The 56662-nt window shown below is 67.1% G+C and carries 50 protein-coding genes (2 of these 50 only partly in view); 8 read left to right on the top strand and 42 right to left on the bottom strand.

Features of this window, described 5'->3' with window-relative positions; translation table 11 throughout:
• From NYE40_RS06155 to NYE40_RS06140, 4 genes are all read right to left on the bottom strand, one after another.
• Positions 1 to 3, bottom strand: the 5' end (the start) of a protein-coding gene (locus tag NYE40_RS06155; protein ID WP_339279548.1) for a sugar ABC transporter permease. Its footprint begins 876 nt before the window's first position; only the first 3 of its 879 coding nucleotides appear in the window; the start codon lies at positions 1 to 3; the stop codon falls past the left edge of the window.
• A gap of 114 nt (positions 4 to 117) precedes the next feature.
• Entirely contained in the window at positions 118 to 1476 is a 1359-nt protein-coding gene (locus NYE40_RS06150; RefSeq protein ID WP_153783036.1) for an extracellular solute-binding protein, read from the bottom strand.
• A gap of 110 nt (positions 1477 to 1586) precedes the next feature.
• Positions 1587 to 2378 (bottom strand): response regulator, encoded by a 792-nt coding sequence (locus NYE40_RS06145; RefSeq protein ID WP_153783035.1) that lies wholly within the window; start codon positions 2376 to 2378, stop codon positions 1587 to 1589.
• Positions 2375 to 4129 carry a sensor histidine kinase gene (locus NYE40_RS06140; RefSeq protein WP_339279546.1) on the bottom strand — a complete coding sequence of 585 codons (1755 nt, stop codon included), beginning with the start codon at positions 4127 to 4129 and terminating at the stop codon, positions 2375 to 2377. Before NYE40_RS06140 ends, NYE40_RS06145 begins: the two co-directional genes overlap by 4 nt.
• Before the next feature lie 475 nt (positions 4130 to 4604).
• Here NYE40_RS06140 and NYE40_RS06135 point away from each other — a divergent pair, with 475 nt between their 5' ends.
• Together NYE40_RS06135 and NYE40_RS06130 are read left to right on the top strand one after the other, a co-directional pair.
• Positions 4605 to 5591 carry a glycoside hydrolase family 5 protein gene (locus NYE40_RS06135; RefSeq protein WP_339280023.1) on the top strand — a complete coding sequence of 329 codons (987 nt, stop codon included), beginning with the start codon at positions 4605 to 4607 and terminating at the stop codon, positions 5589 to 5591.
• A 93-nt stretch (positions 5592 to 5684) separates the two neighbouring features.
• Entirely contained in the window at positions 5685 to 6554 is an 870-nt protein-coding gene (locus NYE40_RS06130) for an AraC family transcriptional regulator (RefSeq protein WP_052333026.1), read from the top strand.
• 208 nt (positions 6555 to 6762) lie between these two features.
• Here the strand turns inward: NYE40_RS06130 and NYE40_RS06125 are convergent, their stop codons facing one another.
• The 7 genes from NYE40_RS06125 to NYE40_RS06095 form a co-directional block, all read right to left on the bottom strand.
• Positions 6763 to 7929 (bottom strand): Gfo/Idh/MocA family oxidoreductase, encoded by a 1167-nt coding sequence (locus tag NYE40_RS06125; protein WP_028597896.1) that lies wholly within the window; start codon positions 7927 to 7929, stop codon positions 6763 to 6765.
• A gap of 138 nt (positions 7930 to 8067) precedes the next feature.
• Positions 8068 to 9888, bottom strand: coding sequence for an FAD-dependent oxidoreductase (locus tag NYE40_RS06120; RefSeq protein WP_084136748.1), 1821 nt, complete (start codon positions 9886 to 9888; stop codon positions 8068 to 8070).
• Between the two features lie 194 nt (positions 9889 to 10082).
• Positions 10083 to 11579: a glycerol kinase GlpK gene (glpK, locus tag NYE40_RS06115; RefSeq protein WP_028597894.1), complete on the bottom strand. Its 1497-nt coding sequence runs from the start codon at positions 11577 to 11579 to the stop codon at positions 10083 to 10085.
• 15 nt (positions 11580 to 11594) lie between these two features.
• Positions 11595 to 12164 carry a glycerol-3-phosphate responsive antiterminator gene (locus NYE40_RS06110; RefSeq protein ID WP_028597893.1) on the bottom strand — a complete coding sequence of 190 codons (570 nt, stop codon included), beginning with the start codon at positions 12162 to 12164 and terminating at the stop codon, positions 11595 to 11597.
• A 57-nt stretch (positions 12165 to 12221) separates the two neighbouring features.
• Positions 12222 to 12866: a bifunctional 4-hydroxy-2-oxoglutarate aldolase/2-dehydro-3-deoxy-phosphogluconate aldolase gene (locus NYE40_RS06105; protein WP_028597892.1), complete on the bottom strand. Its 645-nt coding sequence runs from the start codon at positions 12864 to 12866 to the stop codon at positions 12222 to 12224.
• Positions 12863 to 14221 (bottom strand): A/G-specific adenine glycosylase, encoded by a 1359-nt coding sequence (gene mutY, locus NYE40_RS06100; RefSeq protein WP_028597891.1) that lies wholly within the window; start codon positions 14219 to 14221, stop codon positions 12863 to 12865. Before mutY ends, NYE40_RS06105 begins: the two co-directional genes overlap by 4 nt.
• 12 nt (positions 14222 to 14233) lie before the next feature.
• Complete coding sequence (locus tag NYE40_RS06095; RefSeq protein WP_052333025.1) at positions 14234 to 15202, bottom strand: AraC family transcriptional regulator; 969 nt, start codon at positions 15200 to 15202, stop codon at positions 14234 to 14236.
• A 115-nt stretch (positions 15203 to 15317) separates the two neighbouring features.
• Here NYE40_RS06095 and NYE40_RS06090 point away from each other — a divergent pair, with 115 nt between their 5' ends.
• Complete coding sequence (locus NYE40_RS06090; protein ID WP_339279543.1) at positions 15318 to 15662, top strand: cytochrome c; 345 nt, start codon at positions 15318 to 15320, stop codon at positions 15660 to 15662.
• 251 nt (positions 15663 to 15913) lie between these two features.
• On the opposite strand, the gene NYE40_RS06085 is transcribed toward NYE40_RS06090, so the two are convergent.
• From NYE40_RS06085 to NYE40_RS05970, 24 genes are all read right to left on the bottom strand, one after another.
• Positions 15914 to 17446 carry an ATP-grasp domain-containing protein gene (locus NYE40_RS06085; protein ID WP_339279542.1) on the bottom strand — a complete coding sequence of 511 codons (1533 nt, stop codon included), beginning with the start codon at positions 17444 to 17446 and terminating at the stop codon, positions 15914 to 15916.
• A 5-nt stretch (positions 17447 to 17451) separates the two neighbouring features.
• Complete coding sequence (locus NYE40_RS06080; protein WP_101808669.1) at positions 17452 to 18711, bottom strand: ATP-grasp domain-containing protein; 1260 nt, start codon at positions 18709 to 18711, stop codon at positions 17452 to 17454.
• Between the two features lie 68 nt (positions 18712 to 18779).
• Positions 18780 to 20120 carry an MFS transporter gene (locus NYE40_RS06075; RefSeq protein WP_101808668.1) on the bottom strand — a complete coding sequence of 447 codons (1341 nt, stop codon included), beginning with the start codon at positions 20118 to 20120 and terminating at the stop codon, positions 18780 to 18782.
• Positions 20117 to 20788: a phenylalanine--tRNA ligase beta subunit-related protein gene (locus NYE40_RS06070; protein ID WP_101808667.1), complete on the bottom strand. Its 672-nt coding sequence runs from the start codon at positions 20786 to 20788 to the stop codon at positions 20117 to 20119. Before NYE40_RS06070 ends, NYE40_RS06075 begins: the two co-directional genes overlap by 4 nt.
• A 33-nt stretch (positions 20789 to 20821) precedes the next feature.
• Positions 20822 to 22168, bottom strand: coding sequence for a nucleotide sugar dehydrogenase (locus tag NYE40_RS06065; protein WP_101808666.1), 1347 nt, complete (start codon positions 22166 to 22168; stop codon positions 20822 to 20824).
• A 16-nt stretch (positions 22169 to 22184) separates the two neighbouring features.
• The gene (locus tag NYE40_RS06060; RefSeq protein ID WP_028597889.1) at positions 22185 to 22595 is read right to left on the bottom strand and encodes a hypothetical protein; all 411 of its coding nucleotides are present in this window, start codon (positions 22593 to 22595) and stop codon (positions 22185 to 22187) included.
• The gene (locus tag NYE40_RS06055; protein WP_028597888.1) at positions 22592 to 23509 is read right to left on the bottom strand and encodes a Gfo/Idh/MocA family oxidoreductase; all 918 of its coding nucleotides are present in this window, start codon (positions 23507 to 23509) and stop codon (positions 22592 to 22594) included. The genes NYE40_RS06060 and NYE40_RS06055 overlap by 4 nt, the downstream gene beginning before the upstream one ends.
• A gap of 79 nt (positions 23510 to 23588) precedes the next feature.
• Positions 23589 to 24701: an Ldh family oxidoreductase gene (locus NYE40_RS06050; RefSeq protein WP_101808665.1), complete on the bottom strand. Its 1113-nt coding sequence runs from the start codon at positions 24699 to 24701 to the stop codon at positions 23589 to 23591.
• Positions 24698 to 26026 (bottom strand): M20/M25/M40 family metallo-hydrolase, encoded by a 1329-nt coding sequence (locus NYE40_RS06045; RefSeq protein WP_219623324.1) that lies wholly within the window; start codon positions 26024 to 26026, stop codon positions 24698 to 24700. Before NYE40_RS06045 ends, NYE40_RS06050 begins: the two co-directional genes overlap by 4 nt.
• On the bottom strand, positions 26023 to 26916 hold the full coding sequence (locus NYE40_RS06040) for a sugar phosphate isomerase/epimerase family protein (RefSeq protein ID WP_219623323.1): 894 nt from the start codon (positions 26914 to 26916) through the stop codon (positions 26023 to 26025). Before NYE40_RS06040 ends, NYE40_RS06045 begins: the two co-directional genes overlap by 4 nt.
• Positions 26909 to 28036 carry a DegT/DnrJ/EryC1/StrS family aminotransferase gene (locus NYE40_RS06035; RefSeq protein ID WP_028597886.1) on the bottom strand — a complete coding sequence of 376 codons (1128 nt, stop codon included), beginning with the start codon at positions 28034 to 28036 and terminating at the stop codon, positions 26909 to 26911. Before NYE40_RS06035 ends, NYE40_RS06040 begins: the two co-directional genes overlap by 8 nt.
• A complete protein-coding gene (locus NYE40_RS06030) occupies positions 28033 to 29166 on the bottom strand; it encodes a DegT/DnrJ/EryC1/StrS family aminotransferase (protein ID WP_043111006.1) in 1134 nt (377 codons plus the stop codon). Before NYE40_RS06030 ends, NYE40_RS06035 begins: the two co-directional genes overlap by 4 nt.
• Before the next feature lie 42 nt (positions 29167 to 29208).
• Entirely contained in the window at positions 29209 to 30249 is a 1041-nt protein-coding gene (locus NYE40_RS06025) for a Gfo/Idh/MocA family oxidoreductase (RefSeq protein ID WP_043111005.1), read from the bottom strand.
• Positions 30242 to 31051 carry a tryptophan synthase subunit alpha gene (trpA, locus tag NYE40_RS06020; RefSeq protein WP_339279538.1) on the bottom strand — a complete coding sequence of 270 codons (810 nt, stop codon included), beginning with the start codon at positions 31049 to 31051 and terminating at the stop codon, positions 30242 to 30244. Before trpA ends, NYE40_RS06025 begins: the two co-directional genes overlap by 8 nt.
• The gene (gene trpB / locus NYE40_RS06015; protein ID WP_028597883.1) at positions 31048 to 32241 is read right to left on the bottom strand and encodes a tryptophan synthase subunit beta; all 1194 of its coding nucleotides are present in this window, start codon (positions 32239 to 32241) and stop codon (positions 31048 to 31050) included. The genes trpA and trpB overlap by 4 nt, the downstream gene beginning before the upstream one ends.
• The gene (gene trpC, locus NYE40_RS06010; RefSeq protein WP_084136741.1) at positions 32238 to 33080 is read right to left on the bottom strand and encodes an indole-3-glycerol phosphate synthase TrpC; all 843 of its coding nucleotides are present in this window, start codon (positions 33078 to 33080) and stop codon (positions 32238 to 32240) included. The genes trpB and trpC overlap by 4 nt, the downstream gene beginning before the upstream one ends.
• Before the next feature lie 201 nt (positions 33081 to 33281).
• Positions 33282 to 34073: a LuxR C-terminal-related transcriptional regulator gene (locus tag NYE40_RS06005; RefSeq protein ID WP_101808661.1), complete on the bottom strand. Its 792-nt coding sequence runs from the start codon at positions 34071 to 34073 to the stop codon at positions 33282 to 33284.
• A 205-nt stretch (positions 34074 to 34278) separates the two neighbouring features.
• Positions 34279 to 34665 (bottom strand): holo-ACP synthase, encoded by a 387-nt coding sequence (gene acpS / locus NYE40_RS06000; protein ID WP_028597881.1) that lies wholly within the window; start codon positions 34663 to 34665, stop codon positions 34279 to 34281.
• A 10-nt stretch (positions 34666 to 34675) separates the two neighbouring features.
• Positions 34676 to 35485 (bottom strand): ammonia-dependent NAD(+) synthetase, encoded by an 810-nt coding sequence (gene nadE / locus NYE40_RS05995; protein WP_028597880.1) that lies wholly within the window; start codon positions 35483 to 35485, stop codon positions 34676 to 34678.
• Between the two features lie 34 nt (positions 35486 to 35519).
• Positions 35520 to 35954, bottom strand: coding sequence for a BrxA/BrxB family bacilliredoxin (locus NYE40_RS05990; protein ID WP_028597879.1), 435 nt, complete (start codon positions 35952 to 35954; stop codon positions 35520 to 35522).
• A gap of 166 nt (positions 35955 to 36120) precedes the next feature.
• A complete protein-coding gene (locus NYE40_RS05985) occupies positions 36121 to 36456 on the bottom strand; it encodes a DUF3905 domain-containing protein (RefSeq protein WP_153783015.1) in 336 nt (111 codons plus the stop codon).
• On the bottom strand, positions 36456 to 36584 hold the full coding sequence (locus tag NYE40_RS05980; RefSeq protein ID WP_339279535.1) for a hypothetical protein: 129 nt from the start codon (positions 36582 to 36584) through the stop codon (positions 36456 to 36458). The genes NYE40_RS05985 and NYE40_RS05980 overlap by 1 nt, the downstream gene beginning before the upstream one ends.
• Before the next feature lie 99 nt (positions 36585 to 36683).
• On the bottom strand, positions 36684 to 38381 hold the full coding sequence (locus NYE40_RS05975; RefSeq protein WP_052333018.1) for an ATP-binding protein: 1698 nt from the start codon (positions 38379 to 38381) through the stop codon (positions 36684 to 36686).
• Positions 38382 to 38456: 75 nt separating this feature from the next.
• A complete protein-coding gene (locus NYE40_RS05970) occupies positions 38457 to 39449 on the bottom strand; it encodes an alpha/beta hydrolase (protein WP_228551308.1) in 993 nt (330 codons plus the stop codon).
• Between the two features lie 83 nt (positions 39450 to 39532).
• Here NYE40_RS05970 and NYE40_RS05965 point away from each other — a divergent pair, with 83 nt between their 5' ends.
• Positions 39533 to 40843, top strand: a complete 1311-nt coding sequence (locus tag NYE40_RS05965; protein WP_153783013.1) for an NAD(P)/FAD-dependent oxidoreductase — start codon at positions 39533 to 39535, stop codon at positions 40841 to 40843.
• 85 nt (positions 40844 to 40928) lie between these two features.
• Here NYE40_RS05965 and NYE40_RS05960 read toward each other — a convergent pair whose 3' ends face one another.
• The 3 genes from NYE40_RS05960 to xylA all read right to left on the bottom strand — a co-directional run bounded on the left by NYE40_RS05960 (position 40929) and on the right by xylA (position 45043).
• A complete protein-coding gene (locus NYE40_RS05960) occupies positions 40929 to 41336 on the bottom strand; it encodes a hypothetical protein (protein WP_052333016.1) in 408 nt (135 codons plus the stop codon).
• Positions 41337 to 42222: 886 nt separating this feature from the next.
• Positions 42223 to 43737, bottom strand: a complete 1515-nt coding sequence (gene xylB / locus NYE40_RS05955; protein ID WP_339279533.1) for a xylulokinase — start codon at positions 43735 to 43737, stop codon at positions 42223 to 42225.
• Entirely contained in the window at positions 43730 to 45043 is a 1314-nt protein-coding gene (gene xylA, locus NYE40_RS05950; protein WP_153783011.1) for a xylose isomerase, read from the bottom strand. Before xylA ends, xylB begins: the two co-directional genes overlap by 8 nt.
• Positions 45044 to 45238: 195 nt before the next feature.
• On the opposite strand from xylA, the gene NYE40_RS05945 reads away from it, so the two are divergent.
• Complete coding sequence (locus NYE40_RS05945) at positions 45239 to 46408, top strand: ROK family transcriptional regulator (RefSeq protein ID WP_339279530.1); 1170 nt, start codon at positions 45239 to 45241, stop codon at positions 46406 to 46408.
• Positions 46409 to 46543: 135 nt separating this feature from the next.
• Here NYE40_RS05945 and NYE40_RS05940 read toward each other — a convergent pair whose 3' ends face one another.
• Entirely contained in the window at positions 46544 to 47905 is a 1362-nt protein-coding gene (locus NYE40_RS05940; RefSeq protein ID WP_339279528.1) for a sodium-dependent transporter, read from the bottom strand.
• 170 nt (positions 47906 to 48075) lie between these two features.
• Between NYE40_RS05940 and NYE40_RS05935 the strand changes: the two genes are divergently transcribed.
• Positions 48076 to 49665, top strand: a complete 1590-nt coding sequence (locus NYE40_RS05935; RefSeq protein ID WP_339279526.1) for a catalase — start codon at positions 48076 to 48078, stop codon at positions 49663 to 49665.
• A gap of 628 nt (positions 49666 to 50293) precedes the next feature.
• Here NYE40_RS05935 and NYE40_RS05930 read toward each other — a convergent pair.
• From NYE40_RS05930 to NYE40_RS05920, 3 genes are all read right to left on the bottom strand, one after another.
• Positions 50294 to 51868, bottom strand: coding sequence for a methyl-accepting chemotaxis protein (locus NYE40_RS05930; RefSeq protein WP_339279524.1), 1575 nt, complete (start codon positions 51866 to 51868; stop codon positions 50294 to 50296).
• Between the two features lie 171 nt (positions 51869 to 52039).
• Complete coding sequence (locus NYE40_RS05925; protein WP_153783008.1) at positions 52040 to 52816, bottom strand: ThuA domain-containing protein; 777 nt, start codon at positions 52814 to 52816, stop codon at positions 52040 to 52042.
• 409 nt (positions 52817 to 53225) lie between these two features.
• Positions 53226 to 55445 (bottom strand): alpha-galactosidase, encoded by a 2220-nt coding sequence (locus NYE40_RS05920; RefSeq protein WP_153783007.1) that lies wholly within the window; start codon positions 55443 to 55445, stop codon positions 53226 to 53228.
• 252 nt (positions 55446 to 55697) lie between these two features.
• On the opposite strand from NYE40_RS05920, the gene NYE40_RS05915 reads away from it, so the two are divergent.
• Both NYE40_RS05915 and NYE40_RS05910 read left to right on the top strand, forming a co-directional pair.
• Entirely contained in the window at positions 55698 to 56315 is a 618-nt protein-coding gene (locus tag NYE40_RS05915; protein WP_028597869.1) for an NUDIX hydrolase, read from the top strand.
• A gap of 176 nt (positions 56316 to 56491) precedes the next feature.
• Positions 56492 to 56662: the beginning of an MFS transporter gene (locus NYE40_RS05910; protein WP_028597868.1), read on the top strand. Its footprint extends 1059 nt past the window's final position; 171 of the gene's 1230 nt are visible here — the first part of the coding sequence; it begins with the start codon at positions 56492 to 56494; its stop codon lies beyond the right edge, outside the window.

The following is a 56662-nucleotide window of genomic DNA, read 5'->3' as shown; positions in this document are numbered from 1 at the left end:
CATGCTTGTTCACGCTCCTTCGCAGGTTCGGGCAGACGGGTGCGGCGGCAAGCGAAGAGGAGGATCTGCGCCCGCCTCGCGGGACAGGTCCTCCTCGGAGGCCGCGCGGCTGCGGAATCAGCCTGCGTCCTGCTTCAGCGCCTCTTCATGCTGCTTGGCGAAGTCCTCCGGCGTCACTTCCTTGCCGAACAGCGCCTGGATCATGTTCAGGTGGACCTGCGCGACGGCCGGGCTCATCTGCACGTCCGCGAACAGCGTGATGTTGCTGGCTTTGCCGAGCTCGTTCAGGATGTCGATGTACATCTGCGGCAGATCGACCTTGGACGTGTCGACCTTGGTCGCCGGGATGACGCCCGCCTTGGTGACCGACTGCTCGCCCCATTTCTCGACGAAGAACTTGACGAACTTCTTGGACTCTTCCTTGACCTTGGAGTTCTCGGCGACGAACAGCCCTACGCCCGGTCCGCCGACCCAGCTGTCGATGTCGCCCTTGCCGCCCTCGATCGTCGGGAACTTGAAGAATCCGACCTGGTCGCGGAACTCCTGCGGGATGGACTCGTTCGTCGTGAAGTTCGGCAGCTCCCATGTGCCCATCAGGTACATGGCCGCCTTGCCGCTCAGGAACTCGGCCTTGCCTTCGTCGTTGGACAGGCCGTTGAAGCCCTTGTTGAAGGCGTTGCCGTCGACGAGCTTGCGCACCTCGTCCGCCGCCTGCACGAGGCTCGGATCCTCGAACGAGCCGGAGCGGTCGATCGCCTTCTTGAGCGTCTCCGCCCCGCCGAGCCGGTCGGCCAGGTACATGTACCAGAGCGAGCCGGTCCAGCGGTCCTTGTTGCCGAGCGCGATCGGCGCGACGCCGTTCTGCTGCAGCGTGTCGACCGCCTTCTGGAAGTCGGCGTACGTCTGCGGCACTTCGAGGTTGTATTTGCTGAAGATCGCCTTGTTGTAGTAGACCGGCGTGATGTTCAGCTCAAGCGGCAGCGCGTACGTCTTGCCGTCCACCGCGTACGCCTCGGTCGTGCCGGAGACGAACGAGTCCTTCAGGCCGCCGGCCAGCGTGTCGTCGAGCGGCGCGAACAGATTGCCTTTGACATAAGGAGTCAGGAACCCCGCCGCCCACGTCATGCCGACATCCGGCAGGTCGTTGGAGGCCGACAGCACCTTGAGCTTGTTCTTGTACTGCTCGTTCTCCAGAATCTCCTGCTTGATCGTCACGTTCGGGTTGTCGGCCTGATATTGGGAAATGATGTCGTTCACGATCATGTTCTGCTGCTTGGAGCTGCCGGCCGGCCACAGATGCATCATCTTGATCGTAATCTTCTCGGCCGAGCCCGAGCCTGCTCCGGCGTTCGCGGCTTCGCCGCCAGCCGAGTTGCCGCCGTTGCCGCCGCTGCCGCCGTTGCCGCCGCAGGCGGTCAGCGCCAGCAGGGACGCCAGCGCGGCCGCGCCCAGCACGGAGGTCGATTTTTTTGCCATGGTGGTGGTTCCTCCCCTTCATCGCTCTTGGATAGCGGTTACATTTCCAATGATAGCGGTTTACCCGGTTTGAAATAAGGTAACGGCGATTAGGGAAAAGTCCGATATTTTCAGGTCTCCTTGCTGTCGGAGAGGCTGCGGCGGTACTGGCTCGGCGTCATGCCCTCGTAATCCTTGAACAGGGTGATGAAATACTTGGCCGTCTGGTAGCCGACCTGCTCGGCGATCTCTCCGACCGGCAGGCCGGTCGAGTAGAGCAGCTTCTTGGCCGCCTGCAGCTTGCTGCGGGCGACGAACTGGCTGAACGTCATGCCGGTCTTGTCCTTAAACAGCGAGCTGAAGTAGCTCGGGTTCAGATGCACATGCTCGGCGACCTCGCGCAAGGTGAGCGGCGTCCGCACGTTGTCCTCGATGAAGCGGATCGCGTCCTGCACCGGCTGCGGCACGAGCCGGTCCTCCTCCTTCAGCTCCGCGAGGCCGAGGTCGACGATCCGCTCCATCGCGCCGAGCCGGCGGCGCTCGAGCGCGATCTCGAGCGCCTGCTCGGCCGCCTCCAGCAGCTTCGCGCGCGTCACCGGCTTGAGCAGATAGTTGACGACGCCGAGCCGGATGCCCTCCTGCGCGTAGTCGAACTCGGAATACCCCGACAGCAGCACCGATACCGGATCGCTGCCCCGCTCCTTGATCGCGCGGATCAGCTCGAGCCCGTTCATTTCCGGCATCCGGATGTCGGTCAGCAGCAGATGGATCGGCCGCTCCGCCGCCAGCTCCAGCGCCTCGTCCCCGTTCTCGGCGGAGAGGATGTCGAAGCGCCCCTCCGCCCAGCCCTCCAGCGTCTTGGCCAGTCCTTGCCTCGTTCTCGGCTCATCGTCGACGATGAGCACGGTCAGCCGGTTTTTCATGCAGTCCCTCCCGGTATGTCGAATCCGACCGTCGTCCCTTCGCCGGGCCTGCTCTCGATGCGCAGTCCGCCCGCCGGCCGATCCTTGTAATAAAGCTGCAGCCGCTTGCTCACGTTGGCGAGCGCCATGCCGCTGCCCTTGCCCTTGCCTTTTCCGGCTCCGTCCGCCGGGCCGCCTGCGCCGAGCGAGTCGCTCAGCGCCTGGACGAGCTCCGCGTCCATGCCCGGACCGTCGTCCTCGACGGCGACCGACCACAGGTCCGGCTCGCCCGCCGGCTCGACCCGCAGCGAGACGGAGCCCGGCCCTTTTTTGGCGCCGACGCCGTGCAGGATCGCGTTCTCGACGAGCGGCTGCAGCAGCAGCTTCGGCATGCGCAGCTCGAGGCTGTCCGGCGGCGCCGAAAGGCTCCACTCGAGGCGGTCGCCGAACCGCAGCTTCATCAGCTGCATGTAGCGCTCCGCATGGTCGAGCTCCTCGCGCAGCGTCACCCACTCGCTGCCGTGCTCGCTGCCGATCGTGTAGCGGAACAGGTCCGACATGGCGACGACGAGATTGGCGAGCTCCTCCTCTTCCTTGTCCTGCAGCGCCCAGAACAGCGCCTCGAGCGTGTTGTACAGGAAGTGGGGATCGATCTGCGCCTGCAGCGCCTTGAGCTCGGTGCGGCTGCGGATGAGCTCCTTCTCGTAGATGACCTGGATCAGGTCGTTCATATGCCCGACGAGCTGGTTGTACGTCTTGGTCAGCTCGTTGATCTCGACGGTCGAGTGGACTTCCGGGCTCGGCCGCAGCTCTCCGAGGCGCGCTCCGCGCATCGTCTTGATGAGCCGCAGGATCGGCCTCGTGATCATCGCGCTCAGGAAAAAGGAGCAGACGAGGCAGATGAGGAAGCCGACCGCGCCAGCCGCGACGATGGCGGTGCGCAGCGCGCCGATGCCTTCCGTCAGGCTTTTCACCGGCGCCAGGATAACGAGCTTCCAGCCCGTCAGCTGGGATGTCTGGCGCACCTGCAGATAGGGTTCCCCGCCGATATCCAGGTTATGGTCGGCCGAGTCCGGCAGCGCCTCCGCCGAGCCGCCGTAGTCGGATGTGATGACGCGGCCTTCGCCGTCGAGCAGCGTCATGAACTCGCGGCGCTCCTGCGCCTCGTCGGCGCCGAGGTCGAACGTGCTGCGCTCGATGCGGACGAGCAGATAGCCCGCGCTCTCGAACGAATGGTCCATCAGCCGCACGCTGCGGACGGCGAGGAAGTACGCCGGGTCCTTCGGATCCTCGCCGATCCACGCCAGCCGGCCGCTGCCCCGATCGGCGAGGGCGATCTGCTCCGGCTGCAGCCGGTCGGTCAGCCGGCTCTCGTCGAGCGGCGACAGGCTGCGGTAATCGCGGGTGAACAGGTCGAACGAAGCGATGCCGTCGGAATACACCTGCAGCGTGCGCACGCTCTGCAGCAGCGACTGCCGCTGGCCGAGCGTCGAGCGGCGGCCGCGGGACTCCTGCAGCAGCAGCTGCTGCACCTCGGAAGCGGTCATCACCTGGCTGGACAGCATGTCCACCTGGCGGTAAAGCGTTTCCAAGCGGCCGATCGCCTCAATCGCCGTCTGCTGCAGCTGGCGCTCCGCGTTGCTTGTGATGACCGTCGATACCCGTCTGTACGTATAGAAGCCGACGAACAGCAGCACGAGCGCCATGACGAGCACGCAGACGGCGAGAATCTGGTTCCGCAGCGTATTGGCGTTGCGCAGCCGCGTTCTCATAGCGGATCTCCCTTTCGTGAAGTGGCTTGGGCTCGAGGGTGAAGCCGTGACTCATTATAGGAGCAGGCGCTCGCGGGACGCAAGGGGGCGGAAAGGCGAGCCGCATTCGGCGCCTGCGGCATGAAGCCGCGGCAGCTGACGGACTTTTGCCGGCATCCAGCGGGCATGGCGGCTCGCTATGAAAGCTTTTTACAATCTTGTAATCTGTTTGTAATCTTTCCTTCAGCTAGCCTTCATTTAACGGCTTTATAGTAGAAGCAGACCCCCCTTATTCATATATTCTCTCTAGGCCCGCGCCTCGCGCGGGCCGCTTTTTTTTTGGAGCGGGGACGCCTTGGTCTGCCAAGCAAACCGCCGCCAAACAAACACCATAAGCAAAGACAAGAAATCCAAACGGATTCCATCTTTATCTTTTTCTGGGCGTGGTATCCTCTACCTATCCCCCCAGCAAAGGAGAGAATTGAAGATGAACAAGATGAAAGCGCTTAAGATGCTGCTCGCCTTGATGACCGCCTGGACGCTCCTGGCCGCGATGCCGGGCTTGGAGCGGACCGCCCATGCCGCCTCCGGATTTTACGTCAGCGGCACGACGCTGTACGACGCGAACGGCAAGCCGTTCGTCATGCGCGGCGTGAACTATGCCCATACGTGGTTCAAGAACGACTTGAACACGGCCATCCCGGCGATCGCCGCGACCGGAGCCAATACGGTGCGCGTCGTCCTTTCCAACGGCAGCCAGTACACCAAGGACACCGCCCAAAATGTAAGCGCCATCATATCGCTGCTCAAGCAGCATAAGATGGTCGCCGTCCTGGAGGTGCATGACGCGACCGGCAGCGACAGCGCCGCCGAGCTGGACAAGGCGGTGAATTACTGGATCGAGATCAAGAACGCGCTGATCGGGCAGGAGAAGTACGTCATCCTCAACATCGCCAACGAGTGGTACGGCACCTGGAACGGCAGCGGCTGGGCCAACGGCTACAAAGCGGCCATCCCCAAGCTGCGGAACGCCGGACTGACCCATACGCTCATGGTCGACAGCGCGGGCTGGGGCCAGTATCCGGATTCCATCCGCGATTACGGCCAAAGCGTGCTCGCCGCCGATCCGCAGCGCAACACGATGTTCTCCATCCATATGTACGAGTATGCCGGCGGCAACGCGCAGACGATCAAGACGAACATCGACAACGTGCTGAACAAGGGGCTGTGCCTGACGATCGGCGAATTCGGCCAGTACCATACGAACGGCGACGTGGACGAGCCGACCATCCTCAGCTACGCGCAGCAAAAGAAGGTCGGCTGGACGGCCTGGTCCTGGCACGGCAACGGCTCGAGCTACGCCTACCTCGATCTCGCCCATAGCGCAGGCGGCGGCCTGACCGACTGGGGCAATACGGTCGTGTATGGCTTGAACAACGCGAACGGCATCAAGCAGACGAGCGTGAAGGCAAGCGTGTACTGAAGCCGGCCCCGCCCTTGCCTCCCTTCGGACGGCTCGCTATCATGAGGAGAGCAAGGCCGCATCGGCAGCGGCCGCCCGAAGGGAGGACGCTTCATGCCCTATGAGGAAGGCACCGGCTTGAACGAGTCGCCGCTTTACTTCGCCTATCGCCGCGTCAGCTCCGGCTATCCGCATACGGAGACGTTCCACTCGCATCGGGGCATGGAGGTGCTGCTCGTCCACGAGGGACGGGGAACGCTGATCGTCGGCAACGTCAGCTACGCGATCCGTCCCGGCATGGTGTGCGTGTTCCAGCCCTACCAGCTCCATCATCTGAAGCTGGAGCACGGAGACGGCGGACGGTTCGAGCGCTCGCTCGCGATATTCGAGCCGACGCTGTTCGAGGCTTATTTCGAGCCGTGGCCCGCCCTGCATGCGTTTTATGGCGCGTTGTCCAACAGCCGGCTGCCGTCGCCTTGCCTCTATGGAGCCGAGGAAGCGGGATTGGCGGAGCTGTTCCGCGACATGCGGCAAAGGCTCGACCGCCTGACGGAAGCCGAGCAGCTCGAGGAAATCTCGCTTTTTCTCGTGCAGCTGTTCCGCGGCCTGAAGGAGGCCTGGCGGCAAGAAGCCGCTCCGGCCGCTCCGCTGCCTTCCCGCAGCCAGCACCATGCCGAGCGCGTCCTCGACTGGATCGAGCAGCGTTATGCCGAGCGGTTCCAGCTCGAGGAACTGGCCCGCGACCTTCATCTGTCTCCCCATCATCTGTCCCATCTGTTCAAGGAGGCGGTCGGCATCAGCATCACCGAGTACATGACGACGAGGCGAATGCACCAGGCGGTCAAGCTGCTCACGTCGACGGGCAAGCCGGTCGCGCTCGTCGCGGAGGAGGTCGGGTTTACGAACGCCTCCTATTTCTGCAAGCTGTTCAAGTCCCGCATGGGCGCGACGCCGCATCAGTACCGCTTGCGCGCCTCCCGCTAGCCGCAGCCGCCTTGCCCGGCCCAAAAAAAGACGAACAAGCCTGGCCCCCGCATGAAGCGGAGGCCGGGCTTGCTGCGCGGCATGGAGGAATGCTGTCCTCGCCTGCCGGGAAGAGGGGGGCGCTTGGCGATCTGAGAGCTGGGGGCTGTGGCCTGGGGGCTGCGGCCTGGGGGCTGCGGCCTGCGGTCTGTGCGGGCGCAAGGCAGCCTTACGGCCCGTTCTTCGGCTCGAGCGGACTGCCGGTCGTAATGCCGATGTCCGCGAAGTTCTCGACGGAGCTTTTCTTCTTGTGAAAACGAGGCGCATGGCGCAAGACGCCTTCCCGCGTATAGAACGGATCGTCCGGCTGCAGCGGCAGCCGCGCGGCCTCGCCGGTAGCGGCCGACTTGTAGATGGCCGTAATCAGCTCCAGCGCCGCCCGGCCGTCCTCCGCCCCGACAAGCGGCTGCACGCCGGCCTCGATCGCGCTCAGCACGTCGTCGATCTGGCCCGCATGGCCTTCATGGGCGAGGCTCGGCAGGCTTTCGTAATGGCGGCACAGCTTCTCCTCGAGCTCGCGGTTCGGCTCGGGAAAGCCATTCGCGCGAGAGGTCGAGGCGACGGCCTTCCACGGCGCGGAGACGCGGGCGTTCGTTCCCTGGAACACGAGCTGCTGCTCCTCCCCGTGATGGACGACCGAGCTGGCGATCTGGCCGAGCGTGCCGTCGGGATAGCGGAGCATCGCGATCGACAGATCCTCGACCTCGGCATTGTCATGGGCGACGTTGCCCATGAACGCCATCACCTCGCTCGGGCGGCCGCGCATCCAGAGCAGCGCGTCGATATGGTGGACGGCATGGTTGAGCGTCGGCCCGCCGCCTTCCTTTTCCCATGTCCCGCGCCACCACAGATCGTAATAGCTATGCCCCCGCCACCAATAGGAATCCGCCTGGGCGTGCAGGATCCGGCCGGCGAGGCCGCTGTCCAGAACGGACTTCAGCTTCATCATCGGATCGCGGAACCGGTTCTGCGCGACGACGGAAACGAGGCGTCCCGCTTGCCGCGCCGCGTCCGCGATCCGGTCGCATTCCTCGAGGGAAGCGGCCATCGGCTTCTCGATCAGGACGTCGCTGCCCGCGCGCAGGAAGTGGATCGCAGTCTCGGCATGCGTGTACGGCGGCGTGCAGACGGAGACGAGATCGAGGTGCATGCCGCCCAGCTCGCGCCAGTCGGAGACGACTTTTGCGTCGAGGCCGTACCGGTCGGCTCGGGCTTGCGCCTTCTCGGGATAGAGATCGCAGATCGCGACGATGCGGCAGCGCTCCGGGAAGCGCAGATAGCCTTCGATATGCGCGGCGGAGATCGCGCCGGCGCCGATGATCGCAACGTTCAACATAGGTCAGCCCTCCTGGGATGGTTCGAATCGCTTGATCGCTTTCCTCCCAAGCATAGCGGGGCCGAGCATGCGGCAGTCGGCTGCGGTTGCGGAAAAAATAACGCTCTGTTGCGGAGCGCCGCCTCGGAGCGGCGGCGGTCAGCGTCCGGGCTCGATCGCGTTCTCCAGCTCCCGGTCGAGGTCGGCCGCGCCGGCGCGCAGCTGCTCGTCCGTCCAGCCAAGCTCGCGCGCCATGAAGCGCAGTACCGGCTCGCGCCAGCGGAGCGCCGCCGCCCGGTCGAACAGCGAGAGGCCGGTGCGGCGGACGAGGAAGTCCGCCGGCCGCGCCGCCATCTCGCTGCGCAGCGCATAGCGCAGCTCGGCCATCAGCGCGCGCGGCAGCCCGGCTGCGCTCGCGGACGCCTCGTCCGGCAGCTCCGCCAGCACCGCGGCGGCGTTGCTGCCGTAGCGGGCGGCGATGCGCCGCGCGTCCTCCTCGGCGAGGCCGAGCGACATGCCGCGCGCCGCGGCCGCCTCCACCGCGGCCGGCAGTCCGGCCGAGCCGCCGACGTCGCCGCCGGAGACGGGCAGCGTGCGCGTGCGGCTGCGGCCGAACGGGCCGCGCCCGGCGCGCTCCAGCTCGCGGACGACGAGGTCCGTCACCGTCTCCGCCATCTTGCGGTAGCCGGTCAGCTTGCCGCCCGCGATCGTGAGCAGTCCCGAGTCGGAGCGGAAGATCTCGTCGCGCCGCGAGATCTCGGACGGATTTTTGCCTTCCTCGAAGATCAGCGGCCGCAGCCCCGCCCAGCTGGACTCGACGTCGGCCGCCGTCAGCCGCAGCTCCGGGAACATCGCCGCCGCCGCGTCGACGATGTAGCGCCGGTCCTCCTCCGTCATGCGGGGATGGATCGGATCGCCCTCGTAGTCCGTGTCGGTCGTGCCGACGTACGTCTTGCCGTCGCGCGGAATCGCGAACATCATGCGGCCGTCCGGCGTGTCGAAATAGACCGCCTGGCGCAGCGGGAAGCGCGCGCCGTCGAAGACGAGATGCACGCCCTTGGTCAGCCGCAGCGTCTTGCCCTGCCGCGAGCCGTCCAGCTCGCGGATGCCGTCCACCCAAGGTCCGGCGGCGTTCACGATGACGCGTGCGCGCACGTCGAAGGCGCCGCCGCCGAGCCGGTCGACCGCGCGGATGCCGCTCAGCCGGCCCCGGGCCGCCGAGCCCGCGGATGCCGAGCCGCTTCTGGACGCAGCGGCGCCGGCAGACCGCGCTCCGCTGCCTTCAGCGCCGATGCCGTCAACGCCGCCGTCGTACAGCAGCCCCTCGGCCTTGACGTAGTTGACGGCGCAGGCGCCGAGCTCCGCCGCCTTTTTGGCGACCTCGATCGTCAGCCGTGCGTCGTCGGTGCGGTACTCGACATAGCTGCCTCCGCCGAGCAGTCCGTCCCGCCGCAGCAGCGGCTCCAGCTCCGCCGTCGCCTCCGCGCCGAGCATACGCCGCCGCTCCCGCAGCTTGACGCCGGCGAGCCGGTCGTACAGCGCGAGGCCGAGCGAGGTCGACCAGCGGCCGAACGTGCCGCCCCGGTAGATCGGCAGCAGCATGCGCTCCGGCACGGTCACATGCGGGCCGTTCTCGTACACGATCGCCCGCTCGCGCCCGACCTCGGCGACCATCCGCACCTCCAGCTGCTTGAGATAGCGGAGCCCGCCGTGCACGAGCTTCGTCGAGCGGCTCGACGTGCCGGCGGCGAAGTCCTGCATCTCCACGAGCGCCGTCTTGAGCCCCCGCGACGCGGCATCGAGCGCGATGCCGGCCCCCGTGATGCCGCCGCCGATGACGAGCAGGTCCCAGGTCTCGTCCTGCAGCCGCGACAGCAGCCGCTCCCGCTCCAGCGCGGAGAATGCCGGCGCGCGGCCTCCCGCCGCCGTTCCTTGCTCCCTTGCCGTTCCCCTTTGCCCTTCCGATCCGTTTCTCTCCATCTGTCCGTCCTCGCTTTCCCGCCCGCCGCCGCTTTGCCCCCGAGAGCCCCGCTCCCCGGACCAAGGCATGAAAAAACGCCGCAAGGAACCGCGGCCGGCCTGCATTCCTGCAGGCGGTCCGGTCCTTGCGGCGTTCTCCCGTTCTCAGCGCCGAGCTTATCAACTTGTTGCTATAAGCGTACCAGATGACGGCGCTAATGAAAAGCCCTTGCGGCGGCGACCGCTTTTTTCCAGCCGCCGTACAGCTCCTCGCGGCGATCCGGCTCCATCGCGGGCTTGAAGCGCCGCTCCATGCTCCAGATCGCCTTGAGCTCCTCGAGATCCTGCCAGTAGCCTGCGGAGAGCCCGGCCAGATAGGCCGCTCCGAGCACCGTCGTCTCGTTGATCTCCGGCCGCTCGACCGGCACGCCGAGGATGTCGCTCTGGAACTGCATCAGGAAGCCGTTCTTGACGACGCCTCCGTCGACGCGCAGCGAGCTCAGCTTCATGCCGGAGTCCTCCTCCATGACGGCGAGCACGTCGCGGGTCTGGTAGGCGAGCGACTCCAGCACCGCCCGGACGAAATGCTCCTTTTCGGCGCCGCTCGTCAGTCCGAACACCGCTCCGCGCACCTCGCTGTCCCAGTAAGGCGTGCCGAGCCCGACGAACGCCGGCACGACGTAGACGCCCTTGGTCGAGTCGACGCGCATCGCATACAGCTCGCTGTCCTTCGCGGCCTTGAGCATGCGCATGCCGTCGCGCAGCCACTGCACGGCGGAGCCGGCGACGAACACGCTGCCCTCGAGCGCGTACTGCGCCGGGCCGCCGTCCGCGCTGCAGGCGATCGTCGTCAGCAGGCCGTGCGCCGAGGCGATCGCCCGGGTCCCGGTATTCATCAGCATGAAGCAGCCGGTGCCGTACGTGTTTTTGGCCATGCCCGGCTCGAAGCAGGCCTGCCCGAACAGCGCCGCCTGCTGGTCGCCGGCGACGCCGCGGATCGGGATGCGGCAGCCGAAGAAATGCGCCTCGTTCGTCTCGCCGAAGCTGCCCGAGGACGGCCGCGCCTCCGGCAGCATCGCCTCCGGCACGCCGAGGATGCCGAGCAGCTCGGGGTCCCAGCGAAGCTCGTGGATGTTGAACAGCAGCGTGCGCGAGGCGTTCGTATAATCGGTCGCGTGCACCGCGCCGCCGGTCAGCTTCCAGACGAGCCAGGCGTCGATCGTGCCGAACAGCAGCTCGCCGCGCTCCGCCCGCTCGCGCGCCCCCTCGACATGATCGAGGATCCACTTGATCTTCGTGCCGGAAAAGTACGGATCGAGCAGCAGGCCGGTCTTGCCGCGGAACGTATCTTCATGCCCCGCCTCGCGCAGCTCCTGGCAAATATCCGCCGTCTGGCGCGACTGCCAGACGATCGCGCGGTGGATCGGATAGCCGGTCTTCCGATCCCAGACGACCGCCGTCTCGCGCTGGTTGGTGATGCCGATCGCGGCGATCTGATCCGGACGCAGCTGCGCCTTGGACAGCGCCGCGGCGATGACGCCGAGCACCGACACCCAGATCTCGCTGGCGTCATGCTCGACCCAGCCCGGCTGTGGATAATGCTGGCGGACCTCCTCCTGCGCGGACGCGACGAACTCGCCGCCGCGGCCGATGATGACCGCGCGGCTGCTCGTCGTGCCCTGGTCGATGGACAGGATGTAACTATCGCTCATGAAGGGGATCGCCTCCTAAGGGTTGGATGTAGGCTCGAAATGCTTCCAGAGCGGCTCGCGCGACGTCGTCACCGCCGACGCTCCGGCCGCCAGCGCCGCCTCGACCTCGTCCGCGGTGCGGACGAGCCCTCCGGCCAGCACCGGCAGTCCGGTCCGCTCGCGCACCTCGGCGATGAGGCCGGGCAGGATGCCCGGCAGCACCTCGATGCAGTCCGGCTGCGAGCGGGCCAGCAGCGCATAGCTTTTTTCCAAAGCCCCGCTGTCCAGCAGGAAGATCCTCTGGATCGCCAGCAAGCCGTTCTGCTTCGTCTTGGCGATGACGCTCGCCCGCGTCGACAGCAGCCCGGCGGGTCGGATCGTCTGGCAGAGGAACTCGGCCGCCGCCTCGTCGTTTTTGAGCCCCTCGATCAGGTCCGCATGGATGAACAGCTTTTTGCCGTGCGCGGCGGCGAGCTCAGCGGCGGGCCTCAGCCGGCTGATGTGGCTGTCGAGCAGGATGAGATGCGTATAGGACGAGCGAAGCAGCCGCTCCAGCTGCTTCATGCTCCGTGCGGCCGGCAGCACGGGCTGGGATGGGAATGTCATGTCCGCCTCTCCTTCCTTCGCCTTCTGCACGATTGTAGCGGGCTGTCGGAAACCGTGTCAACCGCCCGCCTCGGCCGCGCGGACGGCCGCGACGAACGCCGCGGCTCGCCGCTCCATCTCCTCGAACCGCCCTTGGCGGGCGAGCTCGAGCTGGACGAGCTTGCTGCCGAGTCCGACGGCAGCAGCCCCCGCCCGCAAATAATCGCCGATGTTGTCCAGGTCGACGCCGCCGGTCGCCAGCATCGGAATATGGTTCAGCGGCGCCTTCAGCTCCTGCAGGTAGCGATGTCCGAGCGAGGCCATCGGGAAGATCTTCACCGCCTCGGCTCCCGCCTTCCAGGCGCGGACGATCTCCGTCGGCGTCATGACGCCCGGCCAGACCGAGACGCCACGGCTCGCGCCGTACTCGACGACCGCCTCGTCGAGGTTCGGCGAGATGAGGAACTCGGCGCCGGCCGCGACCGCCTCGCGCGCCATCCGCTCGTCCAGCACGGTCCCCGCTCCGACATGCGCCTGCCCGTCCAGCTGCTCCCGCCATCGCGCGAGAATCGGCAGCGCTCCGTCCGTATTGAGCGTCACCTCCATCAGGCGGATGCCGCCGGCCGCCAGCGCGCGGGCCGCTCCGTCGGCCTCCTCCCGTCCGATGCCGCGGAAGATCGCGACGATCTTCTCCCGGGTCAGCGCATCCAACAGCAAGCTCATGCTTGTTCCTCCTCTTCTCCGATCGCGTCCCAGTAGTCGTAAAGGATCTTGGCGAACAGGTTCGGGAACGCGAGCTCCCGCATCCGTTCCCTGCCGATCCAGGCGTAGCCCTCCGGCAGCGCCGGAGACGAGGCGGCAGCGGCCCCGTAGAGCGCCGCCGCCTCGGCGGCCCGCTCCGCGCCCGCCGGACCGCCTTGGGCCGGCGCAGCCTCCGTGCCGCCGCCATGGACTCGGCTTCCGCTCGCTCCGCCGCGCGCGGCCGGCAGCCTCAGGCGTGCGGCCGCCTCGCGCGCGGAGTCCGCGCCGAGGTCCAGCTCCGCCGCGTAGATGCGCATCATCCAGTGCAGATGGCTGAACGTATGCTCCTCCGACCCGAGCCAGCGGCGGGCGACCGCGCGCAGCCCGGTCTCCTCCTCCAGCCGGCGCAGCAGCTCGGCCGCATCCGCGGCCTGCCGCTCCACCGTCGGCTGCGCCGCGGCGGCCAGCTTCGCCGCGCGGCCGCGCGGCTTGGCCGCAGGCTCGTCCAGCAGCACATGCGGCAGCTCCCACAGGCTGGCGAGCAGCCCGCTGTCCGGCCGCTGCCGGACGAGCACCTTGCCGGCATGCTCTCCGACGCCCTCGATGACGGCGGCGACGCGCAGCTGCGGCTTGGGCGGCTTCGCCTTGGCCTTGACGGGCAGCTCCGTCTCGCGCCCGGCGATCCGGCCCGCGCAGAGCGCCATGACCGGGCAGGTCAGGCAGCCCGGCGTGCGCGGCGTGCAGACGAGCGCTCCAAGCTCCATGAGCGCCTGATTGAAGTCGCCCGCCGCTCCATCCGGGATGAGCGAGGCGGCGAGCTTTTCCATGCCGATACGGGTCGACGGCTTGGCGATGTCCTCGTCGCGGTTGAAATAGCGCGAAAGGACGCGCATCACGTTGCCGTCGACGGCCGGCTCCGGGCGATTGAACGCGATGCTCATGATGGCGCCGGCCGTGTACGGGCCGACCCCTTTGAGCGCCGACACGGCCGCCTTGTCGTCCGGCACCCGTCCGCCGTAACGCTCCGCGACCTCGCGCGCTCCGGCCTGCAGGTTGCGGGCGCGCGAATAATAGCCGAGGCCCTCCCAGTGCTTGAGCACATCGGCTTCCGGCGCCTCCGCCAGCGCCTGCAGCGTCGGAAAGCGGGCCATGAAGCGCTCGTAATAAGGGATGACGGTATCGACCCGCGTCTGCTGCAGCATGATTTCGGATACCCAGATCCGGTAGGCGTCGCGATCGCGCCTCCAGGGCAGCGTCCGCTTGCTCGCCCGGTACCAGGCGAGCAGCTCGCGGCTGAAGTACGTTTCCGGCGTATCCGTCTTGGTTGTCAGGTTCATGTCGTTCTCCTTCTAGGCTAAGCTCACGATCGGACGCGCGTTGGCCGCCGGTTTCGCCTCGGGCTCGTCCAGCCAGGCGAATTCCTCCAGCCAGGGCGAGACTTCCGGCAGCGGCGAATGCAGCTTTTCCTGCAGCGCCATATGCTCTCTGCGCTCGGCCATCAGCTGGCGGTAGCGCCTCGGCGAGAGGCCGATCTGCTGCTTGAACAGGCGTGAGAAATAAGGGTTGTTGAGGCCGATCGCGCGCGCCGCCTCCTGCACCGGAAGCTCGCCGCTGTCGAGCAGCTCCCTCGCGTATTCGATCTTCCGCTGGTTGACGTATTGAATCGGCGTCAGCCCTGTCAGGCTGCGGAAATAAGTGATAAAGTAGTTGGGATGAAGATAGGCGAGCTTCGCCAGCTCCTCGACCGTCAGCGCATCCATCAGATGGTCGTCGATATAGCTCAGCACCCCCGACAGCAGCTGCAGCTCGGGATGCTCGGACAGCAGCTTTCCGGAGCGCAGGCCCTCCTCCAGGAAAAAGGCGACCAGCTCCATCACGACCGCCCGCGCCTTCAGCTCGTCGGACAGCGTTCTGCGGATGCGGCTGTCGATCAGCTGCCGAAACAACGTCCTGACCCGCTCCGGATCGTCGACCCGCGCGCGGAGCGGCAGCTTCATCAGGCGGATGAATTCCGTGCTGCCCGCATCGAGGTGGAACGCCATCCAGTAAAAGCGGAACGGCTCTCCCTCCGTCACGAAGCAGCTCGTCTGCACGCCTTCGTGAAAATAGTACAAGCCCCCCGCTTCGGCGACATGCTCGCTTTTGCCGTCAAGCACGATCTCGCAGCGTCCCGTAATCGGCAGGATGAGGCAATGCTGCTCGTGGATCAGCCGCTCCCCTTGCTTTCCCGGCTGCAGCTCGCTGGCCGCAGCCATCGAGAACGTGGCGTGCAGCTGCCTCAGTCGGTGCCTGATGATAACCGATTCATTCCGATCCATCCGCTCAGCTCCCTGTCCGTTAGGTTGGAATGGGACCATGCAAACATCCCGTTTCGGGTATTATACGAAAAATACTCTAAAATTGAAATCATTCTAAACGATGAAAGGAGACAACATGTCCATGAAATCAGCCTCCACCCTCGCCTCGGCCGCGCTGATCCTCGTCCTGCTCGCGGGCTGCGGAAGCGCCGCAAAGCCGGGCGCGATCGCCATCGACGGCCCGGAACAGGCGGTCGCCCTCTACAAGCAGAGCTGCATCAGCTGCCACGGAACCGATCTGAAAGGACGCATGGGGCCGGAAACCGATCTCCACGACGTCGGAGCCCGTCTGTCCGAGCCGGAGATCCTGCGCCAGATCGAGCAGGGCGGTGCGCGGATGCCTGCCTTCGGCGAGCGGCTGACGGCCGAAGAGATCGCCGCGCTGTCAAGCTGGCTGTCCGGCCTCGGCAAGAGCGAGTAAGGCCTTGAACGAAACCGCCTCTCCCTCGATCCGCCTTTATCAGCGGCAGGACTCGCGAAATCGCTTCCCTTCCCAAAAAGCAAACGAGACGAAGCCGGTTCATTCCGGCTTCGTCTCGTTTGAGCAGCAAGCTCCGGCTCTTGACGCTTTCATGCCGACGGCAAAGTGTCAGGACCACGGAAGTCAGCTGCGAGCAGCTGACGACTCTATGCGGATATATGGATGACGCAAAATGCAAATGCAGAAGCGGCTTAAAACGAAAACGACTCCTGCAGAGGCTGGCCGTCGCGCTCCGGCCCGGCAGCCTCTGCCTCCGCCATCCCCGGCCTTGCGTCGGCCGGCGCTTCCGGCGCGGCCAGTCCGGCCGCCTCGTCGACAGCAGCCAGCCGCAGCCTCACGGCGGAGCGGATGCGGCGCACGGCGGCCGCGAGCTCCTGCGGCCGGTCCGCTTCGAGCTGCAGCGTCGAGACGAAGCTCATCGCGTTCTGCCCGGGGATGCGCCGCACGACGCTGCCGACGGGCAGCTCCTGCTCCGCCGCGAGCCGGACGCCGTCCGGCAGCAGCCCCTCCCGCTCGTAGCCGGCGTAGACGTACGCGCCGCCGACCTGCGTGCGCGCGTCGTCCTCCAGATAGAGGCGCATGTTGCAGCGGGCGGCATCCGCTTCCCGCAGCGCCGTCGACGGCAGGCCTTCCGCCGAGCCGTACAGCACGGCAAGCGCCCAGGCGCGCGTCATGTCGATGCCGTACACGTCGCGCAGCTGCGGCACGATGTTCCAGCCGCCGAAGCGGGCGGCCGTCTCGATGATGCCGACGCGGCGTCCTTTCAGCAGCTTGACCTCCGTGTGGGTCGGGCAGGTGCGCAGCCCGAGCGCCTCGTTGGCGACCCGGCACGCCTCCACGATGACCCTCTGCGCCTCGGCGTCGAGCGCGGACGGCACGAGATGCGCCGTCTCCGTGAACTCGCCGTGCTGCGGCGCCTTGTCCGTAATCGCCGCCGGATGGTAGACGCCGTCCACCATCATGCCCTCGACGGAGACGTAGTCGCCGTACAGCGGCGCCAGCTCGCCGTACCAGTCCTCGGCGCAGCCTGCCATGTACGACTCGGCCAGGAACAGGCACTCGCCGCCGTACAGCAGCCGATCCTCCTCCGAGCTGCCGAGGCTCGCCTGCACCTCTCGGAACACCTCCGCCGGATCGCGGCTGCCGTCCAGCAGCGTGACGCCGATCGAGCAAGCGAGGTAGGTCGGCTTGAGCACGAGCGGATAGCCGAGCTCGCGCGCCGCCGCGGCCAGGTCGTCCGCGCCGTAGATCGGGCGGAAGTCGGGACCGGGCGCTCCGCCTGCGCGGAACGCCTGCCGCATCTCCAGCTTGCCGCGCGCCTTCACGGCGCCCTGCACGCCGGCGGAGCGCAGGCCGAGCCGCTCCGCCGCCTTGGCCACGGACAGCACGATGTTTTCTGCGCCGCCGAACAGGATGCCGTCCGCGCCGAACCCGGCGGCAGCCTCGGCGATCCGGTCCGCCAGCTGCTCCTCCGTCAGCGTATACGGGCGCGCTCCGGTGAACGTGACGCTGGCCGGATGCTCGTAGCCGCCGGGAGGGCAGGCGGTCGGCTCCTTGAGCACGCCATGCGCATAGCGCCCGACGTCCTCCATGTAGCGGGCCGTGACGGCGCTCGGGCGCGGGACGTACACGTAGACGTCCGCCAGCTCCGCGAGCGTCCGCAGATCCGGCGGCGAGCCGCCGAGATCGGCGACGACGAGCAGCTTCTTCCTCGTCCTCTCCATGCCGCCTAGCCCTCCACGGGCGCCAGCGGACGCGCCTCGATGCGGAACAGCCCCATCGCTCTGAGGATCGCCTTCTCGACCGCCGCCTCGCTCTCGCCGCGCAAGCGGTAGCGGCCGCTGATATGGTAGTAGGAGCCTTTGCCGTCGAGAATCTCGCCCGGCTGCGGCGTCCACTCGTCATAGATTTCCGGCACGACGCCGAGCAGCGAGGAGACCGAGACGACCTCAGCCGGCGTGCCGGGAGGCTCGGGGAACTGGATCAGCCCGCCGTGCACGCCCTCCTGGGGAGCCTGCAGCGGCTCGAACGTGCCGAGCTCGATGCGGATCCACTCCTCGCACAGGTTGACGCCGTACAGATCGACGGTCAGGAACGGCGTCTCCGCCCCGCCCATGCGCGCGCCGATCTCCAGGAACACCGCCTCGCGGCCGTCCCGGTCGATCACCTCCAGATGGAAGCAGCCGTCCGTCAGCTCGAGCGAGCGCAGCGTCTCCTCCGTGAAGCGCTGCAGACGGTCCCGCAGCTCCTGCCGGTCGGTGACGATGAACGAGCCGTTCGGCCGTCCCTCGGCGAAGCCGAGGCAGCCCCCGACATACTGGGACGGCGCATAGAACGCCAGCTCGCCGTCTTTGACCAATCCGTCGATATGGAAGATCGGCCCGGCGACGAACTCCTCCACCTGGCAGTCTCCGGCCATGCCTGCCTCATGCACGGCGCGCAGCGCCTCGCGCAGCTGCCGCTCGTCCTCGGCGCGCCTCACGCCCTGGCTCGCCGCGCCGCGGCGCGGCTTGACGATGAGCGGATACCCGGTCTCGCGGGCGAATGCGAGCGCCGCTTCCTCGTCCGCTCCGTCGAGGAAGCGCGGCACGCGGATGCCGTCCCGCCGCAGCCGCTCCTTCATGACGATCTTGTCCCGATACAGGGAGATGCGGTCCAGTCCGACGCCGGGAATGGCGAGCTCGGAGCGCAGCCGCGCCGCATGGCTCAGATCGAACTCCGACAGCGCGATCAGCAGGTCGAAGCCGCCCAGGCGCGCGGACGCGTCCGACAATGCGGCCCGCAGCGGCTCGTAGGCTTCCAGCTCGGCCAGCTCATGCACTTCCGCCGCCAGCGGCTCCACGGCGGCGATGTCCTTGCGCCCCCGCGCGTTGACGAAGTAGGCGACCTGGTCGCGGGAGTGGTCGATGACGCGGGAGTAGTCGACGAAGCCGCCGAGCACGACGTCGCCGAAGCGATGGATGACGGCGATTTTCCGGGATGGGGTCATAATGGTCCTCCTTGTGCCCTCTTGGGGGATGTTCTGCTCGATCGGTCAAACGGAAAGCCGCCTCCGCTTCAGGCAGAGGCGCCTTGGGCGGCGGGTCCGGCGGCAGGCCGGGCGGCGCTGAAAAAGCCGCGCCGGATGCGGCGGATGAGCAGCGACTGCAGGATGCCGCAGGCGACGAACAGCGCGCCGAGCGCCGAGAACAGCACGGCTCCGTCCGTCGCGGCGTAGAGCAGGCCGCCCAGCGCGGGGCCGAGCGCCAGCGGGACATGCATGTGCAGGCCGAAAATCGCGAAGTACCAGCCGCGCTCCTGCTCCGGCGCGAGCTCGGCGACCGTGTTTTGCAGATGCGGCCCGATCAGCATCTCCGCCACGGAGAAGACGAGCTCGACGACGAACAGCAGCAGCAGCACGGTCGAGAACGCGTAGCCGACCGACACGGCGGCGAACATGCCGTAGGAGACGGCCGCCGCGAGCGAGGCGGACAGGCGCTTCGTGCGGGCGATGATCCATAGCTGCAGCGCGATGACGAGGATGCCGTTGAACGTCATCAGCGAGGCGAGCACGTCCTCGGGACGGGCGAACGACTCGCCGAAGTGGAACGGCAGGATCGAGATGACGAGCGCGAAGATGAGGCCGATCGGCATCGCCAGCGACGTCAGGCCAAGCAGCGCGCGGCGGCGCGCGGCGGCATCCGGCGCAGCGGCATCCGGCGCGGCCGGCCGGCTCGCTTCGGCGGCAGCGCCGCCGGCAGTTCCCGGCTCCTCGGCATCCGCTCCCCGGGCGCCGGCAGGCCGCCGGGGCGTGCCCGGCCGCGTCTCCGGCACTTTGGACAGCACGAGAAAAAGATACGCGAGCAGCAGGAGCGCGCCGGCCGCGAACACGACGTTCTCCCCGGCGCGCAGCAGCAGGAGGCCGGCCGCCGGGCCGAAGGCGGCGCCGACGTTGGAGGCGGTGTGCAGCAGCGCGAACACCTCCCGCTGCCGCTCCGACGGAACGACATCGGCGACCATCGCGTTGGCCGCCGGGTTGAACAGCGCCGAGCCGACGCCCATGACGGCGGTGATGGCCGCGAACGCCCACACCTGCTCGGCGAACGCGTACGCGCCCATGCACGCCGCCTGCAGCAGCAGCGCGCCGAGCATGACCGGGCGGCGGCCGAGCCGGTCGCTCACTCCGCCGGCGAGGAAGCTCGTCGCCATCGAGGCGAACGGCTGGAGGCCGATGACGAGCATCGCGAGCAGCAGCGAGCCGCCCGACTGCTCGTACAGGTAGAGCGCCAGGAACGGACGGATCAGAAACGTCGTCGTCGCCGTGACGGCGTTGCCGCAGATGCGGATCCAGAGCGCCGCGTCATAGCGCCGGATCAAGCCGCCGGCGCGGGCGAGAGGCGAGCCGAAACGTCCGCTCATCCGGCCGTCCGGACGCCGGCACGCTCCAGCCGGGCGGCGGCGGCGGCGAGCGCGGCTTCCGTTTCGGCGCGCGAGATGCCGGGCACCTGGCAGCCGAGCAGCCAGACGGAGCGCGTCTGCGCCGTCACCTTTTGCGCCTCGCCGTCGCGGTAGCAGAAGCGCGAGAGCACCTTCTCCTCGTCGGCCAGCACGAGCACGCCGGCGGGAAGCTCGGCCGCCTCCGGCTCGCCGAGCCCTTGGAACGGCTCGCCGCCTTGCGTGAAGTCGAGCCGCAGGCTGCCGGCGACGGCGGCGGAGTCGAACGCGCCGAGCGGAATCCGATGCTCGAGGGCGGCGAGGTTGACCGCGTCGACGGCCGGATGGATCAGCGGCAGCCGCGCCAGCTCGTCCTGGATGAAGAACCGCTGCAGCAGGTTCTGCACCGACGGCGGCGTTTTTTTCGGATCGAGCCCGATGCGGCGATAAAATTCGCTGTACGCGCGGATGCGCGGGTCGTCCGCGACCTCCGCCTTGCTGCGGCCGCGCCAGCGTTCATGAATCTCGTACCAGGCGGCGGTGTCGGGCGGCGCGGAGGCCGCCCTTTCGTCCAGGCCGAGCTCCCGCCCGTACACCTCGACCTCGCCCAGCTCGCGCCGGACCGCTTGCGCGATATGGATGGCTGTGAACATGAGGATCTCCCCCTTTGCGGTAGATGCGTGAAGTCAGACGATCGCGAGCTCGCGCCCGCTGCCGTCCGGTCCCGGCATGGCGTCGCCGATCCTCACGATGGAGGCGGCGTCGTAGCCGGCAAAGGCGTTGCGCGTATCGAGCACGGGCACGCCGGAGCGGACGATCTCGCCGAGATCGAACGCCGAATGCGCGGTCAGCAGCAGGATGCAGTCGTAGGAGGCGAGACGATGCGGATCGAGCTCCGCCGCCTGCTCCGGCCGATGCCCCTTCTCCGTGCGCACGCCGGCGCAGTGCGGATCATGGACGGCGAGGCGCGCTCCTTTTTCATGCAGCAGATCGTAGATCTCCAGGCTCGGCGATTCGCGCCAGTCGCCGACATCCGGCTTGTAGGCCATGCCGAGCAGCAGGATGCGGGAGTTCTTGACGCTCTTGCCCGAGCGGTTCAGCAGATCGGCGGTCTTCTGCACGACGTAGCGCGGCATGTTGCGGTTGAGGTCCTGCGACAGCTCGATGAACCGGCTGAAGAAATTCTCGCCCTTGGCCTTCCACGACAGGTACATCGGATCGAGCGGGATGCAATGGCCGCCGATGCCCGGGCCGGGGTAGAACGGCATGAAGCCGAACGGCTTGGTCGCCGCCGCCTGGATGACCTCCCAGACGTTGACCTCGATGCGGTCGCACAGCTGGGCGATTTCGTTGATGAACGCGATGTTGACGCTGCGGAACGTATTCTCCAGCAGCTTGGACATCTCGGCCGCGCGCGTCGAGCTGACCGGCACGACGCGCTCGACGATCGTCTCGTACAGCTTGACGCCGAGCTCCAGGCAGCGCGGCGTGCTGCCGCCGACCACCTTGGGCGTATTGCGGATGCGGAAGGTCTTGTTGCCGGGATCGACCCGCTCGGGCGAGTAGCACAGGAAAAAGTCCCGTCCCGCCTGCCGCCCGTCCGGCGCGAGCGCCGCGGCGACAAGCTCGTCCGTCGTGCCGGGATACGTCGTGCTCTCCAGCACGACGAGCGCTCCCGGCTTCAGATAGGCGCCGAGCTGCTCGACCGCCGAGGCGATGCAGCTCAGATCGGGCTCCTGATTGCGCGTCAGCGGCGTCGGCACGCAGATGCAGACCGCGTCGAGGCCGGCGATCGCGGCAAAATCCGTCGTCGCCTCGAAGCGGGCCAGCGCCGCGGCCGTCATTTTTTCCTGAACGTCGGGAATGTAGCACTCTCCCCTCCTCAGGCGGGCGACCTTGTCCTCCGACAGGTCGATGCCCGTCACCGCGAAGCCCGCCCCGGCGAACTCAAGCGCCAGCGGCAGTCCGACATATCCCATGCCGACGACTCCGATCCGCGCCTGCCGGCTCTCCAGCTTCGAAAGCAGCTCCATATGGGGTTCTCCTCCTTCAATCGCCGATCTCTTCTCCCGGCTCGAATCGTATCGCCTGCTCGACCTCCAGCAAGACATCGCCGGACGCCAGCAGCTCGTCGGCCGCGATCAGGATGTTGTAGTGGTTCGGAAAATGGCAATCGTCGAAGCCGAGCACCTCGCCGAGCAGCCGTCCGCCCGCGACGAGGCGGTCGCCGCGCTGAATGACGCCGCCGGCCTCGAATTCGGCAAAGCCGAGGAAGCCGACGCGGTCGATCGCGTCGCCGGCCGCGGCCGAAGCCTGCGTCGTCGTGACCAGCTCATGGATGTCGCCCTGCCGGATGCAGCGGGCGCGCTCCTCCATCAGCCGCATGCCGCGGTCCATGCGCTTGTGATGCAGCAGCTTCACCATGCGGCCGCGCACGATCCGCTTGTCGGCGAGCCTCACGAGCGGACCGTCTCCGCCAAGTACGTGTCGCGCACGAGCCGCACCGCGTCCAGCCCGTCCTCGCCGTGGCAGCCGCCCGCCTCAATCTTGGCGTCGAAGTCGCGCAGAATCTCCGCGTATTCGTGGTACAGCGACGACTTGAACGCCTCGAAGCCCGCCAGCATGTCGACGTTCAGCTCCGTGCCGTCCTTCAGCCGGATGAGCACTTCCTTCTTCTCGCCGTGCGGGTACGCCCAGTCCAGATGCACCGACACCGGCACGCCCGTCTCCGACACGAGCTCCACGCGCGCCTCCGTGTCGGCCTGGCCGGTCCAGGAAATATCCGCCGAGACGACATCCAGCCGGCCGAGGAAAAAGGCGAGCGTGTCGTACACGTTCGGGCCGTTGTCGGCGATGCAGCCGCCGCCGCAGCGCGCCGGATCGAGGTACCAGCGGTCCTCCCCGGCATGCTCCTCGATCTTTTCCAGGTAGCGCGCCTCGACCGAGGCGATCTCGTCGCGCGTGGAGATGCGCTCCAGCGCCTGCTGGAAATGCACGTTGTAGCGGCGGTGAAACGCGGTGAACAACGTCTTGCCCGTGCTGCGCGACCAGGCGGCGAGCTCCCCGGCCTCCTGCAGCGTCAGCGCCATCGGCTTCTCGCAGCATACATGCTTGCCCGCCAGCATCGCCTCGCGGCAGATTTCGTAATGCTTGTCGTTCGGGACGTTCACGATGACCGCGTCGAGATTTTGCTGGCGCAGCAGCTCGCGGTAATCCCGATAGGCATGCAGGCCTTCTTCCTGAAAGGCCGCGATGCGCTCGAGGTTGAGGTCGCAGACAGCCGCCAGCTGCGGCAGTCCGGCCTCATTCCGCATCGCATGCACATAAAATTTCGAGATGACGCCCATTCCGATCAAACCGACTTTCCTTGCCATTGCCGATCGCCTCCTTCTTCTGCCGAGCCGTTAGATTCGTAATCGCCGTCCGCCGGCCATGCAGGCCGCGCTCCGACCGTCAGCCGCGCTCTGCCGCCGCCGGCTCGCGCGGCGGGACCAGTCCGAGCCGCTCGGCCAGCCCGTCCAGCTGCCGCGCGAGCGCAGCGTCCAGCTCCACCTGCTCCCGGCTCGCCCGAGCCGCCTCCAGAAAGCCCGGATAGACGACCCGGCCGCCCTCGCGCGCCGGCGGACAGGCGAGCAAGGCGCCGAGCATGCCGCCCATCTCGCGCTCGAAGCCTCCGTCCGGGCGGAAGCGCGCCGGGTCGATCGCCAGGAAGAAATGTCCGACATTCGCGTCCTCCGCGCCGGCTTCCCGGCCTTCGGGCGAGAGCAGCCGCTCATGCGGCCCCATCTCCGCCCCGGACAGCGCCCCGCAGAGGATGTCGACCATAAGAGCGAGGCCGAAGCCTTTGGCGCCGCCGGTCGCCAGGTCGCCGCCGAGCAGCTGCAGATGGCCGCGCCCTTCCTCGTAGGCGGCCGGGTCGGTCACCGGCCGGCCCTCGTCGTCGACCAGCCAGCCCTCCGGGATCGGCTCGCCCCGGCGCAGCGCCGCCTTGATCTTGCCGGTGGCGACGACCGTCGTGCTCATGTCGAGCTGGAACGGCGGATGCCCTTCTCCCGGCGCGCCCATGGCGATCGGGTTCGTGCCGAGCATCGCCGCCGAGCCGCCCGGAGGGCGGGCGATCGCCTGCGAGCCGAGGTTCGTCATGGCGATGCCGATCATGCCCCGGCGCACCGCCTGCTGCGTGTAGTAGCCCGCGCTGCCGAAATGCGACGAGCGCCGCACCGCGACGCAGCCGATGCCCGTCTCGGCCGCCTTGGCGATCGCGAGCTCCATCGCCCGGGCTCCGGCGGCCAGGCCGAGCCCGCCGCGGGCGTCCAGCGCCGCGATCGAGGCCGTCTCCGCCGTCAGCTCGAACTCCGCCTGGGGGTCGATGCGGCCGTCCAGCAGCCGCGCGACGTAGATGCGCTCGAGATTGGCGACGCCATGCGTGTCGAAGCCGTTCTCGTCGGCGTAGCAGAGCACCTCTGCGGCTGTCCGGGCCGTCGCCTCGGGCGCTCCGCAGGCCCGGAACGCCTCCTCCGCGAACCGCCGCAGCTCCTGCGCCGGCACGATTTTGACGCTTGTCATGCGCTTCCCGTCCTCTCCAGCTGCCGCTTTCTGCGCGCCGTGCGGGCGAAAGCGAGCAGCAGCTCCTTGATCTGTCCGGCGTACCGCTCCAGCTCCGCGAGCTCCATGCTCTCGCGGGCCGTATGCGCGCCGTTCCCCTCCAGGCTGCCCGGTCCGTATACGACCGTGTAGCAGCCTTTGGCCATCATCCACATCGCGTCGCAGGTGAAGGCGCGTTCCGGCCGGTCGTCCGGATTGCGCTCCCAGCCGAGGCCGCTCAGCAGCCGCTCCCATGCAGGATGGCGGTTGTCCAGCACCGGCAGGCCGCTCTTCACCCAGCTCAGCCGGCAGAGCCGCGTAGCTTCGCGGGCCGTGCGGCGCGCCTCCGGCACGTCCGCCCATTCGTCCGCGAAGCGCAGCAGCGCGTCGCGCGCGCACCGCTCCGTCAGCAGGCGCAGCTTTTCACCGGCAAAGGCCGACGGATAAGCGATGTTGAGCAGCAGCGTGCCGGTACCGTACACCTTGTTGTGCATCCCGCCCGTATGGAGGCCGGCCAGGCACACCTTGCCGCCGAGCTCGCGCGCCGGCTCCGCCAGGCCGCGCAGCAGCGCCGCGCCGACCTGCCCGAGCAGCAGCGTCGCGTTGTGCCCCGCTTGCGGAGCGTCGTCGGTCGCGTCCTCTCCGAACATCTCGACCCGCGCCGTCATCGACGTCGTCGAACGGTCGAACCACACGCCGCCCGAAGGCTCGGCGAACACGTTCAGCGCGCCGACATGCCCGAGCTCGGCCAGCTCCCGCGTGCCGCAGACGCCCATCGCGCCGCCCTCTTCGCCGCAGACGCTCTGCACGAGCACCGAGCAGCGCTCCGCCAGCTCCGGGTCCTCCGCCAGCGCCGCCTCGATGCCGGCGAGCAGCGCGACGCCGGCGCCCTTCATGTCGGCGCTGCCCCGGCCGTAGAAGCGGACGCCGTCGAAGCCGATCTCCTGCCCGCCGTCCGCGACGGTATCCATATGGAAGTTGAACGCGATCGTCTCCTCCCGGGGCCGCTCCCGGCCGATGCGCAGCAGCAGGTTCGGCTGGGCGGCGAGGAACGCCTGCTCGCCCATCCGCTCCGCCTGCCGCAGCACGCTCAGCGGCACGCCGTCCCGCCGCAGCGCCTCGGGCGGAGCCGGAGCGAGCAGCAGCTGCGCCGCTCCGGTCCGCCGCGCCGCGAACGCGGCGTACGCCTGCTGCGCCTCCGGCAGCCGTCCGGGAGCGTCCGACTCGAGCGGCGACACGGTGTCGAGCCGCAGCAGCGCCAGCAGCAGCTCGGCATGTTCGTCCGTGAACAGCCTCGCCGCGCTCACGCCGGCTCCTCCCCGGCGGCCGCCGCTTCGGAGCGGGCGTCCGCCCGGACCGCGGCGAGCAGCCGCTCCAGCTCGCGGCCGTACGCCGCGTACGCCTCCAGCTGGCCCGCGCCGCCGCCGCGCTCGCCCAGATGCGGCACGACATGCAGATGCGGCTCGATCGCGAGCAGTCCCGTATAGCCGGCGTCCAGCAGTAGGCCGAGGCATTCGGCTACGCCGGCGTCGCCGCGTCCGGGCAGCGTGTACATCGCCTTGCCGTTCTCGAGCCGGCCGTCCTTCACATGCACATGCTCGACATAGGGCAGCGCCCGGCGCAGGTAGTCCGGCGCCGAGTAGCGGTAGGCGATGCCGTTGCCGGTATCCATCAGCAGGCGCAGCGACGGGCGGCCCACCGCCTCGACGAGCCGCAGCGCCCGCTCGGGGTCGCAGCCGGCCCATCCGGCGCAGTTCTCATGCAGCAGCGTGACGCCGCAGCGGCCGGCCTGCTCGGCGAGCCGGTCCATCCGCTCCAGCACGCTTTTTTCCCAGTCGGACTCGCTCAGCCCGTCGTTCGGCCAGGACATGACCCTCAGGCCCCATCCGCCCAGCCGCAGCAGCCGCTCGGCGCAGCGCTCCAGCTCCTCCAGCTCCCGCTCGTACGGAGTGGAGATCGTCCGCTCCCAGTTGCCGATGCGCGAGTCGGCGATCGAGGCCTTCAGCCCCGCGCCCGACAGCAGCCTCCGGGCCTTGCCGGTCAGCGCGTCGTCCCAGTCGGCGAACGCGGCTCCGTCCGCCGAGCGCAGCTCCAGCTCCGTCCAGCCGAGCTCCGCATGGACCCGCGCCTGCTCCTCCAGCGAGGACGACGCCTCGTCGCCGATGCCCGACAGGGCGATGCCGCCGCGCTCAAGCATGCTGCGGCTCCTGGGCCAGGAACGAGACGACCGACCGGATGACGGCATCGACGTCGCCGTCCGGCATCTCGGGATAGAGCGGCAGCGCCAGCGAGCGGCTCGCGAACCGCTCGGCGCCGGGATAGTCTCCCGGACGGGCGCCGAGATCCGCGAACGCCGGCTGCAGCGGCAGCGCCGCCGGATAGTACACCTGCGTCTCCACGCCCGCCTGCTCCAGCTCCGCGCGCAGCTCGTCGCGCCGCTCGGCCTGCACGACATAGGTGTAGTACATGCGGCTTTCGTGATCGTCCACCGTCACGAGAAGCCTCGGGTCCAGCCCTGCGAACGCCTCGTGATAGCGGGCCGCAAGCTCGCGGCGGCGCTCCAGCAGCTGCCCGATGCGGCCGAGCTTGTGCAGCAGATAGCCGGCCAGCACCTCGTCCATCCGGCTGTTGTAGCCGAGCCGATGATGGAGGAAGCGGGTGACGCCGTCCTGCCCGTGGTTGCGCAGCATGCGGCAGCCGCGGGCGAGCTCCTCGTCGTCGGTCACGATGACCGCGCCGTCGCCGATGCCGCCGAGCGGCTTGGCCGGGAAAAAGGAGTACAGCCCCGCGTCGCCGTGGCGTCCGGCCGGAATGCCGCGCTGGGAGGCGCCGAGCGCGACCGCGCTGTCCTCCAGCACGAGCAGCCCGCGTTCTCGGGCGACGGCGCGGATCGCCTCCATGTCGGCCATGACGGAGAACAGATGCGTCGGGATGACGATCCGGCTCTGCGGCGTGACGCGCCGCTCGAGATCGGCCGGATCCATCATGCCGGTGCGCGGATCGGCGTCGACGAACACCGGATTCGCCCCGAGCAGCCGGATCGCGCTCGCCGTGGAGATGAACGAGAACGCCGGCGTCAGCACGTCGACGCCCGGACCCGCGCCCATCGTCCGCAGCAGCAGCACGAGCGCCGACGTGCCGTTCGCCGCCGCGACCGCGTGGGCCGCGCCGGTATAGGCGCAGATCGCCTCCTCCAGCCGCCGCACGTCTTCCTTGAGGATGAACTGGTCGGTCGTCCCCGAGCGGTACACCAGCTCCTTGATGAGGTCCTTGTCCGGCGCGAACCGCGCGCTGTAGTTGAAGAACGGCACGTTCATCGTGCAGCCACCTCCGCGTAGAATTCCTGGACGGCCCGGCAGACGAGCCTCGCCTCCTCGTCGGTCAGATCGGGATACATCGGCAGGCCGACGGCGCGTCCGGCAGCCCGCTCCGCATGCGGGAGCTGCCCCGGGCGTCCGCCCAGCTCCGCGAACGCCGGCTGCAGATGCAGCGGCAGCGGATAATACACCTCCGTGCCGATGCCCCTCGCCGTCAGATGCTCCACGAGCCCGTCGCGGTCGTCCGCTTCGATCAGATACACATAGTAGACGGCGTTCGCCGCTTCCGAGCCGGCCTGGATGACCGGCGTCGACACCTGCGGCACGGCCGCCAGCTCGCGGTCGTACAGCGCGGCCAGATGGGCGCGGCGGGCGATGTTCGCCGCCAGCGACTCCAGGCGCACGGCGATGACCGCCGCCTGCACGTCGTCCATGCGGCTGTTCCAGCCGATCTCGTGGTGGATGTACGGCTGCCCGGCCTCCTGTCCGTGGCTGCGCAGCCGGCGGGCGCGGGCCGCCAGTCCCGCGTCGTCCGTCAGGATCATGCCGGCGTCGCCGATCGCGCCCAGCGTCTTCGTCGGGAAGAACGACAGCACGCCGCCGCGTCCGTGCAGCCCGGCATGCACGCCGCCGCTGAACATGCCGATCCCCTCGGCGCTGTCCTCCAGCACCTGCAGTCCGTGGCGCCGCGCGATGTCGAGGATCGCCGGCATGTCCGCCATCTGCGTGAACAGATGGACCGGCATGATCGCCCGCGTGCGCTCGGTGATCCTGGCCTCGATCCCGGCCGGGTCGATCGCGTAGGTGGCCGGATCGATGTCGCAGAACACCGGGGTCGCGCCGGCGTGAGCGACGCAGGATGCCGTCGCGAAGAAGGAGTAGCCCGGGACGATCACCTCGTCGCCGGGGCCGATGCCGGCCGCCTGCAGCAGCAGGATGAGCGCGTCGGTCGCGTTGCCGACGGCAATCGCGTGGCGAGCTCCCGTATAGCGCTCCAGCGCCTGCTCGAGCCGCGCGACCTCCGGTCCGTTCGTGAACTGGCCCCCGTCGATGACCCGGTCCAGCCGCTCCGACAGCCGGGGCCACGCTTCCTCGAAGGAGCGCGCTCCCGTATAAAAGGCAATGCTCATGATCGATGCCCCTCTCTGGCGTCTTGGCCTCTTTTTCGTTGCTCAGCCGCCGGCGGCTGCCGGACGGGCCGGCCGCTCGCGGGCGGGAATCGCCTTGGCGTCTTCCAGAACCTTCATGACCGCGCGGTTGAAAGCGGCGCCGCTGAGCGGACTCGATCCGATGCCGGCGTAATAGAGATAGAACTCCTCCAGCACGGCCGTCAGCGGATCGTCCTCCAGCCATAGCTGCTCGACGATCCGTCCGTCCCGGCTCCTCACCTCGAGCCAGGAATAGCTGTCGTCGCCGCTGGCCGGGAAGTAGCCGGTCACGGCCGCGTCGTCGAATTCCAGCTCGAGCCTGCGCTCCCGCACCGGGCTCATGAGATCCGAGCGGATGCGGGAAACGGCGCCTGCGGCATGCTGCAGCGTCAGCTCGGCCCGTCCGAGCAGCGGCAGCCGCCGCTCGCCGACGACCATGTCCTCGGCCGCCGCGCCTGTCACCTGCGCCGCCTCGCCGCCGAGCGCGAGCGCCAGCGCGGCCAGATGCGGCAGCTCGACGTCGAACGCGCTGTCGTGGCCCGGCTGCCGCAGGCTGCGGGACAGGCGGGCCTTGTTCTGGCAGGCGTCGATGCTCCGCAGCCTTCCGAGGCGGCCGCTGTCCATCCGCTGGCGGATCGTCTTGTAGAGCGCGCTGGACAGCCAGTTCGCCACGACGAGCAGATCGAGGCCGCAGCGCCGCTGCAGCGACAGGATCGCATCCGCCTCCTCCAGCGTGCCGGCCAGCGGCTTTTCGACGATCAACCGACGGTAGCCGTGCCGCGCCGCCTGCTCCGCCGCCTCGGCATGCTGGCCCGGCGGCGTGCACACATGCACGACCGTCCGCTCCGGCGGGTAGTCGCGCGCCGCCTCCGGCCAGCCCGCCAGCAGCGCCGCGTCCGGCGGAGCCGCCTCCTCCCCCGTCAGCCCCGGATCGAGCACGCCGACCGGGCCTTGCAGGCGCCCCCGCAGCGACGGCAGTGCCGCCGCCTTGCGCAGGCAGGGCAGATGCAGCTCGCGGCCCGCGCGGCCGAAGCCGACGAGCAGCGACCGCAGCGGCTCAGACATGCTGGGCCTTGCCGGTCGCCTGCTTGAGCTCGCCGATGAATCGGCCGACCTCGGCCTCGACCTGATCCGCCGGCGTGCGGCGGATCAGGTTGACGAGCGCGCTGCCGACGATCGCCCCATCGGCGTAGCGGCTGACCTCCTCCACATGGCCGGCATGGGAGATGCCGAAGCCGACCGCGAGCGGCAGCTCCGTCCGGCGGCGGACCTCGTCCAGGAAGCGCTCCAGCTCCTCCGGCATCCGCTCCCGCTCGCCGGTCACCCCGGCGACCGAGATGCAGTAGAGGAAGCCGCTGCCCTGCTCGACCACCGCCTGCGCCCGCTCCGGCGTCGTCGTCGGCGCGATGAAGAAGATCAGGTCCCGCCCTTGCGGACGGAACACGTCGACCCAAGGCGCGGCCATCGTCGACGGCAGATCGGGGATGATGAAGCCGTCCACGCCGGCCAGCGCCGCGTCATGGGCCAGCTTCTCCAGGCCGTAGGCGAGAAAGGAATTCGCATAGCCCATCAGCACGACCGGCAGCTTCAGCCCCTCGCGCCGCATTCCGGCGACCGTCTCCAGGCAGTCGCGCAGCCGGGTGCCGCCAAGCACCGCCTGCAGGCTCGCCTCCTGGATGACCGGCCCGTCGGCGAGCGGATCGGCATAAGGCACGCCGAGCTCGATCATGTCCGCGCCCGCATCCGCGATCGCGCGGATCAGTCCCGGCGTGCTTCCCGGCTCGGGGTAGCCGCATGGCAGATAAGGGATGAGCGCCTTCTCGCCGCGCTCCTTCAGCCTGCTGAACATCGTTTCGATCCGGCTCATGCCCTCGCTCCTTCCAGCTCCAGCTTGTCCAGCGCCTCGATGGCCTGGCTCAGATCCTTGTCTCCGCGCCCCGACAGGTTGACCAGCACGATCTGTCCCGGCTCCATCGACGGCGCCAGCTTCAGCGCGTGCGCCACCGCATGGGCCGACTCCAGCGCCGGCAGGATGCCCTCCGTCCGGCACAGGCAGCGGAACGCCTCCAGCGCCTCGCGGTCGGTCGCCGACGTGTACTCCACGCGGCCGCTGTCCTTGAGGTAGCTGTGCTGCGGGCCAGCGCCCGGATAATCGAGGCCCGGCGCGATGCTGTGCGTCTCGCGGATGCCGCCGTGCTCGTCCTGCAGCATGTAGGTCAGGCTGCCCTGGATGATGCCGAGCGTGCCCTGCACGAGCGGAGCCGCGTGCTTGCCCGACTCCAGCCCCTCGCCGGCCGCCTGCACGCCGATCAGGCGCACCGCGGGGTCGCTCAGGAAGCCGCTGAAGATGCCGATCGCGTTGCTGCCGCCGCCGACGCAGGCGACGACCGCGTCCGGCAGCCGGCCCTCCGCCTGCAGCAGCTGCTCGCGGGCTTCGCGGCCGATGACGGACTGGAAGTCGCGCACGATCTCGGGAAACGGCTGCGGTCCGACCGCCGAGCCGAGCAGGTAATGCGTCGTGTCGACGTTCGCGATCCAGTCGCGGATCGCTTCGCTGATCGCGTCCTTGAGCGTCTGCTGTCCGAGCGTGACGAGCCTCAGGTCGGCTCCGAGCAGCTTCATGCGCTGCACGTTCGGTGCCTGGCGGGCCGCATCGACCGCGCCCATGTAGACGACGCATTCGAGGCCCAGCTTGCAGCAGGCGGTCGCGACCGCGACGCCGTGCTGGCCCGCTCCGGTCTCCGCGACGATGCGCTTCTTGCCCATGCGCTTTGCCAGCAGCGCCTGCGCCAGCGCGTTGTTGATCTTGTGCGCGCCGGTATGGGTCAAGTCCTCCCGCTTGAGGTACACGCGCGCTCCGCCCCGCTCTCCGCTCAGCCGCTCCAGCGGCGTGATCGGCGTCGGCCGGCCGACGAACTCCCGCAGCAGCCGGTCGATCTGCGCAAGGAACGTCCCGTCCTCGCGGACGGCCGCATACTCCCGCTTCAGCTCCTCCAGATTGCGAATCAGCGTCTCCGCGACGAATGCCCCGCCGAACGGGCCGTAGAACTCGTTCATCCCGCCACTCCTTCCTTTCCTGCCGCAGCCTCTTCGGCCGCTCCGCCTTCCGCCTCTCGTCCGACGAAGCGGCGCACCGCCTCGCCCGGATCGGCGGCGCTCAGAATCGCCTCGCCGACGAGCATCGCGTCGAACCCGTCGCTTTGCGCCTGCAACGCATCAGAGCGAGAATGCATGCCGCTCTCGCTTACGGTGACGATGTCCTCCCCGAGCAGCGCCCGGATTTGGCCCGCCCGCCGGATGTCCACCTCGAACGTCTGCAGGTCGCGGTTGTTGATGCCGACGATTTTCGCTCCGGCGCCAAGCGCCCGCTCCGCGTCGGCCGGCGTGAAGCATTCCGCGATGACGCCCATGCCCAGCTCTCCCGCCAGCGCGAGCAGCTCGGCCAGCTGCCGGTCGTCCGGCACCGAGCGCACGATGACGAGCGCCGCGTCCGCGCCGACCGCGCGGGCCTCGAGGATCTGGTACTCGTCCACGATGAAGTCCTTGTACATCACCGGCAGCGACAGCCCGCCGAGATTGGCCACCTGCTCCACGACCGACGCTCCGTTGCCGAAAAACGCCTCGTCCGCCAGCACCGAGATCGCGCTGGCTCCGCCCGCCTCATACGCCCTCGCCAGCTGCTCCGGCTCGAACTTCGCGCGGAATTCCCCCTTCGACGGCGACTTGCGCTTGATCTCGGCGATCAGCGAGATGCCCGGCGCCTTCAGCGCCCCTCGGAAATCCCGCGGCGCTCTCGCCGCAGCCAGCTTGTCCCGCAGCCGCGCGGCGCTCGCCTCTCTTTTTTTGCGCTCCAGCTCTACACGCTTGTGGGCTACGATTTCGTCCAGCATGAACATGCCTAGCCTTCAGCTCCTTCCCGATAGGCGGATGTCCGCCGATTTCGGCCGATTGCGCGCGCGTTTGGGCGCGGCTCTTGCCTGCTGATGTAAAAGGATGGGGAAACTGCGTCCATCATAGTCAAAACGGCCGCATCGTCATATGCCCTAAATTGGGTATTGTAGGAGCCGATTGCCCGCGCTTCCAGGCGGGGCAAGAGCCTATCGCTTCAAAAACCGGATGAAGAACTCCCCTTTATGGTTCACGCCGGTCTTTGCATATATTTTTTTGATGAACGTCCGCACCGTCTGCTCGGCAATGCCGAGCCGCTCCGCGATCTCCTCCACGGTCAGCCCCTCCAGCCAGTCGCCGGCGACCTGCATTTCGCGGAAGGTCAGCCGATGCTCCTCCAGCCGCTTTTGGACCGTGTCCGGATCGGACGCCGCACGCTCCGTCCGCCCCTCTACGGAGCGCGCCAGCTGCTGCAGCAGCGGCACGCGGAACGCAAGCTCGCCGCTCGGCGGGCTGCCGAGCGCCACGTATCCGCTGGTCCGAGCCTCCCGCCGCAGCGGCGAGCAGATCCAGGACAACGCCCCGAAGGCCCGCTTGTCATGCTCCAGCCCTTCGACGACGGACAGCCGGCCGGTCGCCATAGCCAGCGCTACCGCATTGCGGCCCGCCTGCTCCCGCGCCAGGCTGGCCCCGGCGCGCAGTCCGGCCTCCCCCAGCCGGGACGTCAGCCGGCTTTCGCCTTGGATATGGCGCACGACGCCCGCTTCATCCGCATAGAGGAACAGATGCGGCTTGACGAGCGTCAGCTTCTCGATCTCTCCGGCCAGCTTCCGGATTGCCTCCGCATGCTTGGCATGCGGGCCCAAATCCGTCTTTTCCTTCTGTTCTCCGGGCCTCTCCCGTTCCTGCTTGTCCGCCGGGTTCCTGTCGAAGTCGTCGACGGTGCACCAGGGCTTGAGCGGCTTGCGTATCGCGCGTATTCCTGCTTCCCTTCTCCTCATCGCTGCCTCCTCTGTCGGTGTCAGATCTTCCCCGTGCTGCAGAGTTCCCCCTTTTTCGCATCGGATTAAATGAATCCTAGCAAGTTGGCGATGAAAAAACTGTCGAATCCCATAAATTTTAATTTAATTGACTTAAATTGGTTCAAATGATGCGAAAAAACCCTGGGCGCCGAAGCGTCCAGGGTCAAGGGATCGAAGGTATTCATTAGGTCTCCAGAACGACAACAGCCGAAGCGAGCTGCCGCTCATGCGTGATGCTGACATGCAGCGCCGCCGAAGGGCCGAGCCCGAGGGCGGCCGCGGAGCGGGCGGAGAGCCGGCAGACCGGCTTGCCCGACGGCGCGCGCAGGATCGAGACGTCGCGGAAGCCGGCGCTCGCTCCGATGCCGCAGCCGAGCGCCTTGACGGCCGCTTCCTTGGCGGCGAAGCGGCCGGCGGCGAACTCCGCCAGCCTGCGCCCCGCAAGGCCGGCGGCAAGCTCCAGCTCCTCGTCGGTCAGAATGCGGCGGAGGAATTTCGCTCCGGCCTCGCCTGCGAGCATCCGCTCCACGCGGCCGATGTCGCATAGATCATGGCCGATGCCGGCGATCATCGGACGTGCCTCAGATGCCCGGGATCGGGGCGCGCTTGTGCATCGTCTTGACGTACTGCTTCTCCAGCAGCTCGCGCGCGGCATCCGGAATCTCGCGGCCTTCCAGATAGGCGCTGTTGTCGTCGTACTTGATGCCGAGCTCTCCCTCGTCGGTCTGGCCTTCCCAGAGGCCGGCCGTCGGAGCCTTGTCCTGGACGCTCCGCGGCACGCCGAGCGCGGCGGCCAGCTGGCGCACCTGATGCTTGTTGAGCGTGCTGAGCGGAGTGATGTCGACCGCTCCGTCGCCCCATTTGGTGTAGAATCCGGTGACCGCTTCGGACGCGTGGTCGGTGCCGACGACGAGCAGATTGAGCTCGCCGGCCAGCGCATACTGGGTCACCATCCGCGTGCGCGCCTTGATGTTGCCCTTGACGCCCCGGTTCACATGGCGGGACAAGCCGATCGACTTGAGGGCGTGCTCGACCTCGAGCGCGATCTCGTCCACCGCCTCGGCGATGTTCGTCTCGACGCGGTGCTTGAGCTCGAACGCCTCGGCGACCTCGTAGCTGTGCGCGATGTCCGACTGCTCGCCGTAAGGCTGGAATACGCCAAGCGTCATGTACTCGCGGCCCTTCTCCTGCGTCAGCTCGTCCGTCGCGCGCTTGCACAGGCCGGCGGCCACGGCGCTGTCGATGCCGCCGCTGATCGCGATCAGCAGGCCCGAAGCGCCGGCGCCGACGACATACTCCTTGAGGAAGTCCACCCTGCGGCGGATTTCCTGCTCCGGATCGATGCTCGGCTTGACGCCGAGCGCGGCTATGATTTCCTGCTGCATGCTCATGGCTTTGTTCCTCCTTTGAAAATCGGCGGGACGATCAGCGGCAGTAGCGGTCGAACGCGCTCGTCAGCTCGGCCGAGATGTCCGCCGCGGAGCGGTTCTCGATCTGATGGCGCTCGATGAAGTGCACGAGCTCGCCGTCCTTCATCAGCGCGATGGAAGGAGAGGACGGCGGGTACGGCGCGAAGTATTCGCGGGCTTTGGCCGTCGCTTCCTTGTCCTGGCCGGCGAACACCGTGTACAGATGATCCGGCGTGATGTCATGGCCCAGCGCGTCGGCGACGCCTGGACGGCATTGTCCCGCGGCGCAGCCGCAGACGGAGTTGACGACGACGAGCGCCGTGCCCTTGGCCGTCGGCAGCTTCTCCTCGACCTCCTCTGGAGTGCGCAGCTCCTGGATGCCGAGGCGCGTCAGCTCGTCCCTCATCGGCTGCACCATATCAAACATGTATCGCTCAAAAGACATCGACATTTGAAACCCACACCTTTCGGGGAAATGGAATTGGCATTATCCCCGCTATTATACCCGATTGCCGGCGCCAGGGAAACGCCGCCCGCTCCGGCCGGCGGCGGCCAGTCCGGCCGGCCGCCAAAAAAGCCGCCTCATTCCTGCGCGGGAACGGGCGGCGCGGCGAAGCTCAAGGCTCCTGCGGCGGCTTGACGCCGCTTTCGGCCGAATGCTCGGGATGCTGGAGCGGACCGGGCTCCGGCGCCTCGCCCTGCTCGAACAAGGCGCGGTTCTGCGCGGTCTGGAAGCCGATGTCCTTGTACGGATGCACCCACTCGTCGCCGGCCATGACAGCCGGATCGGTCTCCTCCGACCACTGCTCGAGCGGCGACTGCGGCGAGGCGTATTCGTGGTCGCCGATCGTCACCCCGTACCGGTTCACGAACGGCTCCCGCGGCCCCCTGCCGCTGCGGAAGCGGGGCAGGAAGTCGATCTCGAACGGATCCAGACGGGGATCGTCCGCCATCAGATCGAGGGACGGTTCGGTCCGTCCAGCTTCTTGTCGTAGCCGGGCGATCCCGGCGCGGCTGTTTTGCGCCCCGCCTGCTGCCCCTGCTTTTGCTGCTCCTTGGAGTCGTTGCTCGGATTGGCCATCGTATGCGTTCAGCTCCTGTCGGTTATGGACGCGGCCGCTTGCTGCCGCTATGGGGCTAGTATGCCGTTCGCGGCAGCGGACTATGCCCCGGAGCGGAGCTAGCCGGCGTCCGGCCCGCGCAGGCGGAGCCCGTCCCGGACGGGACTGTCGAAGACGACCTTGAACACGGTGCCCCGGCCCGGCTCCGAATCGACGTCGATGCGGCCGTTGTGGCGCTCCGCGATGCTCAGGCAAAGCGGCAGGCCGAGGCCCGTTCCGCGCGCCTTGGTCGTATAGAACGGCTCGAACAGGCGGGCGAGCTTGTCCGGCGGGATGCCTTCTCCGTCATCCTCCACCGACAGCTCCACGGCCGAGCCGCTGAAGCGGGTCGCGATCCGCAGCACGCCTTTTTCCCCCATCGCCTCCATGCCGTTGCGGGCCAGATTGAGGACGAGCTGCTTGATTTCCTTGCCGTTGAGCTCAAGCGTCGGAATCTCGTCGGCGAGGCTCAGCTCGATCGACTGTCCGCGCAGGTTGGCGTCGGCCCACAGCAGCGGCAGCAGCTCCTGGACAATGTCGTGGAGAGAGCCCTGCTCCTTGGAGATGACGCGGTTCTGCGCCAGCGAGAGGAAGTCGTTGATGATGGCGTTCGCCCGGTCCAGCTCGTCGATGACGATGCGGAAATACTCCTGCTGGCTGTCCGGGCTGCGCTCGCGCATCAGCTGCACGAAGCCGCGGATGACGGCCATCGGATTGCGGATCTCATGCGTGATGCTGGCGGCCATCTGGCCGACAAGGCTCAGCCTTTCCATCCGTCCGAGCTCGTCCCTGAGCTGGGTCAGCTCGGTGACGTCCTGCACGACCATCGCCGCTCCCGTCACGATGCCGGCCTGCAGGTTGCGGATCGGGAACGCCGTCGTCAGGTAGGAGCGCTCGCCCTCGACGAGTATCGTCGACGGAGACATGCTGCCCTTCATCGCTTCGTCGAACAGCTGCTTGAACGGCTCCTGGCTGCGGAAGAACCGTTCGTACGGCATGCCGGCGAACTCCAGCTTGCTGCGGCCCTTCAGCGCCTGGCCGCTGAGGCGGATCGCCGCGTCGTTGAGATGCGAGATCCTGCCGTCCGCGTCCACGAGCACCGTCCCCATCGTGCCCATCGCCATCTGGTCGATGAACTGCTGGAGCTTGTGGACCTCGTTCATATAATTGGAAGACATCCGCCGCAGCTGATGCTGCAGCTGGTAATGCTGGATGACCTGGTGGATCGTATACAGCGTCAGCGATACGGCGATGTAGCTGATGAACGCGATGACGGCGATATCGCCTGCGGCCGAGGCGAGGCGATCCGGCTCGAACTGCCGGATATAGCCGGCATAAAGAAACGCGTGATAAGCTCCCCCGACCGTCAACAGCAAGAGCAGGATCTTGTACTTTTCCTTGAGCCGCGCGAGCTGGAACGGCCGGATCGTCAGCAGCAGCACCGGCACGGCGATCAGCAGGAACAGGACGAAGCCGAGCGTCTCCCCGCCGTCGTCGAGCTGCGGCAGCCGCAGCGCCGCATAGATCGTGGACATCGTCGCCAGTCCCGGCACCCCGCCGTACAGGGAGCCCATGAGGAAAGGAATGTACCACAGGTTCAAGTCGAAGCCGAAGCGGGTCGTCTCGGTGAGCAGGACGCAGGCCGCGAGCGAGGCTCCGTAAGCGATGGTGAAGAAAGGAATCGAGCTGCGGCCCTGGTTCAGCCGATACATCCATAGCTGATAGAGGAATACGGGCAACAAGGAGACGAAGGCCTGCAGTATCAATTTTTCCCACATTGACGCAGAAGGTTCCCCCCTTTGCGAGCCGTCTTGCATAACTCCGATTAAAGCACAGGAGGGGAATTTTGACAATCAAGAGTTTGCATAAATCCACATCTTGACCGTCTCGATCACTTCCTCCCGGCGCTCGTCATGATGCAGCTCGTGGTAGCCCCTCTCCCAGCGCCGGAAGGTACAGCGCGGACCGAGCGCGTCCGCCAGCTCCTCGCTCGCCCGCAGCGATGTCACCCGATCCTCGGTGCCGTGCAGCAGCAGCGCCGGCACGGCCAGCCTGCCGGCGTCGGAGAGCGCGCGCTTTCCGGCGGCCGTCACCGCCCGGTACATCGAGACACTGATCCGGGTATGGCAGAGCCGATCCATGACGCTGCCCGCCACCGTATGGACTCCAGGGCGATACAGGTCCCGCTGCTTGATGCCGGTCGGCAGGGCAAAGGTCGGCCGGAGGCGGCCGATCCAGGACGCCGCCGCTTCGGAGACGCGCGATGGCGGCGAGGCGAGGCGGAGCCAGGGGCTCGTCAAAATGAGGCCCGCGATCGGCAACTCGCGCTCGAGAGCGGCCGCGAGCGCGACCGCTCCGCCCATGCTGTGCCCGTACAGGAACAGCGGCGCATCCGGCCACAGGCACGCCGCCTCGGCCACCGCCCGCGCCGCGTCGGCCGTCAGCCGCTCCATGCTGTCCGCGTGCCCGCGCGGTCCCGGAGAGCGTCCATGGCCGCGCTGGTCGTAGGCGAGCACGGCGATGCCCGCCTCCGCCAGCGCCTGCGCGAGCTCGGCGTAGCGGCCGCTATGCTCGCCCATGCCGTGTACGAGGCAGACCGCCGCCCGCGGCTTGACGCGGCTGGGCGATGCCTTCGGCGCTGCGAGAAACGGCTCCGGCCGCTCGGCGCGGCTTGGATTTTTTCCGGTTCCCCTGGAGCCGTCCGAAGGCTCCTGGCGACCGGGCGATGCCGCCCGCCTGTCCGTCTCCTGCCGCTCCGGCGGCCGGCTCTCCTCCTCTGCCTGCGGCTCCAGGCTCCATCCATGCAGCTTTGCCCCATCCTCCGCCTCAAGCGCCAGCTCCCGCATCGCCATCCGCTCCTTTTCGCTTTGCTTCCGCATTTGATACACTGATTGTAGCCTATTGTCTCAAAAGGAGAGAAGCGTCAAGAATGGCAAGCAAGGATAGATTCGACGTCATCATCATCGGAGGAGGGCCGTCCGGCCTGATGGCCGCCGCGGCCGCAGGCCGCGAGGGAGCGCGCGTGCTGCTGCTCGACAAGGGCAGCAAGCTCGGACGCAAGCTGGCCATATCCGGCGGCGGACGCTGCAACGTCACCAACAACAAGGAGCCGCAAGAGCTGATCCGGTACATCCCGGGCAACGGCAAGTTCCTGCACAGCGCGCTGTCGGAGTTCGGCAGCCGCGAGATCATCGGCTTTTTCGAGGCGCTCGGCATCCGGCTCAAGGAAGAGGACCGCGGGCGCATGTTTCCCGTGTCGGACAAGGCCAAGACCGTCGTCGACGCGCTCGTCGCCTCCGTGCGATCGAGCGGCGTCGAGACGCGATTGAACGAAAAGGCCGCCGGACTGCTCATCGCGGGCGGACGCATCCGCGGCGTCCGGCTGAGCGACGGACAGGAGCTGCGCTCCGCGGCGGTCGTCGTGGCGACCGGCGGCAAGTCGGTGCCCCACACCGGCTCGACCGGAGACGCCTACCCTTGGGCGGAGGCCGCTGGCCATTCGGTGACGGAGCTGTATCCGACCGAGGTGCCGCTGACGTCGGCCGAGCCTTTCATCCGCGATCGCCGGCTGCAGGGGCTGTCGCTCCGCGGCGTCGTCCTGACGGTGTGGAGCGCCAAGGACAAGCGCCTCACCGAGCAGGAGGGCGACATGATCTTCACCCACTTCGGCCTGTCCGGCCCGGCCGCGCTGCGATGCAGCCAATTCGTCGTCAAGGAGCGCAAAAAAAGCGGCGCTCCGGAAGTCCGGATCACCGCCGACCTGTTCCCCGACCGCTCGGCGGACGAGCTGTACGGCGAGCTGCTGGCGCTCGCCGCGGCCGAGCCGCGCAAGGCGTTCAAGAACGTGCTGCCGCCGCTCATGCAGGAGCGGATGGCGGAGTTTTCGCTGGAGCGCTCCGGGATCGACCCGGCCGTCACGTACGACAACCTGAACCGCTCGCTGCTGCAGGACTACGCGCGGCTGCTCAAAGCGCTGCCCATCCTCGTGAACGGCACGCTGTCCATCGAGGAAGCGTTCGTCACGGGCGGCGGCGTCAACCTGAAGGAGATCCATCCGAAAACGATGGGCTCCAAGCTCGTGCACGGCCTTTATTTCTGCGGGGAGGTGCTGGACCTGCACGGCTTCACCGGAGGCTACAACATCACGTCTGCGTTCACGACCGGCCGCCATGCCGGCCTGAGCGCCGCCCTCCAGGCGTTGGAGGACCGCGCCGAGGCGCAGCGGAGCCGATCGGAATGATTCCGCTCCGCTAAAAAACGAACGGGTCGAGCGGCGCAGATGCGCCCTCGACCCGTTTTTGCTAGCGGCGATGGCTTACTCCGCTTCAGCCGTGCACGTCGCCCGAGAAATAGCTGAGCGAGCCTTCCTGCTCCGGGAAGGCCGACTCTCCCTCGGTCGCTTCGTCGCGGTTGCGCAGATCGCTTCCGTCCGAGGCGCCGGTCGAGATGCCGGTCGAAGCGCCGTCATAGCCGAAGCCCTCCTCCCAAGCGACAAGATCCTCGTTGACGAGATGGGCCGGGATCGGAATGACGTCCTGCTCCTGCACGTCCAGCTCGCCCCCGTGGGCGAAAGCGATCTCCAGCGCCGACGTCAGGTCGCTGCCCCGCAGCGACAGCCCGACCTCCTGCGCGCCTTGCGCAGCGGCGTCATACCCGAGCTCCAGCAGCGTAGCGGCCGCGACGGAGGCGGACTCCGCATCGTGGAATCGGAACAGCAAGCGGCGGTCAGTCATGGCTTTAGTCTCCTCTGCTCGAAGCGGAATCGAACCGGCTTTTGGCCGTTCTTCCATACGGTAACCATCCCCGCGCCAGTTTATGAGCGGCTGAATGGTGGAGCGGCTGAATGGTGGAGCGGCGGAACGATGGAACCGGCAGGTCAGAAGAGCGGCAAATCGAGGGGCAGCGGATCGGAGGAGCGGCGGAACAGCGTAGCGCCGAGGATGCTGGGTGCTGTTTCGCCGCCGCCGACATCGAGCGCCTGACCTGTCGGTGCGGCAGAAGGCTAAGGCAGAGACATGCCCCGGTGGTGGATGGCTGGAGAACTAACGATACTGCGCGACGCTATCCGGCCAAAACCGAGCATTTTGAAAATGTAACGATACTCACGAGCGCTATGGACGCAAAATGAGGCGTATTGGCTCCTTCACTGAGTAAATAGCGTTTCTCCGTATCGTTAGCCGCAGGAAAGCACGATTATAGGCAAAATAGCGCTCCTCTGTATCGTTAGCCTATCCCGGTCCGGAACCGCACGCCGGTGCAGCCTTCACGGACGCCGACTTGCCGGTCCTCGATCCGCCCGCTGACCGATCATTCGCCGAACGAGGAGTAATCTCGATCATCGGCCCGCCCGCTGACCGTCCGTTCGCCGAATGAGGAGCAATTTCGAACATCGATCCGCTGCTGACCGCCGCCTCCTGACATCAAACAAGCGGGAAGAAGACGGAGGGTTTCCGTCTTCTTCCCGCTTGTTCATTCATCCAAATCGACCGAGGCAGCAGCACGCCGCTGCGCCAGCAAACGACGCTCCGCCGGCCAACTGCGGCCATCGCGCAGCTCCGCCGGCCAGCCCCGGCCAGCCCGCAGATCCACCAGCCGCGGCCAGCCGCCGCCGACAACGATCTAGCCCTGCGCCAGTCCCTCGCGGAACCGGCCGAGGCCGGCGCTGAGCGAGCGCGTCGCCTCGTACACCTGCCGGTACAGCGGATAAAGCTCGCGGTACGCGGCCGCCGCCTCCGGCTGCGGCTCGTACGTGCGGCCGCGCCGCACGAAGGCCGCCGCGCAGGACGCCAGGTCCGGGAACCAGCCGCAGCCGGCCGCAGCCAGCATCGCCGCCCCGAGGCCGGGGCCCTGCTCGTTCTCCAGCGCCGTCACCGGCAGGCCGAACAGATCCGCCTGGATCTGCAGCCAGTCGGGATTTTTCGCGCCGCCGCCGATCGAGACGATCGAGCGGATGTCGCGTCCCGCCTCGCGGTAGATCGTCAGCGTGTCGTTCAGCGAGAACGTGATGCCCTCCATGACGGCCCGCGCCAGATGCTCGCGGCGATGGCCGCCGTCGAGCCCGATGAAGCTGCCGCGGATGTCGGCGTCCGCATACGGCGTGCGCTCGCCCGCCAGATACGGCGCGAACAGCAGCCCGCCGGAGCCGGGCGGCAGATCGCCCGTCCCGGCAAGCAGCTCGGCGTAGTCCAGGCCGCCCATGAGCCGCTTGAACCAGCTCATTGAGTAGCCGGCGCCAAGCGTGACGCCCATCGAGTAGAACGCGCCCGGCGCGCCGTGGTTGAAGAAATGGACGCGGCCGCCATAATCGCGGTCCTGCTCGCCCTCGTAGGAGAGCAGCACGCCCGAGGTGCCGATGCTGCACAGCGCCTCGCCCTCCTGCAGGATGCCGGCGCCGATCGCGCCGCAGGCATTGTCCGCCCCGCCGGCAAATACGCGCAGCGGACCGGCGAGGTCCGTGCGCTCCGCCAGCTCCGGCAGCAGCGTGCCGGTCTGCGCGGTCGACTCGACGAGCGGCGGGCACAGCTCCGCGCCGAGATCCAGCGCCGCGAGCACTTCCTGGCTCCAGCGCCGGTTCGGCACGTCGAGCAGCAGCGTGCCGGCAGCGTCGGACAGATCCATATGCAGCTCGCCGGTCAAGCGCAGCCGCACATAGTCCTTGGGCAGGACGAAGACGCGCCCCTGAGCGAACGTCTCCGGCTCATGCTTGCGCACCCACAGCAGCTTCGGCAGCGTGAAGCCCTCGAGCGCCGGATTGCGGGTGATGTCGAGCAGCCGCGTTCCGAGCGCGCGCTCGATCTCGCGGCACTCGGCCGTCGTGCGCGTATCGTTCCAGAGAATCGCCGGACGCAGCGGCTGCAGCTCGTCGCCGAGCAGCACGAGTCCGTGCATCTGTCCGGAAAAGCTGATCCCCTCGACCGTCCAGCCCTGCGGAAGGCCGGGAGCGGCGGACAGCTCGCCGAGAGCGGACAGCGTCGCCTCGACCCAGTCCTCCGGCCGCTGCTCGCTCCAGCCCGGTCGCGGGCTCGAGAGCGGATACTCGCGCGAGGCCTCGGCGGCGATGCGGCCGTCCTTGCCGACCAGCAGCGCTTTGACCGCGCTCGTGCCGAGATCGATGCCGATGACGAACTCAGACACGGTAGATCACTTCGTTAAGCTTCGCCTTGATCTGCTCCAGGCGTCCCGAGCGGTTGTTCATCGGATTGTTCTGCAGCGCGTACTGCTCCAGCGAGGCGAGCGTCGCCTTGCCGCTGACGATGTCGGCGCCGATGCCTTGCTTGAACGTGGCGTAGCGCTCCTCGACGATGCCGTCGATGACGCGGTCCTCGATCAGCTTGGCGGCCGCCTTCAGGCCCCAAGCGAAGCTGTCCATGCCGGCGATATGCGCAAGGAACAGATCTTCCAGCTCGTAGGAGCCGCGGCGCACCTTGGCGTCGAAGTTGACGCCGCCGCGGCCGAGCCCGCCGGCCTTGAGCACCTCGTACATCGTCAGCGTCGTCGCATACAGGTCGGTCGGGAACTCGTCGGTATCCCAGCCGAGCAGCAGGTCGCCCTGGTTGGCGTCCAGCGAGCCGAGCGCGCCGTTGATCGCGGCGACGCGGATCTCATGCTCGAACGTATGGCCGGCGAGCGTCGCATGGTTCGCTTCCAGGTTCAGCTTGAAGTGGTCCTGCAGGCCGTATTTTTGCAGGAATGCCAGCGTCGTCGCGGCATCGAAGTCGTACTGGTGCTTGGACGGCTCCTTCGGCTTCGGCTCGATCAGGAACTGCGCGTCGAAGCCGATCTCGCGGGCATAGTCGATCGCCATCTTGTACAGGCGGGCCAGGTTGTCGAGCTCGAAGCCCATGTCGGTGTTCAGCAGCGTCTCGTAGCCCTCGCGGCCGCCCCAGAACACGTAGTTCTCGGCGCCGAGCTCCTTGCCGACCTCAAGCCCCTTCTTGACCTGGGCGGCGGCGTAGGCGAACACGTCCGCGCTCGGTGCGGTTCCGGCTCCGTGCGTGAAGCGCGGGTTCGAGAACATGTTGGCCGTATTCCACAGCAGGCGGCGGCCGCTCGTCTTCATGCCGTCCTTGAGCAGGGCGACGATCTCGTCGAGATTGCGGTTCGTTTCCTGCAGCGTGTCGCCTTCCGGAGCGATGTCGCGGTCATGGAAGCAGAAGAACGGCAGATCGAGCTTCTCGAGGAACTCGAAGTTCGCCTCGACGCGGGCCTTGGCCAGATCCATGCCGCTGAAGCGGTCCCACGGACGCACCGCCGTGCCCTTGCCGAACGGGTCGGAGCCGTCGGCCGTGAACGTATGCCAGTAAGCGGCGGCGAAGCGCAGATGCTCCTCCATCGTCTTGCCGAGCACGACCTGCTTCGGATCGTAGTGGCGGAACGCGAGCGGATTGTCGGTGTCGCGGCCCTCGAACTGAATGCGGTTGATGCCGTTGAAGTAAGCCATGAATGATAGCCTCCCTAAAATGAGTGGATAGAATGTAAACGCTGTTATGCTGAGTTCTATCCGTAGAGTACCATCCCATAACTTCGTTTGTCTACTAAACAAACCAAGTTTTTTATGTTATGCTTTCGAGGACATGGTATCGTAGTGTGCAGAACGAAAAGCGGCTGCAGCCGCTTCGACCCGAAGGAGACCGCAATGAAATCAACGACGACCGGCGATCCCGCCCTCATCCGCCGCATCAATACCGGCATCGCGCTCGACGCCGTGCTGAAGGGCGAGCCGCTCTCGCGCGCCGCGATCTCGGCCGGCACCGGCCTCAACAAGGCGACCGTATCGTCGCTCGTGCAGGACCTGCTCGACCGCGGCTTGCTGACCGAGACGGGCCAAGGCGCCTCAAGCGGCGGCCGCAAGCCCGTCATGCTGGAGTTCCGCGCCTCGGCCGGCTGCGCGATCGGCATCGACGTCGGCGCCACCTATCTGATGGGCGTGCGCGCCGACCTGCGCGGCGAAGTGCTGGCCGAGCTGCGGCGGCCGATGGAGGCCGCCGCCGGCCGCAGCGTCATGGAGCAGCTGATCGGCTTCATCGAGGAGCTGCTGCCGAAGCAGCCTCCGCAGCCCTACGGCGTCGTCGGCATCGGCATCGGCCTGCCGGGCATCGTCGACGGCGCCGGCTCGCTGCTGCTCGCGCCGCATATGGACTGGGAGCCGACTGAGGTCGCGCGCCGGCTGGAGGAGCGGTTCGGCGTGCCGGTGCATGCCGACAACGAGGCCAACTTCGGCGCCCAAGGCGAGCGCATCTTCGGAGCCGCCGCCGGCATCCGCCATCTCGTCTATGTGAGCGCGGGCATGGGCATCGGCACCGGCCTCGTGCTGGACGGCCAGCTGTACCGCGGCGCGTCCGGCTTCTCCGGCGAGCTCGGGCACCTGTCCATCCAGTTCGACGGTCCCGCCTGCCGCTGCGGCAACCGCGGCTGCTGGGAGCGCTTCGCCTCCGAGCAGGCGGCGCTCGATTCCGCCGCCGCGATCGGCTGCGGCAGCCTCGAGGAGCTCGTGCAGCTTGCCGAGCAGGGACATCCCGAGGCGCTGCGCATCTGGGACGAGATCGGCTCGTACCTCGGCATCGGCATCGCCACGATCATCAATGTGTTCAATCCCGAGGCCGTGCTCATCGGCAGCCGCCTCAGCATGGCGGCCCGCTGGCTGGAGCCGGCCGTGCAGCGCGAGGTGCAGGCGCGCGCGCTGCCGTTCCACCGCCGCCAGGCGCGGGTCCGTTTCGCCGAGCTCGGCGACGGCTCGGCCGTGCGCGGAGCGGCCTGGCAAGCCGCGGAAGGCTTCCTCGCCCGCGTCAAGGCCGGCGAGGCGTAAGCGCGCTCACCGCGCTCCCCTCGCGCCAACGCCGGCGCCGGCGGCGCCCTCTTCGCTCCTCAGCCAAAATAAAGCGGCTTCGCCGCCTGTCCGGACCGGACAGGAGCGAAGCCGCTTTTTGGCATTTGAACCGGCTCAGACCGGCTTGATGAAGATCGAATACAGAAGCACCGCCAGGATGAGCAGCGGCGCGACATAGCGCAGGCAGAACATCCAGGCCCGGTACCAGAAGCCGGTCAGGCCGGCCTCTTCGCCGGCGCGCTTCCACGCATAGCCGGTGAACAGCGTCACGGCGAGGCCGCCGAGCGGCATGAGCACATAGGCGGTCGTGAAGTCGAACCAGTCGAAGATCGACTTGCCGAAGGGCGTCCAGCCGCTGAGCGGACCGGCGACGGACAGCCCGGCGGGAACGCCGAGCAGGAAGCTGACCGCGGCGATGATCGCCGCCGCCTTGCGGCGCGACCATTTCCAATAGTGCATCGCATAGGCGACCGGCACCTCGAGAATCGAGACGGCCGAGGTGAGCGCCGCGATCGCCAGCAGCAGGAAGAACAGGCCGCCGAACAGCGAGCCGAGCGGCATCTGCGAGAACGAGGCGGGCAGCGCCATGAAAGCCAAGCCCACGCCTTTCTGCGGCTCGATGCCGTAGGAGAAGATCGTCGGGAAGATGATCAGGCCCGCGATCAGCGCGTAGCCGAGGTCGCCGACGCCGATCGCGACGGTCGCCTTGCCGAGCGACTGCTCCTTTTGCACGTAGGAGCCGTAGGTGAGCATGCAGCCCATGCCGAGCGACAGCGAGAAGAACGCATGGCCGAGCGCGATCAGCGCCGACTCGCCGGTCAGCACGGAGAAGTCGGGCTTCAGGAAGAAATCGACGCCCTCCGCCGCTCCCGGCAGCGTCAGCGCGCGGACCATCAGCACGAGCAGGATGATCAGGAAGCCGGGGATGAGGATCTTGTTGAACTTCTCGATCCCGCCCGAGATGCCCTTGCCGACGATGACGCCGCAGATGATCATGACGACGAGCTGCCAGAACACAGGCCAGCCGCCTGCCGCGAAGTCGACGAAGTGCTGGTCGAAGTTCGTGCCCTTGCCGAGCGAGCCGATGACGGAGTCGACCGTGTACTGGAGCGTCCAGCCGGCGACGACGCCATAGTAGGAGATGATCAGGAACGCCGTCACGACGGACATGAAGCCGAACCATTTCCACTGCTTGTTGCCGGTCAGGTTGTAAAAGGAGCTGGCGGCGTTGCCGCGTCCGCCCCGGCCGATCGTCATCTCGGCGAGCAGCACCGGCAGCCCGACGAGGATCAGGCAGACGATGAACAGCAGGAAAAACGCCGCTCCCCCATACAAGCCTGTAATATACGGGAATTTCCACATGTTTCCGAGCCCGACCGAGCTGCCGATCGCCGCCAGGATGAAGCCGGACGACGTGAAGCGCTCGGCTTTTTTGCTTTGTCCCAAAGCGGTTTCCTTTGGTTGTTTGTCCATCATGATGTCCTCCGACCGTTCGCTAAGTAAAATACAAAATACAGAATACAAATTTATCGAAAAACGCATGGCATGTCCACACCAAATCGAGCCAGCCGCCATTTTGATCCCGCTCGCATAAATTAACCTTTCTTTGCCAAAATAAACCGGGAGCAAACAGGCAAAGAAAGGATGTGGGCCATTTGGACCCGAACAAGCAGGGCAGCGAAGCCGATCAGACGCTGACGAACCGGCAGGGCCACCCGATTACGGACAACCAGAACATCCGCACGGTCGGAGACCGCGGTCCGTCGACCTTGGAGAACTACCATTTCATCGAAAAGATCTCGCATTTCGACCGCGAGCGCGTGCCGGAGCGCGTCGTGCATGCGCGCGGAGCAGGAGCCTACGGCGTCTTCGAGGCCTACGGCACTGTCGGCAGCGAGCCGGTCTCCAAGTACACGCGGGCCAAGCTGTTCCAGGAAAAAGGCAAGCAGACGCCGGTATTCGTCCGCTTCTCCACGGTCGTGCACGGCGGACATTCGCCGGAGACGCTGCGCGATCCACGCGGCTTTGCCGTCAAGTTCTACACCGAGGACGGCAACTGGGATCTCGTCGGCAACAACCTCAAGATCTTCTTCATCCGCGACCCGCTCAAGTTTCCCGACATGGTGCATTCGTTCAAGCCCGATCCGGTGACGAACCTGAACGATCCGGAGCGCATGTTCGACTTCCTCTCCAACTCGCCGGAAGCGACGCATATGGTGACGTTCCTGTTCTCCCCCTGGGGCATCCCGGCCAACTACCGGCAGATGCAGGGCTCGGGCGTGAATACGTACAAGTGGGTCAACCAGGATGGCGTCGGCTATCTCGTGAAGTACCACTGGGAGCCGCTGAAGCAGGGGATCAAAAACCTGACGCAGGACGAGGCCGAGGCGATCCAGGCGAAAAATACGAGCCATGCGACGCAGGACCTGTACGAGGCGATCGACCGCGGCGACTATCCGGAGTGGGAGCTGAACGTGCAGATTCTCGAGGACGGCGAGCATCCCGAGCTCGACTTCGATCCGCTCGACCCGACGAAGCTGTGGCCGCAGGAAAAGTTCCCGTTCCTGCCGGTCGGCAAGATGACGCTGAACCGCAATCCGGAAAACTACTTCGCCGAGGTTGAGCAGGCGGCGTTCGGCACCGGCGTGCTCGTCGACGGCCTGGACTTCTCCGACGACAAGCTGCTGCAGGGCCGCACCTTCTCCTACTCGGACACGCAGCGCTACCGCGTCGGCACGAACTACCTGCAGCTGCCGATCAACGCGCCGAAGGCTCCGGTCGCCACGAACCAGCGCGACGGCCAAATGGAATACAAGATCGACCTCGCGCCCGGGCAGAACCCGCATGTCAACTACGAGCCGTCCAGCCTGGGCGGGCTGACGGAAGCCCGTCCGTCCGGCGCCGAGCACGAGCCGGCGTACGATGCGAGGCTCGTGCGCGAGAAGATCGGACGGACGAACGATTTCGGCCAGGCGGGGGATACGTATCGCAAGTTCGAGCCGTGGGAGCGGGACGAGCTGGTCAAAAACCTCGTCGATGCGCTCAAGATGTGCCGTCCGGTCGTCCGCGACAAGATGATCGGCTACTTCAAGGAAGCCGACGCCGACTACGGCAAGCGCGTCGCCGAGGCGCTCGCCCGCGCCGAAGCGGCGGCGCCGGAGCATCTCGGCAACGAGTCGATGCGCCAGGGCCAGGAGCTGGCCGACCGTTCCGGCCACCGCACCGACGGCTATTGATTGTTTAGCCGGGGAGCCGGGAGAGCCGCAGATTCCCATCCCGATCGCAAAAAAGGTCCGGTTCCCGGCCGGCGGGCCGGATCCAAGGCACATTTCTGCCTTGGTTGGTCCGGTTCCCGGCCGGCGGGCCGAATCCAAGGCACATTTCTGCCTTGGTTGGTCCGGTTCCCGGCCGGCGGGCCGGATCCAAGGCACATTTCTGCCTTGGTTGGTCCGGTTCCCGGCCGGCGGGCCGGATCCAAGGCACATTTCTGCCTTGGATGGCCCGGTTCCCGGCCGGCGGGCCGAATCCAAGGCACATTTCTGCCTTGGTTGGTCCGGTTCCCGGCCGGCGGGCCGGATCCAAGGCACATTTCTGCCTTGGATGGCCCGGTTCCCGGCCGGCGGGCCAGATCCAAGGCACATTTCTGCCTTGGATGGCCCGCGCCGGCCGATTGGATGCACAAAAAATCTTCCTCTTTGGCCGATGACGGGGTGATGCCTGCATCTTGCCAGAGGAAGATTTTTTTGTGTTTAACCCATTTATAAAGAGGGTGTCCCTAAGCCAAGGCTTTCGGGACACCCTCTGTCGCGTTCATGGAATCGACGCTGCCGGCTCGACATGCCCGGCAGCGGACGGCACCAGGCGTCAGCCTGCTGCCGACAGCTGGCGAAGCGCCGCCTCGGACTCTTCGATCCTCGACTGCAGCTGCGTGTTTTGGCGGACGAGCGTCTCGACCGTAGCCAGCAGCTCCTCGAGCGTCGCCGACGACTGCTGCACGACCGCGGCAAAGTCGCTCACCCGCTCCTCGACATCTCCGCTCGAGGCGCTGACCGCGTCCATCTCCACGCCGATCCTTGCCGCATCCGACTGCAGCGACTCGACGGACTGGCGGATGCCGTCGAACGCGGCGCTGGTCGCCTCCACATGGCCGAGGCTCTCCTCCATGCGCTGCACGTTCTCGCGCATCGCCTCGCGGGACTGCTCCGTGCGGACGGCGGCCTCCTCGAGGCTGCCGGTCATCCGGTCGGCCGTATCGCCGGCCGTCATCGCCAGCTTGCGGATCTCGGCCGCGACGACGCCGAAGCCCGCTCCGTGCTCGCCGGCGCGCGCCGCCTCGATGCTGGCGTTGAGCGACAGCAGGTTCGTCTGGCGGGCGATGTCCTGGATCGAGGCCGTGAACGGCAGGATGCCCCGGATCGTCTCGTTCAGTCCTTCAAACCTCTCCTGCAGCTCCTCCATGCTTGCCCGGAACTCGCCGATCGTGCGGCTAAGCTCGCCGACGATGCGCGCGCCCTCGGCGGACGAGCCGCCCGTCTCCTCGATCTGGCCGACCATCGAGCCGAGCGTGCCCATCATCCGCTCCATCTGGTGCATCGACTCGCTCACCCGCGAGGAGATCTCTCCCATCGTCTCGGCCTGGGTCGTGACTCCGGACGTCAGCTCCTGGAACGCGGTATTCATTTCCTGGAAGGAGGCGTCGTTCTCGCGGCCGTTTGCGCGGATGCGGCCCATGCTGTCCGACAGCGTCTTGACCGTCTCGAGCGTCATCCGCTCGCGCTCCTGCTCCTTGAGCAGCTGCTGCTGGGCCGCTTCCTGGAGGCCGAGCGCGCGGCGGAAGATACCGCGGCCGATCTCCGACTGGCAGATCATTGTCGTCGACGCTAGCAGGAAGTAGAAGATGAAGTAGACCATATGGGATTCTCCGGCCAGACCGGCTTCCGGGAAGGCCAGATATTTATACAGGATGACGAACAGGCCGCTCAGCGTGCCGTAAGCGAGGGACAGCCGGCTGTTGTACATGATGCCGATCGCCATCAGATAAAAAGCGGTCAGCGCATTCAGCGGATCGTCGGGACTGTCCTGGATGGATGTCGCCGCCAAGTATCCGACCAGCATGAGCACGGCGATCGGGATCGCCTTCTCCAGCAAACGCAGCGCATGCGCGGCCCAGAGCAGCGCCATGACGACAAAAGTGGGCAGCAGCATCTTGAGGGTAAAGGCGAGAGTCGAGCTGAAGGCGACCATCATGGCGGCCATGAGCAGAATGTTCAGGCTGAGGATGACGAGCACCGCCTGGTTTCGTTTGCGAAGCTCCAGGTAAGCGTGATCGACCTTGCCGCCTGCTCCTCGCTCGATCGCTTCCCCCGGCCGTCTCTGGGATTGATTTCCGAAAAAGGGGAATTTGTTCGGTTGCTTCATGCTGGATGTTGTTGATGCCATAGTGTGCCCTCTCTTTTGTCCTGTAGGATAGTCGAATGCAGTAGTATAGGTATCGACACCGAACTTTCTTATCGTGATAGGGAAATTAATGGATTCTAAAAAAAATAAAGCTCCATCGGCTTTCGCAGCCGTGGAGCTTTTTAGACTTCTATTCGGGCCTCGCCCGGCGAATCAGATCCGCCCAGCCGCCCACAGCGAGCTGCGGCGGATCAGCCGCTGCAGCTGCGGATGCCGCAGCGAGTCGGAGCTATGGCCCGGCATGATGGATACGACGCGGCCCCGGCCGACCCGATGCGCCCAGGCGGCAGGACGGCGCACTCCGCCCAGCACGTACTCGAGGATGACCTCGCGGTCCATCGACGGCCGGAACGAGTACCGGTACGGCTCGTCGGTCAGCTCGAACGGCTCGAGGTCCTGGACGGCCGGATGCACCCCCGCCTTGCCGACGACCGGATCGAAGCTGAGCAAGCGCCCTTCCGGATGCTCCTCGCAGCGCGCGCCCGCGAGATGCTCCAACAGCGGATGAGAGGCGAGCGAAATTCCGCAATGGAGCAGCACGAGCCCGCCCCCGCGCTCGACGAACCGGGCGAGGCCGGCTGCCTGCCGATCGGACAGCGGCCGCTCCCAACGGTCGCTGCAGGCGACGATCAGCGACTGGTCGGCCGGCATGTCGTCTTCGAGCAGGCCATAGCTGTCGCTCGCCTGCATGTCGAAGTCTTCGCCGAGCAGCCGGCAAAGCGCCTCCTGCAGCGACGCCAGCGGATGGCTCTCCGCCTCGCGGTCGCCGAGCAGCAGTCCTCCCGAGCCCGCCAGCGACCGAGCCGCCGGCCTCGCCGGCTCGAACGGCAGCGCCTCCCGCGTCATTCGATCCGCGACGAGCCCCGCCAGAGCTCCGGCCTCCGCATCCGGCACATGAGCCGAGCCTCCTCTTCCCACTTGGATGACCATTTCCGATTCCCCTCCCGAACGATTGGTTTCGACTCGTTTCGCCGTCTGTCAGTATCAATCGACATTAGGCATAACAAAAATCGACAAATCAATAACTGTTCTGGATTATAATTCCACGTCCATCCTCTGTTTCCTTCCGTCGCCGCATCCAAAAACAAACCGACAGCCGCGGGGCAGGCAGCGGTTGAAGGCTGCTTGCCCGGCATGCTGCCGGTTCGGAGAAGTCCGCTCCTCCGCGCCATGTATACGGGTCATTACCCGAAGCGCGGAGCGGTGAAACGGGAAGGTCGGAATAGGTGTCGGGGGAGTCGGGGGCTCGGGTGGCAGGAGCCTGGACTCTGAGAGACGAGACGCCGGGAGCTTGGGCGTCGGAAGCCGCGAGGCCGGAGTCGGGACCCCGGAGCCGGCCCTAGGCGCGCAGCCGCCAGACGAGGCTTTGGAAGTCGCCCGGGCGGTCCGCAAGCGCGAGGCCGGCATGCATCAGGACATCGCCGCCGACGCGGAAGGACTCGCCTGCGCCGGGGCTGGCCAGGTCGATCTCGACCGCCTCGTACTCGAGCGCAGGGTCGAGCCCGCGCAGCTTCAGCCAGCCGATCGGCGGGTTAGGCTGGGCCAGCACGCGGAAATGGAACGCGATCGCTTCGCGGCGGTCCGGCGAGACGATCATCCAGGCGGCGTCCTCTCCTTCGAAAGGACTCAGCAGGCGGTACAGATCGCCGAACTGCACCAGGCTCCGGATATCCTTGTAGAAGGCGACCTGGGCCGCCGCGAGCGCGGCTTCTTCCTCGCTGAACTTGGTCAGGTCCAGCTCATAGCCGAAATTGCCGCTCATCGCCACGTCTCCGCGCATCTTGAGGCTCGTCACGCGGCCGACCTGGTGGTTCGGCACGGCGGAAATATGGGCGCCCATCGAGCTGATCGGGTAGACGACGCTCGTGCCGTACTGGATGCGCAAGCGGCTGACGGCATCGGTATTGTCGCTCGTCCACGTCTGCGGCATGTAGTAGAGCATGCCGGGATCGAAGCGGCCGCCGCCGCCGGAGCAGCTTTCGAACAGCACATGCGGGAACTTGGCCGTAATCCGGTCCAGCACGCGGTACAGGCCGAGCATGTAGCGATGCGCCGTCTCGCGCTGACGCTCCGGCGGCAGCGCGGCGGAGCCGATCTCCGTCATGTTGCGGTTCATGTCCCATTTGACGTAGGTGATCGGCGCGCTTGCCAGCACGCTCTCGATCTGCTCGGCGATCGCATCGGCGACTTCCTCGCGGGAGAAGTCGAGGATCAGCTGCCGGCGTCCTTCGCTGCGGCGGCGGCCCGGAACATGCAGGCACCAGTCCGGATGCTGGCGGTACAGGTCGCTGTCGGGCGAGACCATCTCCGGCTCGAACCACAGGCCGAACTGCAGCCCTTCCGCGCGCACGCGCTCCGCGAGATCTCCGAGCCCTTCCGGCAGCTTGTTCAGGTCGACCTTCCAATCGCCGAGCGAGCTGTCGTCCCGGTCGCGCCGGCCGAACCAGCCGTCGTCGAGGACGAACAGCTCGATGCCGAGCTTGCCGCCCTCGCGGGCGATCGCGGCGATCTTGTCGGCCGTGAAGTTGAAATACGTCGCCTCCCAGTTGTTGACGAGCACCGGACGCTCGCGGTCCCGGAACTCGCCCCGGCACAGACGGGAGCGGTACAGCCGATGATACGTCCGCGACATGCCGCCGAGTCCTTCGGCGGAGTAGACGAGCACGCATTCCGGCGCCTGGAACTCCGCTCCCGGCTCGAGCCGCCAGGAGAAGCCGTCCGGATGGATGCCGATCTGAGCGCGCGACATGCCGTACTGCTCCGTCTCGACGCGGCCGAGGAAGCTGCCGCTGTAGACGAGGCTGAAGCCGTACGCGTCGCCCTGCTCCTCGTCGGCCCGACGGCCGAGCAGCGCGAAGAACGGATTGTGGTTGTGGCTGCTCGAGCCCCGGCGGCTGCCGATCGACTGGGTGCCCGGCTGCAGCGGAGAGCGGCTGATGCCCCGCTCCATCGCCCAGCGTCCGTCCAGATGCAGGAAGTCGTAGTCCGACGTCTTGAAGTCGACGCTGGCGCTCAGCGCCGCCTCCAGCTCCAGCGGCTCGCTGCCGCCGTTCGCGAAGCGGACCGACCTGGCGACCGCGGCATGCTCCGCGAACACGGTGTAGGAAAGGATGACGGCGAGCCCGCTGTACGCATCGCGCAGCGTCAGCTCGAGCGTGAGCGCCTCGTCCTCCGACTCGGCGTAAACGGCCGGCAGTCCCGCCAGCGCGGGCTTGCCGCCGAGGATGCGGTGGCTCTCGTAGACGGCTTCCGTCACCGAGGTGCCGTCGGCGAGACGCGCCTCATAGGCCGGCGCGCGGAAGTCGCCCGCGCCATGCGCCGGGTATTCCTGCGGCAGCGTATCGAGCGTCAGCTCGGGGCGCGCCTGCAGCAAGGTCGGGGAGAACGAGGGACGTTCCCGGAACGCCGTTCCGAGCTGCGGGGACGCTGCTGCGAGCCTCGGCCCCCAGTAGACATGAGCGGGATAGCTGCCTTCTATGAGTTCAACGACGTAGCTGACCGCGCCTCCCTGCAGATGGAACAAACGGCGGTCGGCGTCGTAATGGATCGCGGCCTTCATCGGACATCTTCCTTCCTCGATAAATTCCGGGCAAGTCCATCTTCGGTCAAAAGAGAAGAGCTGCCCTCATCCTTTTCATTATCGGTCTTTCCGAGTTGCTTCGTCCATGAGCAAAACGCTTTCGCATATGGACATTTGTCGTTTCGTACGCCGGATCGTCGGACGAGGCAGGAATTGTCCTCCGCGGCTGGAATAAACCGAGAGACGAGGACCCGGCGATGCGCCGGTCCGCGAAAAAGGAGGCGGCCGCTAATGGAGCCGAAATGGCTGTCCTGGGCAAGAGAGATGCAGGCGATCGCGCAAACCGGCCTTGCCTATGGCAGGGATGTCTACGATGTGGAGCGCTTCGAGCAGCTGCGGGCGCTGAGCGTAAGGATTATGAGCGAGCATACCGGCGCGGGCGAGGCGGACATCGAGCTGAGCTTCGCCTCCGAGGAGGGGCACGCGACGCCGAAGGTCGACGTGCGCGGCGTCGTGTTCCGAGAAGGCAAGCTGCTGCTCGTCCGCGAGAAGTCCGACGGCCGCTGGTGCCTGCCGGGCGGCTGGGCCGAGATCGGCCTGTCCCCGAAGGAGAACGTCGTCAAGGAAATCCGCGAGGAGAGCGGCTTCGAGACGCGGGCGGTCCGCCTGCTCGCCGTGCTGGACCGGCTCAAGCAGGACCATCCTCCGGATGCCCGCCATATCTATAAGCTGTTCATTCTTTGCGAAATTATCGGCGGCGAGGCGGGCGGAGGCGTGGAGACGAGCGAGGCCGCCTTTTTCGGCGAGAGCGAGCTTCCTCCGCTGTCGCTCGGACGCAATACGCCCGTCCAGCTCGCGCTCATGTTCGACTTCCTGCGCAATCCTCAAAAGCCGGCGCTCCTCGATTAGATGAGCCCGGCTTTTAGTCTGACCGCCGCCGATCGTCCAAGCAAGCGCTTGCTTTTTTCGCGGCGGCCGATCGGGCCTTTTCAGCGCATCGGAATCTGCTATACTGTCGGAAGCTGATATCAAAAAGCAAGCTTCATCCGGCTTCCACACTCATCCAGAAAGAAGGACGCACATCCATGCAACATGTCCAGTCAGCCGATGCTTCGCTGCCTCGCGGCGGCAAGGAACGGTTCCCGCTCTCCCTCTACTCCCTCACGGCCGGGGCCTTCGCCATCGGCATGACGGAATTCGTCATCATGGGCCTGCTGCCCGAAGTCGCGGCCGATCTCGGCGTCAGCGTGCCGAAG

It is taken from the genome of Paenibacillus sp. FSL W8-1187 (assembly GCF_037965485.1).
GTDB lineage: Bacteria > Bacillota > Bacilli > Paenibacillales > Paenibacillaceae > Paenibacillus_O > Paenibacillus_O pasadenensis.
This window is presented reverse-complemented; position numbering and strand designations above follow the sequence as displayed.

Coding starts and splice junctions, on each gene's coding strand:
- NYE40_RS06105 (WP_028597892.1), bottom strand. CDS start 12,866: ATGAGCTTGCTGTTGGATGCGCTGACCCGGGAGAAGATCGTCGCGATC.
- NYE40_RS06140 (WP_339279546.1), bottom strand. CDS start 4,129: ATGAGAACGCGGCTGCGCAACGCCAATACGCTGCGGAACCAGATTCTC.
- nadE (WP_028597880.1), bottom strand. CDS start 35,485: ATGAGCATGCAGCAGGAAATCATAGCCGCGCTCGGCGTCAAGCCGAGC.
- NYE40_RS05940 (WP_339279528.1), bottom strand. CDS start 47,905: ATGATGGACAAACAACCAAAGGAAACCGCTTTGGGACAAAGCAAAAAA.
- NYE40_RS06110 (WP_028597893.1), bottom strand. CDS start 12,164: ATGACATTCCCATCCCAGCCCGTGCTGCCGGCCGCACGGAGCATGAAG.
- NYE40_RS05980 (WP_339279535.1), bottom strand. CDS start 36,584: ATGGCCAATCCGAGCAACGACTCCAAGGAGCAGCAAAAGCAGGGGCAG.
- NYE40_RS05960 (WP_052333016.1), bottom strand. CDS start 41,336: ATGACTGACCGCCGCTTGCTGTTCCGATTCCACGATGCGGAGTCCGCC.
- NYE40_RS06120 (WP_084136748.1), bottom strand. CDS start 9,888: ATGGAGAGAAACGGATCGGAAGGGCAAAGGGGAACGGCAAGGGAGCAA.
- acpS (WP_028597881.1), bottom strand. CDS start 34,665: ATGATCGCCGGCATCGGCCATGATCTATGCGACATCGGCCGCGTGGAG.
- NYE40_RS06075 (WP_101808668.1), bottom strand. CDS start 20,120: ATGAGCGGACGTTTCGGCTCGCCTCTCGCCCGCGCCGGCGGCTTGATC.
- trpC (WP_084136741.1), bottom strand. CDS start 33,080: ATGTTCATGCTGGACGAAATCGTAGCCCACAAGCGTGTAGAGCTGGAG.
- xylA (WP_153783011.1), bottom strand. CDS start 45,043: ATGGCTTACTTCAACGGCATCAACCGCATTCAGTTCGAGGGCCGCGAC.
- NYE40_RS06065 (WP_101808666.1), bottom strand. CDS start 22,168: ATGGAGCTGCTTTCGAAGCTGGAGAGCCGGCAGGCGCGGATCGGAGTC.
- NYE40_RS05975 (WP_052333018.1), bottom strand. CDS start 38,381: ATGTGGGAAAAATTGATACTGCAGGCCTTCGTCTCCTTGTTGCCCGTA.
- NYE40_RS06055 (WP_028597888.1), bottom strand. CDS start 23,509: ATGGCAAGGAAAGTCGGTTTGATCGGAATGGGCGTCATCTCGAAATTT.
- NYE40_RS06130 (WP_052333026.1), top strand. CDS start 5,685: ATGCCCTATGAGGAAGGCACCGGCTTGAACGAGTCGCCGCTTTACTTC.
- NYE40_RS06070 (WP_101808667.1), bottom strand. CDS start 20,788: ATGTTCACAGCCATCCATATCGCGCAAGCGGTCCGGCGCGAGCTGGGC.
- NYE40_RS06085 (WP_339279542.1), bottom strand. CDS start 17,446: ATGGAGAGGACGAGGAAGAAGCTGCTCGTCGTCGCCGATCTCGGCGGC.
- NYE40_RS05985 (WP_153783015.1), bottom strand. CDS start 36,456: ATGGCGGACGATCCCCGTCTGGATCCGTTCGAGATCGACTTCCTGCCC.
- NYE40_RS05945 (WP_339279530.1), top strand. CDS start 45,239: ATGAAATCAACGACGACCGGCGATCCCGCCCTCATCCGCCGCATCAAT.
- NYE40_RS06030 (WP_043111006.1), bottom strand. CDS start 29,166: ATGAGCATTGCCTTTTATACGGGAGCGCGCTCCTTCGAGGAAGCGTGG.
- glpK (WP_028597894.1), bottom strand. CDS start 11,579: ATGAGCGATAGTTACATCCTGTCCATCGACCAGGGCACGACGAGCAGC.
- NYE40_RS05920 (WP_153783007.1), bottom strand. CDS start 55,445: ATGAAGGCCGCGATCCATTACGACGCCGACCGCCGTTTGTTCCATCTG.
- NYE40_RS06145 (WP_153783035.1), bottom strand. CDS start 2,378: ATGAAAAACCGGCTGACCGTGCTCATCGTCGACGATGAGCCGAGAACG.
- NYE40_RS05930 (WP_339279524.1), bottom strand. CDS start 51,868: ATGGCATCAACAACATCCAGCATGAAGCAACCGAACAAATTCCCCTTT.
- NYE40_RS05915 (WP_028597869.1), top strand. CDS start 55,698: ATGGAGCCGAAATGGCTGTCCTGGGCAAGAGAGATGCAGGCGATCGCG.
- NYE40_RS06035 (WP_028597886.1), bottom strand. CDS start 28,036: ATGAACGTGCCGTTCTTCAACTACAGCGCGCGGTTCGCGCCGGACAAG.
- NYE40_RS05990 (WP_028597879.1), bottom strand. CDS start 35,954: ATGTCGATGTCTTTTGAGCGATACATGTTTGATATGGTGCAGCCGATG.
- NYE40_RS06040 (WP_219623323.1), bottom strand. CDS start 26,916: ATGCTTGAGCGCGGCGGCATCGCCCTGTCGGGCATCGGCGACGAGGCG.
- trpA (WP_339279538.1), bottom strand. CDS start 31,051: ATGAGCCGGATCGAAACGATGTTCAGCAGGCTGAAGGAGCGCGGCGAG.
- NYE40_RS06090 (WP_339279543.1), top strand. CDS start 15,318: ATGTCCATGAAATCAGCCTCCACCCTCGCCTCGGCCGCGCTGATCCTC.
- NYE40_RS05970 (WP_228551308.1), bottom strand. CDS start 39,449: ATGCGGGAGCTGGCGCTTGAGGCGGAGGATGGGGCAAAGCTGCATGGA.
- NYE40_RS06005 (WP_101808661.1), bottom strand. CDS start 34,073: ATGAGGAGAAGGGAAGCAGGAATACGCGCGATACGCAAGCCGCTCAAG.
- NYE40_RS06050 (WP_101808665.1), bottom strand. CDS start 24,701: ATGACAAGCGTCAAAATCGTGCCGGCGCAGGAGCTGCGGCGGTTCGCG.
- NYE40_RS06135 (WP_339280023.1), top strand. CDS start 4,605: ATGAAAGCGCTTAAGATGCTGCTCGCCTTGATGACCGCCTGGACGCTC.
- NYE40_RS05925 (WP_153783008.1), bottom strand. CDS start 52,816: ATGGTCATCCAAGTGGGAAGAGGAGGCTCGGCTCATGTGCCGGATGCG.
- NYE40_RS05965 (WP_153783013.1), top strand. CDS start 39,533: ATGGCAAGCAAGGATAGATTCGACGTCATCATCATCGGAGGAGGGCCG.
- mutY (WP_028597891.1), bottom strand. CDS start 14,221: ATGAACCTGACAACCAAGACGGATACGCCGGAAACGTACTTCAGCCGC.
- NYE40_RS06095 (WP_052333025.1), bottom strand. CDS start 15,202: ATGGATCGGAATGAATCGGTTATCATCAGGCACCGACTGAGGCAGCTG.
- NYE40_RS06125 (WP_028597896.1), bottom strand. CDS start 7,929: ATGTTGAACGTTGCGATCATCGGCGCCGGCGCGATCTCCGCCGCGCAT.
- NYE40_RS06080 (WP_101808669.1), bottom strand. CDS start 18,711: ATGACCCCATCCCGGAAAATCGCCGTCATCCATCGCTTCGGCGACGTC.
- NYE40_RS06150 (WP_153783036.1), bottom strand. CDS start 1,476: ATGGCAAAAAAATCGACCTCCGTGCTGGGCGCGGCCGCGCTGGCGTCC.
- NYE40_RS06025 (WP_043111005.1), bottom strand. CDS start 30,249: ATGTCTGAGCCGCTGCGGTCGCTGCTCGTCGGCTTCGGCCGCGCGGGC.
- trpB (WP_028597883.1), bottom strand. CDS start 32,241: ATGAACGAGTTCTACGGCCCGTTCGGCGGGGCATTCGTCGCGGAGACG.